At 63.2% G+C, this 43632-nt stretch carries 40 protein-coding genes and 2 tRNA genes; 19 read left to right on the plus strand and 23 right to left on the minus strand.

The window, feature by feature from the left end:
- Positions 1-416: 416 nt before the first annotated feature.
- Positions 417-1628: an NADP-dependent isocitrate dehydrogenase gene (locus C1D09_RS11510; RefSeq protein WP_143974376.1), complete on the plus strand. Its 1212-nt coding sequence runs from the start codon at positions 417-419 to the stop codon at positions 1626-1628.
- Between the two features lie 79 nt (positions 1629-1707).
- Entirely contained in the window at positions 1708-2334 is a 627-nt protein-coding gene (locus tag C1D09_RS11515) for a glutathione S-transferase family protein (protein ID WP_143974377.1), read from the plus strand.
- Positions 2335-2443: 109 nt separating this feature from the next.
- On the opposite strand, the gene C1D09_RS11520 is transcribed toward C1D09_RS11515, so the two are convergent.
- The 4 genes from C1D09_RS11520 to recA form a co-directional block, all read right to left on the minus strand.
- The gene (locus tag C1D09_RS11520; protein ID WP_143974378.1) at positions 2444-2923 is read right to left on the minus strand and encodes a DUF2269 family protein; all 480 of its coding nucleotides are present in this window, start codon (positions 2921-2923) and stop codon (positions 2444-2446) included.
- Complete coding sequence (locus C1D09_RS11525; protein WP_143974379.1) at positions 2920-4215, minus strand: SDR family oxidoreductase; 1296 nt, start codon at positions 4213-4215, stop codon at positions 2920-2922. Before C1D09_RS11525 ends, C1D09_RS11520 begins: the two co-directional genes overlap by 4 nt.
- Before the next feature lie 10 nt (positions 4216-4225).
- Complete coding sequence (alaS, locus tag C1D09_RS11530) at positions 4226-6892, minus strand: alanine--tRNA ligase (RefSeq protein ID WP_143974380.1); 2667 nt, start codon at positions 6890-6892, stop codon at positions 4226-4228.
- A gap of 259 nt (positions 6893-7151) precedes the next feature.
- Entirely contained in the window at positions 7152-8249 is a 1098-nt protein-coding gene (gene recA, locus C1D09_RS11535) for a recombinase RecA (protein ID WP_010909075.1), read from the minus strand.
- A 279-nt stretch (positions 8250-8528) separates the two neighbouring features.
- On the opposite strand from recA, the gene C1D09_RS11540 reads away from it, so the two are divergent.
- On the plus strand, positions 8529-9473 hold the full coding sequence (locus tag C1D09_RS11540; protein WP_143974381.1) for a carbohydrate kinase family protein: 945 nt from the start codon (positions 8529-8531) through the stop codon (positions 9471-9473).
- Positions 9474-9546: 73 nt separating this feature from the next.
- A complete protein-coding gene (locus tag C1D09_RS11545) occupies positions 9547-10464 on the plus strand; it encodes a pseudouridine-5'-phosphate glycosidase (RefSeq protein WP_143974382.1) in 918 nt (305 codons plus the stop codon).
- A gap of 1 nt (position 10465) precedes the next feature.
- Here the strand turns inward: C1D09_RS11545 and C1D09_RS11550 are convergent, their stop codons facing one another.
- Positions 10466-10789: a TfoX/Sxy family protein gene (locus tag C1D09_RS11550; protein ID WP_143974383.1), complete on the minus strand. Its 324-nt coding sequence runs from the start codon at positions 10787-10789 to the stop codon at positions 10466-10468.
- 90 nt (positions 10790-10879) lie between these two features.
- Between C1D09_RS11550 and C1D09_RS11555 the strand changes: the two genes are divergently transcribed.
- On the plus strand, positions 10880-11377 hold the full coding sequence (locus C1D09_RS11555) for a GFA family protein (RefSeq protein WP_143974384.1): 498 nt from the start codon (positions 10880-10882) through the stop codon (positions 11375-11377).
- An 89-nt stretch (positions 11378-11466) separates the two neighbouring features.
- On the opposite strand, the gene sufA is transcribed toward C1D09_RS11555, so the two are convergent.
- The 7 genes from sufA to C1D09_RS11590 form a co-directional block, all read right to left on the minus strand.
- Entirely contained in the window at positions 11467-11847 is a 381-nt protein-coding gene (gene sufA, locus C1D09_RS11560) for a Fe-S cluster assembly scaffold SufA (protein ID WP_143974385.1), read from the minus strand.
- 102 nt (positions 11848-11949) lie between these two features.
- On the minus strand, positions 11950-12342 hold the full coding sequence (locus C1D09_RS11565; RefSeq protein ID WP_143974387.1) for an SUF system Fe-S cluster assembly protein: 393 nt from the start codon (positions 12340-12342) through the stop codon (positions 11950-11952).
- A gap of 21 nt (positions 12343-12363) precedes the next feature.
- Positions 12364-13608: a cysteine desulfurase gene (locus C1D09_RS11570; RefSeq protein WP_143974429.1), complete on the minus strand. Its 1245-nt coding sequence runs from the start codon at positions 13606-13608 to the stop codon at positions 12364-12366.
- Between the two features lie 4 nt (positions 13609-13612).
- Positions 13613-14881 (minus strand): Fe-S cluster assembly protein SufD, encoded by a 1269-nt coding sequence (sufD, locus tag C1D09_RS11575; RefSeq protein ID WP_143974388.1) that lies wholly within the window; start codon positions 14879-14881, stop codon positions 13613-13615.
- A gap of 40 nt (positions 14882-14921) precedes the next feature.
- Positions 14922-15677, minus strand: coding sequence for a Fe-S cluster assembly ATPase SufC (gene sufC, locus C1D09_RS11580; RefSeq protein ID WP_143974390.1), 756 nt, complete (start codon positions 15675-15677; stop codon positions 14922-14924).
- Positions 15678-15704: 27 nt separating this feature from the next.
- Positions 15705-17222: a Fe-S cluster assembly protein SufB gene (sufB, locus tag C1D09_RS11585; RefSeq protein WP_143974391.1), complete on the minus strand. Its 1518-nt coding sequence runs from the start codon at positions 17220-17222 to the stop codon at positions 15705-15707.
- Positions 17223-17408: 186 nt separating this feature from the next.
- Entirely contained in the window at positions 17409-18572 is a 1164-nt protein-coding gene (locus C1D09_RS11590) for a cysteine desulfurase family protein (protein ID WP_143974431.1), read from the minus strand.
- A gap of 241 nt (positions 18573-18813) precedes the next feature.
- Here C1D09_RS11590 and C1D09_RS11595 point away from each other — a divergent pair, with 241 nt between their 5' ends.
- The gene (locus tag C1D09_RS11595) at positions 18814-19488 is read left to right on the plus strand and encodes an alpha/beta hydrolase (RefSeq protein WP_027046762.1); all 675 of its coding nucleotides are present in this window, start codon (positions 18814-18816) and stop codon (positions 19486-19488) included.
- A 21-nt stretch (positions 19489-19509) separates the two neighbouring features.
- Positions 19510-20160 (plus strand): FMN-binding negative transcriptional regulator, encoded by a 651-nt coding sequence (locus C1D09_RS11600; protein ID WP_143974393.1) that lies wholly within the window; start codon positions 19510-19512, stop codon positions 20158-20160.
- A 12-nt stretch (positions 20161-20172) separates the two neighbouring features.
- Here C1D09_RS11600 and C1D09_RS11605 read toward each other — a convergent pair whose 3' ends face one another.
- The 4 genes from C1D09_RS11605 to C1D09_RS11620 form a co-directional block, all read right to left on the minus strand.
- Complete coding sequence (locus tag C1D09_RS11605; protein ID WP_246135711.1) at positions 20173-20898, minus strand: phosphatase PAP2 family protein; 726 nt, start codon at positions 20896-20898, stop codon at positions 20173-20175.
- A gap of 135 nt (positions 20899-21033) precedes the next feature.
- Complete coding sequence (locus tag C1D09_RS11610) at positions 21034-22683, minus strand: ArnT family glycosyltransferase (protein WP_167514570.1); 1650 nt, start codon at positions 22681-22683, stop codon at positions 21034-21036.
- A gap of 33 nt (positions 22684-22716) precedes the next feature.
- A complete protein-coding gene (locus C1D09_RS11615) occupies positions 22717-23049 on the minus strand; it encodes a lipid-A-disaccharide synthase N-terminal domain-containing protein (protein WP_143974397.1) in 333 nt (110 codons plus the stop codon).
- Complete coding sequence (locus tag C1D09_RS11620) at positions 23042-23776, minus strand: glycosyltransferase family 2 protein (RefSeq protein ID WP_143974399.1); 735 nt, start codon at positions 23774-23776, stop codon at positions 23042-23044. The genes C1D09_RS11615 and C1D09_RS11620 overlap by 8 nt, the downstream gene beginning before the upstream one ends.
- 308 nt (positions 23777-24084) lie before the next feature.
- Between C1D09_RS11620 and tyrS the strand changes: the two genes are divergently transcribed.
- On the plus strand, positions 24085-25338 hold the full coding sequence (gene tyrS, locus C1D09_RS11625) for a tyrosine--tRNA ligase (protein ID WP_143974400.1): 1254 nt from the start codon (positions 24085-24087) through the stop codon (positions 25336-25338).
- A 6-nt stretch (positions 25339-25344) separates the two neighbouring features.
- On the opposite strand, the gene C1D09_RS11630 is transcribed toward tyrS, so the two are convergent.
- Entirely contained in the window at positions 25345-28719 is a 3375-nt protein-coding gene (locus C1D09_RS11630) for a DUF3971 domain-containing protein (RefSeq protein ID WP_143974402.1), read from the minus strand.
- A 95-nt stretch (positions 28720-28814) separates the two neighbouring features.
- Here C1D09_RS11630 and C1D09_RS11635 point away from each other — a divergent pair, with 95 nt between their 5' ends.
- Positions 28815-29282 (plus strand): peroxiredoxin, encoded by a 468-nt coding sequence (locus tag C1D09_RS11635; RefSeq protein ID WP_143974404.1) that lies wholly within the window; start codon positions 28815-28817, stop codon positions 29280-29282.
- Positions 29283-29338: 56 nt separating this feature from the next.
- Here C1D09_RS11635 and C1D09_RS11640 read toward each other — a convergent pair whose 3' ends face one another.
- Both C1D09_RS11640 and C1D09_RS11645 read right to left on the minus strand, forming a co-directional pair.
- Entirely contained in the window at positions 29339-30481 is a 1143-nt protein-coding gene (locus C1D09_RS11640; protein ID WP_143974406.1) for a GNAT family N-acetyltransferase, read from the minus strand.
- On the minus strand, positions 30478-31473 hold the full coding sequence (locus tag C1D09_RS11645) for a sterol desaturase family protein (protein WP_143974408.1): 996 nt from the start codon (positions 31471-31473) through the stop codon (positions 30478-30480). Before C1D09_RS11645 ends, C1D09_RS11640 begins: the two co-directional genes overlap by 4 nt.
- 306 nt (positions 31474-31779) lie before the next feature.
- Between C1D09_RS11645 and C1D09_RS11650 the strand changes: the two genes are divergently transcribed.
- Complete coding sequence (locus tag C1D09_RS11650) at positions 31780-33072, plus strand: M23 family metallopeptidase (protein ID WP_143974410.1); 1293 nt, start codon at positions 31780-31782, stop codon at positions 33070-33072.
- 127 nt (positions 33073-33199) lie between these two features.
- On the plus strand, positions 33200-33955 hold the full coding sequence (locus C1D09_RS11655; RefSeq protein WP_143974412.1) for an ABC transporter permease: 756 nt from the start codon (positions 33200-33202) through the stop codon (positions 33953-33955).
- Between the two features lie 88 nt (positions 33956-34043).
- Here C1D09_RS11655 and C1D09_RS11660 read toward each other — a convergent pair whose 3' ends face one another.
- Positions 34044-35219 carry a M24 family metallopeptidase gene (locus C1D09_RS11660; protein ID WP_143974414.1) on the minus strand — a complete coding sequence of 392 codons (1176 nt, stop codon included), beginning with the start codon at positions 35217-35219 and terminating at the stop codon, positions 34044-34046.
- A gap of 215 nt (positions 35220-35434) precedes the next feature.
- On the opposite strand from C1D09_RS11660, the gene C1D09_RS11665 reads away from it, so the two are divergent.
- The 5 genes from C1D09_RS11665 (at position 35435) to C1D09_RS11685 (ending at position 40338) form a co-directional block, all read left to right on the plus strand.
- Complete coding sequence (locus tag C1D09_RS11665) at positions 35435-36601, plus strand: ROK family transcriptional regulator (RefSeq protein WP_143974416.1); 1167 nt, start codon at positions 35435-35437, stop codon at positions 36599-36601.
- Positions 36598-37362, plus strand: a complete 765-nt coding sequence (locus tag C1D09_RS11670) for an ATP-binding cassette domain-containing protein (protein ID WP_143974419.1) — start codon at positions 36598-36600, stop codon at positions 37360-37362. Before C1D09_RS11665 ends, C1D09_RS11670 begins: the two co-directional genes overlap by 4 nt.
- A 40-nt stretch (positions 37363-37402) precedes the next feature.
- Positions 37403-38443 (plus strand): sugar ABC transporter substrate-binding protein, encoded by a 1041-nt coding sequence (locus tag C1D09_RS11675; protein ID WP_143974420.1) that lies wholly within the window; start codon positions 37403-37405, stop codon positions 38441-38443.
- A 115-nt stretch (positions 38444-38558) separates the two neighbouring features.
- Positions 38559-39554, plus strand: coding sequence for an ABC transporter permease (locus tag C1D09_RS11680; protein WP_143974422.1), 996 nt, complete (start codon positions 38559-38561; stop codon positions 39552-39554).
- 13 nt (positions 39555-39567) lie between these two features.
- Positions 39568-40338 carry an SDR family NAD(P)-dependent oxidoreductase gene (locus tag C1D09_RS11685; RefSeq protein WP_143974424.1) on the plus strand — a complete coding sequence of 257 codons (771 nt, stop codon included), beginning with the start codon at positions 39568-39570 and terminating at the stop codon, positions 40336-40338.
- Between the two features lie 233 nt (positions 40339-40571).
- Here the strand turns inward: C1D09_RS11685 and C1D09_RS11690 are convergent, their stop codons facing one another.
- Entirely contained in the window at positions 40572-41213 is a 642-nt protein-coding gene (locus tag C1D09_RS11690; RefSeq protein ID WP_246135712.1) for an inorganic diphosphatase, read from the minus strand.
- Between C1D09_RS11690 and C1D09_RS11695 the strand changes: the two genes are divergently transcribed.
- Positions 41206-41448 (plus strand): hypothetical protein, encoded by a 243-nt coding sequence (locus tag C1D09_RS11695; protein ID WP_143974426.1) that lies wholly within the window; start codon positions 41206-41208, stop codon positions 41446-41448. The genes C1D09_RS11690 and C1D09_RS11695 overlap by 8 nt on opposite strands.
- 116 nt (positions 41449-41564) lie before the next feature.
- Here the strand turns inward: C1D09_RS11695 and C1D09_RS11700 are convergent.
- Positions 41565-41640, minus strand: a tRNA-Val gene (locus C1D09_RS11700).
- A gap of 217 nt (positions 41641-41857) precedes the next feature.
- Between C1D09_RS11700 and C1D09_RS11705 the strand changes: the two genes are divergently transcribed.
- Positions 41858-41934 (plus strand) — tRNA-Asp (locus C1D09_RS11705).
- 396 nt (positions 41935-42330) lie between these two features.
- Entirely contained in the window at positions 42331-42822 is a 492-nt protein-coding gene (locus tag C1D09_RS11710; RefSeq protein WP_246135713.1) for a hypothetical protein, read from the plus strand.
- A gap of 168 nt (positions 42823-42990) precedes the next feature.
- Here C1D09_RS11710 and C1D09_RS11715 read toward each other — a convergent pair.
- The coding region (locus tag C1D09_RS11715; protein WP_143974427.1) for a ribokinase at positions 42991-43632 on the minus strand (642 nt) is incomplete at its 5' end.

Raw genomic sequence — 43632 nt, forward strand, 5'->3', positions numbered from 1 at the left:
CCGTCCAGTCGTTCAAGACCAACATGATCTCCGGCAACGTGGCCGACGGCACGCCGATCACGGCCTTCCCTGGCCCTGGCGGCACGCCGTTGCAATAAGCGCCCGCCGCCCGGAGGCGGCAGCATGAAACAAAGGCGATGCCGCCTGCCTCACGATTGGCAGTGCGGCATCGACTTTCTGTTGACGATTGCAGGATCGGCTCACCGTTCCACGGAAACGCCGAACCGCTCCGTCCCCTTGTTTCGCGGCAATTTCGAACGAAAACCCGCTTCACACTTTTCCTGGAATTGCGCCGGCAGCAGCCTGCTTCCGCATTGCCCGGTTTGCGCCGTCCGGATCGCTTTGCTATAGGCGAAGTCCCTATCCTGGCGGGGCCGACCCGCCATCCCCCAACTGTTGAACGAGGCATTCTTTCCATGGCGAAGATCAAGGTGGCGAACCCGGTCGTCGAACTCGACGGCGACGAGATGACCCGCATCATCTGGCAGTTCATCAAGGACAAGCTGATCCACCCTTATCTCGACCTCAAGCTCGAATATTACGACCTCGGCATCGAGCACCGCGATGCCACAAACGACCAGGTGACCATCGACTCGGCCAACGCCATCAAGAAATACGGCGTCGGCGTGAAATGCGCGACGATCACCCCCGACGAACAGCGCGTCGAGGAGTTCAAGCTGAAGAAGATGTGGAAATCGCCGAACGGCACGATCCGCAACATCCTCGGCGGCACCATCTTCCGCGAGCCGATCATCATGAAGAACGTGCCGCGCCTGGTGCCGGGCTGGACCAAGCCGATCATCGTCGGCCGCCACGCCTTCGGCGACCAGTACCGCGCCACCGATTTCCGCTTCCCCGGCAAGGGCAAGCTGACGATCAAGTTCGTCGGCGAGGACGGGACGGTGATCGAGCATGACGTGTTCGACGCTCCCGGCGCCGGCGTCGCCATGGCGATGTACAATCTCGATGAGTCGATCCGCGAGTTCGCCCGCGCCTCGCTGAACTACGGCCTGCTGCGCAACTATCCGGTCTATCTGTCGACCAAGAACACCATCCTGAAAGCCTATGACGGCCGCTTCAAGGACATTTTCCAGGAAGTCTACGAGGCTGAATTCGAGGCCGAGTTCAAGTCGAAGAAGTTGTGGTACGAGCACCGCCTGATCGACGACATGGTGGCTTCCAGCCTGAAATGGTCGGGCGGCTATGTCTGGGCCTGCAAGAACTACGACGGCGACGTGCAGTCCGACACGGTGGCGCAAGGCTTTGGCTCGCTCGGCCTGATGACCTCGGTGCTGATGACGCCGGACGGCAAGACCGTGGAAGCCGAAGCGGCGCATGGCACCGTCACCCGCCACTACCGCCAGCACCAGAAGGGCGAGGAAACCTCGACCAATTCGATCGCCTCGATCTTCGCCTGGACCCGTGGCCTCGCCCACCGCGCCAAGCTCGACGACAATGCCGAACTGAAGCGTTTTGCCGAGACGCTGGAAAAGGTCTGCATCCAGACTGTCGAGTCCGGCTTCATGACCAAGGACCTGTCGCTGCTGATCGGTCCCGATCAGCCCTGGCTCTCGACCACCGGCTTCCTCGACAAGATCGACGAGAACTTGCAGAAGGCGATGGCATAAGAGCCCACATTTCCACATGCCGAAGGCTCCGAAAGGAGCCTTCGCTTTTTTTGGGCCGCGAAAGAAAAGGGCTGATACTATGACCAGGCCAGTCCTCCATGGCGCGGACTACAGTGTCTATGTACGCATCGCGCGGATGGCGCTGGAGGAGAAGGGTGTCGACTACGAACTCGTTCCGCTCGATATCTTCGCCGCCGACGGCATCCCGGCCTGGTATCTGAGAAATCACCCGTTCGGCCGCATCCCGGCCTTCGAGCATGACGGTTTCCGCCTCTTCGAGACGAATGCGATCACCCGCTATGTCGACGAGGCTTTCGACGGTCCGGCGCTGCAGCCCGCCGATGCGCGCGGCCGCGCCAGGATGGGCCAGATGACAGGCATGCTCGACGCCTATGGCTACCGCGCCATGGTTTGGGACGTTGCCGTCGAGCGGCTGGAGAAGGCGGAGCCGGACGAGGCGTTGATCGCCGGTGGCCTGAGCCAGGCAGAGACGGTGCTGCGTGTGCTCACCTCGCTCAAGGCTCCGGGACGGTGGCTGCTAGGCGACCAGGTGACGCTGGCCGACCTGCATGCGGCTCCGATCATCGCCTATTTCCTCAAGGTCGCCGAGGGGCAAAAGCTGCTGGCCGAGTTCGCAGACATCCAAGGCTGGTACACGCACATTGCCGCTCGTCCAAGCTTTGCTCGCACCGAGAAAGCCGAATAGCGCATCAATCGGGACGATAGATTTCCGAAAAGCGTCGGCCTGATGCATGGTCAGCGTTGGCCTATCTTCTCCGCATCGGCCTTCGAAACATCCAGGCGGCAGGCGCGCGTTAGAACCTGATTTCTGGCCGGGTCACCATCAGCCAGAGGATCGCAAGCACCGCGCCAAAGGCGGGAAGGCCGCAAGCAAACCAGATGCGAAACAGGCGTTTCTCCTCGGCAGGCAGCGGCGCGCTTTCGATGGCCGCCTGCCGCGCCAGATTGCGGATCCGGACCTGAATCCAGACCACCGGCAGCCAGAACAGGCCAGTCACCACATAGAGCAGCAAGGACAGCACGATCCAGCCTTCGGAGAGGGGCCAGCCCACAGCCTGCGCCAGCAACACACCGGTGACCGGCTGCACGATCACGGCGGTCGCCGTAAAGATGGTATCGGCGATGACGACCGTGGCCGCGACATGGGCGACGAGATCGGCGCGGCCGCTGCGTTGCGCCATCAGCATGAAGAAGGCAATGCCGGCGCCAGTGCCGAACAGAACCGTGGCGCCGATGACATGCGCCCAGCGCAATATGTCAGCCCAGAGGCTCATCGCTCGTCGAGCACCGCGAGCGCCACCAGCACCAGGCAAAGCGCGGGGATCGTCTTGACCAGAGGTCCCAGCGGATCGAGCCATAGACCTGGGACAAGAAGCGTCGCCCCGACCAGATAGGACAGGGTGATGGCGATCATCGCCAGCAGCGCGCGCCGGGCCACGGAGCGGACCACGACAGCCGCGCCAACCAGGATATCCGCCGCGCTTCCGGCCAGAACCGCGATATGAGCGAAGCTCGCCGACACGCCATGGGAAACAAGGATATCCGCCGCCGCGTCTTGCCGCATCAGACCGATGACACCCGAAACAAGCCAGAACAGGGACAGGCAAGCAAAGATGACAGGTTTTGCCAGCCACAGGCGGGCGAACCATCGCTCCTGGGCATTGGCGGGCATGTCGGCCAGCGTTGCTTCCAGCGGCTGAAGCGGACGGTCGGAAACCTGGTTCCAGGCTGTTGCGTCGCCTGTCACGCCCCGCGCCACAGCGGCAAGTGCTGCGCTGCGCAGCGGGGAGCGCCAGCCAACAATGCCAAGCATATCGGCAACTGCGCCCGCAAGCCGGCCGAGCATGGCAGGCATCGGCACCACTCTCGCCGGCGGCAGACCAAGCCACGCACGCAAGGTGGAGAGGACCTCGGCGAGCGGCCGGGCATTGTCCTCGACCAGATCGAGTGCAAGTCGGGACGGCAGCGGCCCGGCGACCGCGCGCGCCACCGCGTCGGCGACGTCGGTGACCGCCACGGTCTGGATCGGCTGGCGCGGCATGACGGCCGGGATAAAACCCGGGAATGCCGCAAGGGCGCGCAGAAGTGCCGTTCCGCCATAGGCGGTCCGCGCGATCACCAAGCCGGGCCGCAGGATGGTCCACTCCAGCGAGGAGCTTGCGACGGCCTTGTCGCCTTGCGCCTTGCTGCTGAAGAAAGGATTTGCCGAAGCGAGATCGGCGCCGATCGCGGAGATCTGCACAAAGCGGCGCACACCGGCCTGTCCGCAGGCCGCGACGAGTGCCGCCACCGAACCCCGGTGAACGGCGTCGAGGCGGTCGCGCGGGCCGTCCTGCAAGGCGCCCGCCGCGTTGACGACCGCGTCCATGCCGGCAACCACCGGCAGCCAGTTTTCAGCTACAAGCAGTTTCGACATGTCCGCCGCGATCCAGCGAACCGTCGGCCGGCGGCGCCCGGCATCGCGAACATCGCGACCGAGGCCGGTCACATGATGACCGTCGCGAAGCAGACGGCCGATGACAGTGTCCCCGATCAACCCATAGCCACCGAGGACGAGAACATTCATGTCATGGCCTTCAGGCGGCTTCGAGCGCCGCCCTCACAGCCGCGATCGCATCATTGGCCTTCGAGGCATCCGGGCCGCCGGCCTGGGCCATGTCGGGCCGCCCGCCACCGCCCTGTCCGCCCAAGGCGGCGGAGGCCACGCGCACAAGGTCGACGGCGCTGAAGCGGCCGACGAGATCGTCGGTGACGGCGACGACGACGCTTGCCTTGTTGTCCTCGCCGGCACCGACGAAGACGACGACGCCGGAGCCGAGCGAGGTCTTGCCGGCATCGGCCAGCGGCTTCAGATCCTTCGGCGAGACGCCGGAGACCGCCTTGCCGAGGAAGCCGACGCCTGCGACCGTCTCGTTCTCCGAGGGCGCACCCGCCGCGGCACCGCCGCCGAGTGCCAGCTTTTTGCGCGCTTCGGTCAGTTCCTTCTCGAGCTTCTTGCGCTCCTCGAGCAAGGTCTCGACGCGCGCCGGCACGTCGGCGGGCGAGATTTTCAGCACGGCCGCCGCCGCCTTCAGACGCCGGTCCTGCTCGTCGAGATATTTTCTGGCCGCTTCGCCGGTAAGCGCCTCGATGCGACGCACGCCGGCGGCGACCGCGCTATCGGAGACCACCCGGACCAGGCCGATATCGCCCGTCGCCCTGACATGGGTGCCGCCGCAGAGTTCGACTGAATAGGGCCGGTTGGCCTTGGCGCCATGCAGCCCGGTGCCCATCGACACGACGCGTACCTCGTCGCCGTATTTCTCGCCGAACAGCGCCATGGCGCCCTCGGCGATGGCGTCGTCGACCGACATCAGGCGCGTGGTCACGGGGCTGTTCTGCACGACGATTTCGTTGGCCATGCGCTCTACCTCTTCGAGCTCCTCGGCCGAGATCGGCTTGTTGTGCGAAATGTCGAAGCGCAGACGCTCGGGCGCGACCAGCGAGCCCTTCTGTGCGACATGGGTGCCCAGCACCTCGCGCAGCGCCTCGTGGATCAGGTGCGTGGCGGAGTGGTTCGCCCGCAGCCTGGTGCGACGTGCGTGATCGACCTTGAGCTCGACGGCAGCGCCGGTCTTGACCGTGCCGCTCGCCACCTTTCCTAGATGAACGAACAGCCCGTCGGCCTTCTTCTGCGTGTCGGAGATCTCGATCGAGAACCCTTCGCCCGAGATGATGCCGGTATCGCCCATCTGGCCACCGGACTCACCGTAGAACGGCGTCTGGTTGACGACCACCGCAACGGCGTCGCCCTTGCTGGCGCTGTCGACGGTCTTGCCGTCCTTGACCAGCGCCTGGATGAGGCCTTCCGCCTGCTCGGTCTCGTAACCGAGGAATTCGGTGGCGCCGGTCTGTTCGCGCACGGAGAACCATACCGTCTCGGTCGCGGCCTCGCCGGAGCCCGCCCAATGCTTGCGGGCCTCGGCCTTCTGCTGCTCCATCGCATTGGTGAAGCCGGCAAGATCGACCGAGATGTCGCGCTGGCGCAGCGCGTCCTGCGTCAGGTCGAGGGGGAAACCGTAGGTGTCGTAAAGCTTGAAGGCCGTCTCGCCATCCAGCATGTCGCCCGCATGCAGCGTTTCCGTCGCCTCGGAGAGCAGGCCGAGGCCGCGCACCAGCGTCTTGCGGAAGCGCGTCTCTTCGAGCTTCAGCGTCTCGGTAATCAGCTGTTCGCCGCGCAGCAGTTCAGGATAGGCCTGGCCCATCTCGCGCACCAGCGCCGGCACCAGCTTCCACATCAGCGGCTCGTTCGCGCCGAGCAGCTGCGCGTGGCGCATGGCGCGGCGCATGATGCGGCGCAGAACATAGCCGCGGCCTTCGTTCGACGGCAAGACACCGTCGGCGACCAGGAAGGAGGACGACCGCAAATGGTCGGCGATGACGCGGTAGGAAGCCACCGTTTCCGCATCGGGCGCACGGCCGAGCGCGGAGGAGGCCGCGTCGATCAGGTGACGGAACAGGTCGGTCTCGAAGACGCTTTCCACCCCTTGCAGGATGGAAGCCATGCGCTCCAGGCCCATGCCGGTGTCGATGGACGGGCGCGGCAGGTCGATGCGCTCCTCCTTCGTCACCTGTTCATACTGCATGAACACCAGGTTCCAGAATTCGAGGAAGCGGTCACCATCCTCTTCGGGGCTGCCGGGAGGGCCACCCCAGATGTGCTCGCCACGATCGATGAAGATCTCCGAGCACGGGCCGCAGGGGCCCGTGTCGCCCATCGCCCAGAAATTATCCGAGGTCGCGATGCGGATGATGCGATCGTCCGAGAAACCGGCGATCTTCTTCCACAAGCCGGCCGCCTCGTCGTCCGTGTGGTAGACGGTGACCAGCAGCTTGTCCTTCTTGAGCCCGAACTCCTTGGTGATCAGGTTCCAGGCTAGCTCGATGGCACGCTCCTTGAAGTAATCGCCGAAGGAGAAATTGCCGAGCATCTCGAAGAAGGTCAGATGGCGCGCGGTGTAGCCGACATTGTCGAGGTCGTTGTGCTTGCCGCCGGCTCGAACGCTCTTCTGGGCAGTGGTGGCGCGCGAATAGGACCGCTTCTCCAGGCCGGTGAAGACGTTCTTGAACTGCACCATGCCGGCATTGGTGAACATCAATGTCGGATCGTTGCGCGGCACGAGCGGGCTCGAGGCCACGACCTCGTGGCCCTCCTTGCGGAAATAGTCGAGAAATGTCGACCGGATCTCGTTCACGCCACTCATGACTGCTGCCTTTTCGCGAAACCCGCCGGCGCGGCCGGCGGAAACTGGTGTCTGCTTTCCAGAAATAGACTTGGCCTTTTAGCGGGCACGCTCCAGCCTGTCCAGAAACACGGAACTGGGCCAATCTCGGGAGTCTATTGGTCCCAAAAACGAAAACCGCCGGCGCGAAGGCCGGCGGTTTTGGACGCGGTACTAAAGAACTCGATTACTTAAGCATCGGATCATAGGTCGACTTTATGGCCGAACTCTGTCCGTTGCCCTACATCGCGCCGGCTTCGTCCTCAAAACCGTCGTCGCCGCCTTCAGAGCCGCCATTTTCGAGGAACTTTTCGGCGATAAGCCCGGCATTCTGCCTGAGCGCCAGTTCGATCTCGCGTGCGGTATCGGGATTGTCGCGCAGGAACAGTTTTGCATTTTCGCGGCCTTGGCCGAGACGTTGCGAATTGTACGAGAACCAGGCGCCGGACTTCTCGACCACGCCGGCCTTGACGCCGAGATCAACCAGCTCGCCGGTCTTGGACACGCCCTCGCCATACATGATGTCGAACTCGACCACCTTGAAGGGCGGCGCCAGCTTGTTCTTGACCACCTTGACGCGGGTCTGGTTGCCGACGACCTCGTCGCGATCCTTGACCGAGCCGATGCGGCGGATGTCGAGGCGCACCGACGCATAGAATTTCAGCGCGTTGCCGCCGGTCGTGGTCTCGGGCGAACCGAACATGACGCCGATCTTCATGCGGATCTGGTTGATGAAGATGACCATGGTGTTGGAGCGCGAGATCGAGGCGGTCAGCTTGCGCAGCGCCTGGCTCATCAGGCGGGCCTGCAGGCCGGGCAGCGAATCGCCCATCTCGCCCTCGATTTCGGCGCGCGGCGTCAGTGCCGCGACCGAATCGACCACCAGCACGTCGATGGCGCCGGAACGCACCAGCGTGTCGCAGATTTCCAGCGCCTGCTCGCCGGTGTCGGGCTGCGAGATCAGCAGGTTCTCAAGATCGACGCCGAGCTTGCGGGCATAGACCGGGTCGAGCGCGTGTTCGGCGTCGACGAAGGCGCAGATGCCGCCCTTCTTCTGGGCTTCGGCCACCGTGTGCAGAGCCAGCGTCGTCTTGCCCGAGCTTTCCGGCCCGTAGATCTCGATGATGCGGCCGCGCGGCAGGCCACCGACGCCGAGCGCGATGTCGAGACCGAGCGATCCGGTCGGCACCGTTTCAATCTCGACGACCTGCTCGTTCGCGCCGAGCCGCATGATCGAGCCCTTGCCGAAAGCCCGCTCGATTTGCGACAGCGCCGCATCCAGAGCCTTTGATTTGTCCACTGCCTTATCCTCTACAAGCCGCAAAGAATTCTGAGCCATGATACATCACCCCTTGGTCGTCAATGAAGGCCGGACAATCCGTAATCCCTGCCATTTTGTACCTTTTTTGTTCTCGTTTGGCAAGAGGGATCAAATGTCTGAAAAACAAGTCATATCCGGATTTGTTCTTTTTTCGTACCAAGAGATCGAACAGGAATGCACCCGCATTGGGCCAGACTGCCCGATTGCACCGATCCGCCGAATCGCCATCTTGCTGGCGAAGTCCATCGCGCAGTCTAGCGCTTGTGCAGTTGCAATAACAAAGGGCATATCGCCGGCATGGTGAAATCCATAGAGATACTGGCCGTGGGCGGCGCCCATATCGACCGGCGCGGCCAGGTGTCAGGCACGTATGTGCCGGCCGCGTCCAATCCCGGCACGATGCGCGAGGACGTCGGCGGCGGCGTGTTCAACGCGCTGCGCAGCACGGTGCGGCGCGGCGTGTCGGGCTCGCTGATATCGATGCGAGGCGGCGATGCCGGGGCGGACGCCATTTCGCGAGCTATCGCCGAGGCAGGCATCGCCGACCTGTCGGCGGTCTTCCTCGATCGCGCGACGCCGAGCTACACCGCGCTGATCGATCGCGAGGGCGAGCTGATCGTCGGCTTCGCCGACATGGCGCTCTATGACCTGGCGTTCCCCAAGCAGATGAGGCGCTCCAAGGTCCGCGAGGCGATCGTTGCCGCCGATGCCATCCTGTGCGACGCAAATCTGCCGTCGGCGGCACTGGAGCGGCTGGTTTCGCTCGCCGCGGGCAAGCCGGTGTATGCCATTGCCATTTCGCCGGCCAAGGTGGTCCGGCTTGTACCGGTGCTCGGCGCGCTGGCGCTGGTCTTCATGAACCGGCGCGAGGCCATCGCGCTGGCCGGCGTCAACGCGAGCGCCGACGAACGGGATGTCGTCGACGGTTTGCGATGCAGCGGCCTTGCCAGCGGCGTCGTGACTGCGGGCAGCGCGCCGGTGCTGGGTTTCGACGAAACAGGCGCTTTTTCGATCCAGCCGCCGGCGCCGAGAAAAGTCGCTGACGTCACGGGCGCCGGCGACGCGCTGGCGGGTACGACGGTGGCAGCCCTGCTGCGCGGCCTGCCCCTGCGCCAGGCCTTGCGCGAAGGCGTCGCGGCGGCGACGCTGGCCATCGAAAGCCCAAACGCCATCCCTGATTTCACCGCGGCGAGCTTCGCGGAAGCTCTGGCTCTTGTGCCGGACGCGCAGGAAGTGGCATGAGACCGGCAAATTCATAGTATCGCTGGTGTCGCCGGGTGTCCCCTTGCGCTTCACCCGCGAGTTGGAGATCGAGATGAGACCCGAGACCGCCCGCCCCTTCATCGACATCCACGCACCAGTGGCGCAAGCCCTGGCCGCCGGGCGCCCGGTTGTGGCACTGGAAAGCACCATCATCACCCATGGCATGCCCTACCCCGACAATGGCGCCATGGCGGCCAATGTCGAGAAGATCATCAGCGACGGCGGCGCCGTACCGGCGACGATCGCCGTGGTTGGCGGCCGCATCAAGATCGGCCTGTCCGACGGCGAGCGCGAATCGCTGGCGATGACCGGGGACGCCATGAAGCTGTCGCGCGCCGACCTCGGCTTCGCCGTCGCGCAAGAACGCACCGGCGGCACCACCGTCGCCGCCACCATGATCGCGGCTGAAATGGTCGGCATAAAAGTGTTTGCCACCGGCGGCATTGGCGGCGTGCACAAGGGCGCGGAGAAGAGCTTTGACATCTCCGCCGATCTCGACGAATTGGCACGGACGCCGGTGATCGTCGTCTCGGCCGGCGCCAAGGCGATCCTCGATATCGAAAAGACGCTGGAAGTGCTGGAGACGCGCGGCGTGCCTGTTGTCGGCCATGGCTGCGAGACGATGCCCGCCTTCTGGTCGCGGCAGTCGCCGTTCCGCGCCCCGCTGACCTTGCACGGACCGGACGAGATCGCGCATTTCTACCGGACCAGGGTTGCGCTGGGGCTCGGCGGCGGCGTGCTGGTCGCCAATCCGGTGCCGGAAAACCAGGAAATCCCGGCTGAAGAGATGGCGGGCTACATCGAAGCCGCGCAAAAGGCGGCCGAGGCGCTCAACGTGACCGGCAAGGCGGTGACGCCGTTCCTGTTGGGGAAGATCCTGGAGCTGACCGGCGGCCGCAGCCTCAAGACCAACATTGCGCTGGTCGAAAACAATGCGCGGCTGGCGGCCCAGATCGCGAAGGCGCTGTAGTTCACTTCCCAGCCCTTCGCCCCGCCTCATAGGCGCGGCGTGCCCACACCGTCATTTCGTCGGGATCGTCAAAAGCGCTGTCGGGAATGCTCCAATAAGGCATCGCCACCAGCTTGCCGTGCCGCTTGCCGGTGTAGGTCCATTGCTTGCAGCCCACGGCTTCGAAATCGGGCGCGCTTTGCTCGTCGGCCTTGAGCAGCAATTCGCCGTGCAGCACGATGGCGACGATGACGCCATCGAAATAGATGCCCTTGCCGCCGAACAGTCGGCGGATGCTGACCGGGCCTAGCCCTGAGAACAGTTCGGCGATGCGTTCATTGTCCATGCCGCGATCATGTCACCTGCATTTGACATTGTCATCGCGCAACCCAAATCATGCCGACATGTCGAGGACATTTGCGTCGGAGTTTTTGTCATGCCGCTTCTGCTCAAGGGGTCCTGCCGCTGCAACGCGGTCCGTTTCGAGGTGGAAAGCCACACGCCGGTGCCGTTCATGCTGTGCTACTGCTCGATCTGCCGCAAGCAGCAGGGCGGCGGTGGTTTCGCCATAAATCTCGGCGCCGACTACGAAACGCTGAACATCAGAGGCAGGAGAAACCTTGGCGTCTACCGGGCCGAGATCGAGGATGACGAGCATCCCCATTGCGAGGTCTCGACCGGCGAACGCAATTTCTGCCGCAAATGCGGGTCGGCGCTCTGGCTTTACGACCCGACCTGGCCGGAGCTGGTGCATCCCTTCGCCTCGGCGATCGACAGCGACCTGCCGAAGCCGCCGGAGAAGGTGCATCTGATGCTGAAGTACAAGGCGAACTGGGTCGAGCCCGATATCGGCAAGGGCGACAAGACGTTCGACATCTACCCCGAGGAATCGATCGCCGACTGGCACAAGCGGACGGGCATGTGGGTTGAGTGACAGGGGCGGCGCTAGCTTCTCAGAACTTGGCGCTGCCCCTCATCCGGCCCTTCGGGCCACCTTCTCCCCGTAAACGGGGCGAAGGAAGATCAGGCAGAGGCACGTGCTTCCGCCAGCGCCTTCAAGTCGGCCGGCTTCAGTTCGACGGATTCGCCGCAGCCGCAGGCAGAGCTCTGGTTCGGGTTGTGGAAGGTGAAGCCGGTGCGCAGCGTCGTCTGCTCGAAATCCATCTCGGTGCCGAACAGGAAAAGGGCAGCCTCCGGCGCGACATAGACATGGGCGCCGTCGCGTTCGATGTGGTCGTCCTTGATGTTGGGCTCGGTCACCAGATCGACCGTGTATTCCATGCCGGCGCAGCCGCCCTTCTTGATGCCGAGGCGGATGCCGTGCGCATTTTCGCGGGTGGCAACGATCTCGCGCACGCGGTCCGCGGCCTTTTCGGTCATCGTGATGACGGCGAAGCGTCCCATTGTCTTTCCTTCTCCATTCCGTGCAGGTTCAAGGCCTGCCGAATGATTCCTCACCTAAAATGGTGAAGTTTTACCCCTGGCGCAAGTGTACCAGGCTCGACGCTAGTACCAGCCAACCGCCACCTGCGCCTCTTCCGACATGCGGTCGGGCGACCAGGGCGGGTCGAAGGTCATGTTGACCTCCACGCCAGATACGCCTTCGACGGCGCCGACGGCGTTTTCGACCCAGCCCGGCATTTCGCCGGCGACCGGGCAACCCGGTGCGGTCAGCGTCATGTCGATCTTGACCGAGCGGTCGTCCTCGATGTCGATCTTGTAGACGAGGCCGAGCTCGTAGATGTCGGCCGGAATTTCCGGGTCGTAGACCGTCTTCAGCGCCGAAACGATGTCGTCGGTCAGCCGCGCCAGCTCGTCGGGGGGAATCGCCGAGGCCGACACCACGCTGTTGACGGCGGGTTCCGGAGTGGTCTCTGCAGCGATGCTCGCATCATCCATGGTCGTCACCCAAAAAAATCGTCACCCGAAGAATTTGCGCGCTTTTTCAAGCGCCTCGGCCAAGGCATCGACTTCGGCCCTGGTATTATACATGCCGAACGATGCCCTGCATGTGGAGGTTACGCCAAAGCGTTTCAACAGCGGCTGGGCGCAATGGGTGCCGGCGCGGACGGCAACACCTTGCCTATCAATGACCATCGACACGTCATGGGCATGGATACCTTGCAATTCGAACGAGATGATGGCGCCCTTGCCGGGCGCGTCACCGAAGATGCGCAGCGAATTGATGGCGCGCAGCCGCTCGTGCGCATAAGTCTTGAGGTCTTCCTCGTGCGCGGCGATGCGTTCGCGGCCAACTTTTTCCATGTAGTCCAGCGCAGCGCCCAGCCCGATCGCCTGGACGATCGGCGGCGTGCCGGCCTCGAAGCGATGCGGCGGCTCGTTGTAGGTGACGATGTCTTCCGTCACTTCCTCGATCATCTCGCCGCCGCCCATGAACGGCCGCATGCCCTGGAGAATGTCCTTCTTGCCGTAGAGCACGCCGATGCCCGAAGGACCGTAGACCTTGTGACCGGTGAAGACGAAGAAGTCGCAGTCGAGGTCCTGCACATCAATCGGCATATGCACCGCGCTCTGGCTGCCGTCGACGAGGACCGGAATGCCGCGCGCATGCGCGATGCGCACGATCTCCTTGATCGGCGTCACCGTGCCCAGCGCATTCGACATCTGCGTGATGGCGACCAGTTTGGTGCGGTCGCTCAGCCGCTTCTCGAACTCCTCGACGTGGAACACGCCGAGATCGTCGACCGGCACCCAGACCAGTTTGGCGCCCTGCCGCTCGCGGATGAAATGCCAGGGAACGATGTTGGAGTGGTGCTCCATGATCGACAGCACGATCTCGTCGCCCTCGCCGATATTGGGCATGCCATAGCCATAGGCGACGGTGTTGATCGCCGAGGTGGTGTTCGAGGTGAAGACGATGTTGTCGGTGCTTGGCGCGTTCAGAAACCTCTGCACTGACTTTCGCGCGTTCTCGTAGGCGTCGGTCGCCGCATTGGACAGGAAATGCAGGCCGCGATGGACGTTGGCGTATTCCTGGGAATAGGCGTGCTGAATCGTATCCAGCACCACCTGAGGCTTCTGCGCCGAAGCGCCATTGTCGAGATAGACCAGCTTCTTGCCGTAGACTTCACGCGACAGGATCGGGAAATCGCGGCGGATCGCCTCGACGTCGTAGAAATCTCCGATCTTGCCTGGAGCGTTCATCATCTCACCCGTGCGTCGCAAACCATTCGTCGAGTCTGGCTTCCAGCGCCTCGACGATCGTCTCGTCGTCCAGTTCCTCGATCACCTCGGCGACGAAGGCCTTGACCAGCAGGCCACGGGCATTCTTCTCGTCGACACCGCGCGCCATTAGGTAGAACAGATGGTCGTGGTCGATCTCGGTTACCGTCGCGCCATGGCCGCAGACGACGTCGTCGGCAAAGATTTCGAGCTCCGGCTTGGTCGAGAACTCGCCATCATCCGACAACAGCAGCGTGTTGCAGGCCATCTTGGCGTTGGTCTTCTGCGCATATTGGTGGACGTTGATGCGGCCCTGGAAGACGCCGCGCGCCTTGCCCGTCACCACGTTGCGGATGATCTCCGTAGACGTCGTGTGCGGGACGGCGTGGTCGAGCACCATGGTCACGTCGCTATGGGTATCGCCGGCCAGAAGGTTGATGCCGCGCAGTTTGAAATCGGCGCCTTCGCCCGTCGTCTTGACCATGACTTCCTGGCGCACAAGCTTGCCGCCGGCATTCATGACGAACAGCGTCAGTTTCGCGTTCTTGCCGATATGGGCCTTGAACTGCGCCAGATGCGTCGCCGTGTCAGGCTGCTCCTGAACGATCAGCCAAGTCACCTCGGCGCCTTCGCCGAGCACGAGCTGGCTGACCGAACTGACCAGTGCGGCGCCATCGCCCGCCTGACGCTCGACGATGACCGCTTTGGCGCCGGCGCCGACGCGGACCGGCAGACGCACATGGGTCTGGCCGCCGGCCTGCAAATTCTGCAGCTCGATCGGCTTTTCCAGCTCTGTGCCGTCGGCGATGTCGATGAAGTAACCGTCGGCGACGAAAGCCGTGTTCAGTGCACCGATCGCATCATCGCTGCCATAGGGGTCGAGCCCGGGCGCGATGGTGCCGTCGATCAGCTTTTCCGACAGGCGCTGGACGGCAACGCCCTCGATGCCAGGCACTTTCGCATCGGACTTGCCGTTGAGCACCGGCAGAACGGTGGAGCCCTCGACGATCGGCGCGATGGTCTTGGCCATGGCGGCTGGGTCGAAGTCCGGCACCACGTTCAACAGCCGGCGGAGATCCGTGTAGTGCCAGGATTCGACGCGCCGCGTCGGCAGGCCGTGCTTGATCGCCTCGATCGCGTCGTCGCGCTTCAGCATCACCGCACCGTCACCCGGCAGCAACGACAGCCGGTCGCCGAACGCGTCGATCAACGCCGTCTCGGCCGGTGTCCGCTGCGGTTGTGTGTGCATATTCATCAGCTTCGCCCCGTCTTTTGGTACAAAATGACTTGGCATCTCACGCGGCTTCGCCGATCACGCCGGCATAACCATTGGCCTCGAGGTCGAGCGCCAGCGACTTGTCGCCGGATTTGATGACCTGGCCCCTGTAGAGCACGTGCACGCTATCGGGCACGATGTGCTCGAGCAGCCGCTGGTAGTGGGTGATGACCAGGAACGCCCGGTCCGGCGCGCGCAGCGCGTTGACGCCGTCGGAAACGATCTTCAGCGCATCGATGTCGAGGCCGGAATCGGTCTCGTCGAGCACGCACAGCTTTGGCTCGAGCAGCTTCATCTGCAGGATCTCGGCGCGCTTCTTCTCGCCGCCGGAGAAGCCGACATTGAGCGGCCGCTTCAGCATCGCCATGTCCATGCTGAGCGAGGCAGCGGCTTCCTTCACCCGCTTCAAAAATTCCGGGATCTTCAGCGGCTCCTGTCCACGCGCCTTGCGCTGCTCGTTCATGGCCACTTTCAGGAATTCCATGGTCGCCACGCCCGGTATCTCCATCGGATACTGGAAGGCCAAGAAGATGCCCGAGGTGGCGCGTTCGGCCGGATCCATTTCGAGGATCGACTGGCCGTTGTAGAGGATGTCGCCCTCGGTCACTTCATAATCCTCGCGGCCGGCGAGGATATAGGACAGCGTCGACTTGCCCGAGCCGTTCGGCCCCATGATCGCGGCGACCTCGCCGGCTTTCACCGTCAGGTTCAGGCCGCGGATGATTTCGGTGCCGTCATCGACGATGCGGGCGTGCAGGTTTCTGATTTCAAGCATTCTTTTGTTTCCTGAATATCTGTCCGGTCAGCCGACCGAGCCCTCAAGCGAGATACCGATCAGCTTCTGCGCCTCGACGGCAAACTCCATCGGCAGCTGCTGGATGACATCCTTGACGAAGCCGTTGACGATCAGCGCGATCGCTTCCTCCTCGGGGATGCCGCGCTGCATGACGTAGAACTTCTGGTCCTCGGAAATCTTGGACGTCGTCGCTTCGTGCTCGAACTGCGCCGTCGAGTTCTTGGCTTCCATGTAGGGCACGGTGTGCGCGCCGCACTGGTCGCCGATCAGCAGACTGTCGCAGTTGGTGAAGTTGCGGGCGTTGGTCGCCTTGCGGTGCGCCGAGACCTGGCCGCGATAGGTGTTCTGCGAGAAGCCGGCGGCGATGCCCTTGGAGATGATGCGGCTCGACGTGTTCTTGCCGAGGTGGATCATCTTGGTGCCGCTGTCGACCTGCTGGTAGCCGTTCGACACGGCGATCGAATAGAACTCGCCGGAAGAGTCGTCGCCGCGCAGGATGCAGCTCGGGTACTTCCAGGTGATCGCCGAACCGGTCTCGACCTGCGTCCACGAAATCTTCGAGCGGTGGCCACGGCAGTCGCCGCGCTTGGTGACGAAATTGTAGATGCCGCCCTTGCCTTCGGCGTCCCCGGGGTACCAGTTCTGCACCGTCGAGTATTTGATCTCGGCGTCGTCGAGCGCCACGAGTTCGACGACCGCGGCGTGCAGCTGATTCTCGTCGCGCTGCGGCGCGGTGCAGCCTTCGAGGTAGGAGACGTAAGCCCCCTCCTCGGCGATGATCAGCGTGCGCTCGAACTGGCCGGTGTTCTTCTCGTTCATGCGAAAATAGGTCGACAGCTCCATCGGGCAGCGCACGCCCTTGGGCACGAACACGAAGGAGCCGTCGGTGAAGACAGCCGAATTCAACGTGGCGTAGAAATTGTCCGAGGTCGGCACGACCGAGCCGAGATATTTCTGCACCAGTTCGGGATGCTCGCGGATCGCTTCCGAGATCGAACAGAAGATGACCCCCGCCTGCGCCAACTCCTTCTTGAAGGTGGTGACGACTGACACGGAATCGAACACCGCATCGACAGCGACGCGGCCGGATTTGTAGACGTTGTCGCTGGGCTCCTCGAGATCGGAGGCATCGGTCTTCTGTACGCCGGCCAGGATCTCCTGCTCCTTGAGCGGAATGCCGAGCTTCTCGTAGACTTTCAGGATTTCAGGATCGACGTCGCTGAGCGAAGTGGGACCGGGCGTGCTCTTGGGCGCCGCGTAGTAATAGATGTCCTGGAAATCGATCTTCGGGTAATTGACGCGCGCCCAGGTCGGCTCTTCCAGCGTCAGCCAGCGCCGATAGGCTTCCAGACGCCATTCCAGCATCCAGGACGGTTCGTCCTTCTTGGCCGAAATGAAACGGATGATGTCTTCGCTTAGGCCCTTGGGAGCCTTGTCGACAGCGATTTCAGTCTGGAATCCGTATTTGTATTGGTCGACGTCGATCTTTCGGACCCGATCGATCGTGTCCTGCACAGCAGGCATATGCGTTCTCCATCCACGCCGGGGTCAAGGCCCGACAGTTTTCAAACTATGTCACCGCACCGGCGCCCTGGAGGCGCCGGAAGTGGCGTAAGTTCCATATAGTGCGTTTCGACCGGAAATTCACCCGGCCACTTGCAAACGCACGGCTCTACCAGGCTGCGAAGCCTGAATTCCATTTCGCCGCGATCAGGCGGCCTGTTCCCTGCCCGCCCGGCGCTGGGCAATTCCCGCCAGCGCGGTACGGAACAATTCAATGTCCTCGGCACCCGTCGCAGCACCGATCGACACGCGCAAGGCGCCAAGACTGTCGCCATAACCCATGGCCTTCAGCACGTGGCTCGGCCCGACCTTGCCCGACGAACAGGCGGAGCCGGCCGACAGCGCCACACCGGCGAGATCAAAGGCGATCTGCGCGGTTTCGGCCTTGATGCCCGCAATAGCGAAGAATGTCGTGTTGGCAAGCCTTGGCGCGTCGGTTCCAAAGATTTCCGCGTCCGGCACCAGCAATTTCACGATGGCTTCGATCTTGTCGCGGTGCTGGCGCACCGCAGCGATCGCCGGCAGTCCGGCCAGCGCTTCACGCGCGGCGGCACCAAACCCGGCGATCGCGGCGAGATTTTCCGTGCCGCCGCGATGGCCCTTTTCCTGGCCGCCGCCATTGATCAGGGGCTTCGGCATCATCAGATCGGCGGCGGCGACGAGGGCGCCGACACCCTTGGGACCGCCGATCTTGTGCGAAGACAGAATCAAATAATCCGCGTAACCCGCTGACATGTCGATGGAAACGCGGCCCGCGGCCTGAACGGCATCGACGACAAGAATGCCGCCAGCGGCCCTGACGATTTCGGCGATCCGATCGATCGGCTGGATCACGCCGGTCTCGTTGTTGGCGGCGTGGATCGCGACCAGCGGCAGGCCCTCGGCCTTGTCATGGCCTGCAAGTGCCGCGGCCAAGACGGCAAGGTCGGCAATGCCGTTGGCATCGACGCCGATGCGCGTCATCTGCGTCGCCGGGAAGCGTCCGCCATTCAACAGGCAGGGATGATCGGCCTCGCAGACGTAGAGCTGGCTCATGCGTACGCTGCCGCGCCCCATCCGCCAATCGGGGGTCAGCAGCGTCGAGGCGGCTTCGGTCGCGCCGGAGGTGAACACGACATGTTCGGGCCCGGCATTTACCAGAGCAGCGACCTCGCGCCTTGCCGTCTCGATCAGGCGCCGCGCTACGCGGCCTTCGGCATGGACCGATGACGGGTTGGCCGCCACGTCAAGCGCCGCGACCATAGCCTCGCGTGCCGCTGCAAGCAGCGGCGCACTGGCATTATAGTCGAGATAGGCGCGTTTTGCGGCCATTTTCGTCCAGTTGATCCTGTCAGAAGCCATTCGGTCGTCGTATGGCGTTATTTCCTTGAAATTCCAAGGCGAGCCGTCCTATTTACGCGGCTTGCGGCGCGGGTGGCCGGGGCTCGACATCTGGCCACTCAGTTTTGAATAGTTCTAAACTAGCTTCTAAGAAGACGCTCGCCCTGCGTCAAGGCCAGAGGAAGGTTCGTTCCGGGCGCCGCGCATTCGTATTACCCAAGTGGAGTATTTCATGCCTGAGGTCATTTTCACCGGTCCGGCCGGCCGCCTGGAGGGACGCTACCAGCCCTCCAAGGAAAAGAGCGCGCCGATCGCCATCGTCTTGCATCCGCATCCGCAGTTCGGCGGCACGATGAACAACAAGATCGTCTACGACCTCTTCTATATGTTCCAGAAGCGCGATTTCACCACGCTGCGTTTCAATTTCCGCGGCATCGGCCGCAGCCAGGGCGAATTCGACCACGGCACCGGCGAGTTGTCGGACGCAGCCGCCGCACTCGATTGGGTCCAGTCGCTGCACCCGGATTCCAAGAGCTGCTGGGTCGCCGGCTATTCTTTCGGCTCGTGGATCGGCATGCAGCTTTTGATGCGCCGGCCGGAGATCGAGGGCTTCATCTCGATCGCGCCCCAGCCCAACACCTATGACTTCTCGTTCCTGGCGCCCTGCCCGTCATCGGGCCTGATCATCCATGGCGATGCCGACAAGGTGGCGCCGCCGAAGGATGTGCAAGGCCTGGTCGACAAGTTGCACACGCAGAAGGGCATCACCATCACGCAGAAGACCCTGCCCGGCGCCAACCATTTCTTCGCCAACCACGCCGATCTTTTGATCGAGGAGTGCGCTGACTATCTCGATCGCCGGCTGGCGGGCGAATTGTCCGATCCGCGGCCCAAGCGGCTGAGATAACCAGGAAGGGCGCCAGCGCCGATGTACGAGCCTCCCCATTTCCAGGAAACGCGGCCCGACGTGCTGCATGGACTGATCAGGGAGCATCCGCTCGGCATGCTGATCTCGAACGGGCCCGACGGCCCGGTCGCCAACGCCATTCCCTTCCTGCTCGACGCCGCGGCGGCGCCGAACGGCAGACTGCGGGCTCACCTGGCCAAGGCCAACCCGCACTGGCGCCTCATCGCCGACAATCCGGCGTCGCCCGTGCTGATCGTCTTCCAGGGCGCCGACGCCTATGTGACGCCCTCCTGGTACGAGACCAAGCGCGAGACCGGCAAGGTGGTGCCAACCTGGAATTATGCCATCGTGCAGGTGCGCGGCACCGCAAAGGTGATCGACGACCAGGAGTGGCTGGCACGGCAGATTGGCGATCTGACCGCTTCCCAGGAAGGTCGCCGTGAGGCGCCCTGGGCAGTGACCGATGCGCCGCCGCCCTTCATCCAGTCGCAGATCAAGGGCATCATCGGGCTGGAGATCGAGATCAGCGAGATCCACGGCAAGTGGAAGGTCAGCCAGAACCGCCCCGTCGCCGATCGTGCCGGCGTGGCGCGGGGACTGGAAAGCGAGGTCGCCAACGCGTCCGACATGGCTCGCCTGGTAAAGTCCTACGGCGGCCTGGACAGCAATTAATCCGGCTTCGACCTATCTTTCAGGAGCAATCAGCCGGAACGATGCCTTGCGGACCGGCAACCCTGACGGCATCGGACGGAAGATGAAGCCGAGCCGGGCAAAGACCAGGCCGCAAGCCAGCGCGAAGGCGCAGCCAAGCCCGAAGCCGGCCACCGTATCGCTCGGATAGTGGGCGCCGACGAAAACCCTGGTCGAGGCGAGACAGGCGGTGATCACCAGGGCGATGTACCAACGCCGCGGAAACAAAAGCAGGAGCACGCCGAACACCCCCCCCATCGTCGTGGCATGGCCGGATGGAAAACCAGCGAAGCGCGCGTCAAAGGCGAAGGGGTGCAGGGCAAGAACACCAAAATCCTGGAAGTAGAGCGGGCGGGCCCGGCCGATCGCATATTTCAGGACGTTGACCAGCAGGCCCGACAGGCCGACGGCGCTCAGCACCAGAAAAGCCAGGCAAGTCCAGTTGTAGACGAGCATCAGCGACCGCCGTGAAAGGCTGCGCCAATCGGTCAGATTGGCCGCGACGAGCAGAAGCGCCGACGGGAGCAGGTACCAGCCACCGAGAGCGAACTGGGTCAGGAATTCAGCCAGCCCGGCTCCCGACCATTGGCCGTGGACCATCCCAGCCGGTGTATCGAGGCGAACAAAGGCCGCCGCCGTCAGCAACACCCAAACGACGAGCCAGACCGGCCATGCGATGTTGGGGTAGCGCGCGGGACGAGCGGCAAAGCGCCTTCTCACGATCTGCGTGGTGTCGCGAAAATTGCTCAGGGATCGGCGCCCTACCCCAAGGAGCCGACCGGAAACTGTAGGGCGCGATTTTACGAGCATTGGGAATTCGACCCCATTGTTGTGGTCATGGGCATCGACGAGCCGTCATGGGACCACACGATAGAGACCGAGCGACAATTTGTCTCCCGACGAATAGTTGAAGCCATCGATCTCCGCGACCCGTTTCGCCGATTTGCCTTGCACCGACAGCATGCCATTCAGTTTCTGCTCGTCCTCGATCGGCGCCAGCCCCAGCGCGCAGGCAGGATCGGCAAGCAGATGCTGTGCGACGCCGCCGACATCGGTCAGCACCGTCTTGGTGCCGACCAGGAACACCAGGCTCGGCTCCTGATACCGCGCCGAGGCCAGCACAGTCGTGTCGCAAGGCTTGTTGGCGAGTACCGCCTGCTTGATCGCCGGGCTCAGCCAGATCGGCTTCAGCGATGGGGCGATGACGCCGAACATCAAGGCATAGGTGATGCCGGCGCAGGCGGCGGTGGCTCCGATGCGAGGCAGCGGCACCTGCAACTGCCGCGAAAAACCGAAATAGCCCGTGCCCAATGCGGCGGCCGCGGCCGGTATGCTCCACCAGGAGAAGCTGTGGGTGAGATAGATCGGCGCTCCGATGCAGACCGCCGCAAGGCCGAGGCTGACCACGACGAGGCCAAAGGCGGTGGACCACCACAGCCATTGCTGCCAGCGCTTGAGCGGTGCATTGGCGTCCTCGGGCGGCAATGTCAGCAGCCAGCCGATCAGCAGCGCCACGGCGGGATATACCGGCAGCACATAATGCGGCAGCTTGGTCGGGATCAGTTCGAACACCAGCCAGAACGGAATGTACCAGGCGAGGCAGAAGCGCACCCTGACATCGTCGCGCAGACGGTTGATAGCCTGGAGGCCAGCGCCGACCGCGATCAGCCCGAACGGCCACATGAACAGCGAATAGGTCAGCATGTAGAAACCGGGCGGCAAGCCATGCGATTCCTCGCCCGACGCGACCTTGCCGAGCATGTCCTTGCCGACAGCCTGCTGCAGGAAAGCGCCGTGGCTTTTCCAGGTGATCGCTGCAAGCCAGGGCAGCGCGATCACCACGACCAGCAACAGGCCGCGTCCGACCCTGAGCTTCGACAGCCAGCGCCCGTCACGCTCGAAGGCGAACAGCACCGCGATGGTCAGCGCCGACAGCAGCGGCGCAATCGGGCCCTTGATGAGGATCGCCGCGCCTTGCGCGATCCAGAAGATCCACCAGAGATGGCCGGCGACCGGTTCGTTGCGGCGCGATGCGAGATAGATCTGCGCCAACGCGCCTTGCGCCGCCACGCAGCAGGCCAGCAGCATAGCATCGGTCTTGGCGTCGCGGCCCTCGAAGGCCGTGGCGAAGATCGCGGCCATCACCAGGCCGGCGGCGATACCGGCATTGGCGCCGAAAAGATTGGTCCCCGTCCAGGCGATCGCCAGCACGGCGATGGCAATGCCCAGTGCCGAGATCGTGCGATAGACCCAGATCGGCGCCTCGGCGCCTTTGCCGCTCAGCGTCACCGCCGCCGATTGCAGCCAGTAGATGCCGATAGGCTTCTGGTAGCGCGAGGCCTCCTGGAAGCGGATATCGACATAGTCGCCGCTCTCGGCCATCTGCTTGGTCGCCTGGACGAAGCGCGACTCGTCACGGTCGATCGGCGGCAGTGATGCCAGCCCCGAAAGCGTCATCACCATGCTGAACAGGAAGAGAAAAATGTAGTTCCTGTTCAACGCCATGCATCAGCCTCTCTAACCATTTTTGCGAAGCGCTCAATCGACCTTGGTCATCGCGGCCTTGCGCTCATTGGCGATCAGCCAGAGATTTCTGATGTAGATGAACATGCCCATGGCCTGGCCGGCGATGAACACCGGATCCTGGCGCTGGATGGCATAGATCAGAAGCAGGCCGCCGCCGAACAGGGAGAAGAACCAGAAGGCCACCGGCACGACGCTGCGCTTGGCCTTTTCCGAGGCGAGCCACTGCACGACGAAGCGCATGGTGAAGAAGAACTGCGCAACGAAGCCGAGCAGGATCCACGCATCGAATTGCTTGATGAAAACCTGGTGAAGCCAGGTCCCCAGTTCCTGAAGCACGTTAAGCACGCTTGATTTCCTCTACTTTTGGCATTCTGCGTCGCCGGCGGCGCAGCCACCAGACACCGCCGAGATCGAGCGCGCCCTGCAGGCCGCGGTCGAAAATGCCGTAATTCGACTTGCCGTAACGGCGCGAGCGGTCGACGACATCGCAATGCACGACGCGATAGCCTTCCTGGATGACCAGGGCCGGGACGAAGCGATGCGTGCCGTCGAAGAAGGGCAGTTTGCGCAGGATATCGGTATGGACAGCCTTCAGGCCGCAGCCGGTATCACGCGTCTCGTCGTGCAGTATGGCGTTTCTCAGCCAGTTGGCGAAACGCGACGCCAGTTGCTTGACCTTGCTGTCGCGGCGCTTGAGGCGCTGCCCCTGCGCAGCGCCGAAATCAGGACCGGCCTGCCGCAAGGCGTCGACCAGCACCGGAATGTATTGCGGATCGTTCTGGCCGTCGCCGTCGATCGTGGCGACGATGCCGCCGCGCGCCGCCCAGGCGCCCGAGCGCACCGAAAGGCTCTGGCCGGCGGATTTCTGGTGCCGCAATTCCCGCACCGGAAAAGAGCGAAGCGCGGACTGTTCGGCAAGCACGGCAGCAGTCTCGTCGGTCGAGCCGTCATTGACGATAATCAGTTCGAAGTCGCGCCCGGCCATCGCCGCCTCGATCTCGTCGATCAAGAGCGGCAGGTTTGCCGCCTCGTTCCTGCAAGGAATGACGATGGATATCAATGCGTCCGGCATGTCGCGTCGGGGCTCTGTCGTCGAATGTGGCATTGATGGGTGCCGTGCGGTGCCGCTCGAGGTCGTGGGCTGCAAGAACCTTTGGCGCGGCGCCTCATTACGCCAGCCGAAACGATGAAGCAAGCATTCGTGCCGTAAGGCGCGATGCACCGTTTCAACAACCGGTGATCGTCAGGAACTTATGATCCCTGGCGCAGAGGCAATCCGGCGCAAGACCGGATTCCACTTTTGCTGATCGCGCTTGGATGCTAAACGCGCCCGTTCACATATGCCCCGCCGGACGGGCGGACGCTTTCGGGAAAGAAAACATGCCTGCCTTCAAATCCGATTTCCTGCGCACGATGAGCGAGCGCGGCTTCATACACCAGATTTCGGACGAGACCGGCCTCGACGAGCTTTTCGCCAAGGAAACGGTCACCGCCTATGTGGGCTATGACGCCACCGCCACCAGCCTGCATATCGGCAATCTGATCTCGGCGACCATGCTTTACTGGCTGCAGGAAACCGGACATCGGCCGATCGCCCTGATGGGCGGCGGCACGTCGATGATCGGCGACCCGTCCTTCCGCGACGACCAGCGCAGCCTTTTGACGCCCGAGGCGATCGCCACCAACATTGAAGGCATCAAGCGCATCTTCGGCCGCATCCTGCGCTTCGGCGACGGCCCCAACGACGCCATCATGGTCAACAATGCCGACTGGCTGATGAAGCTCAACTATGTCGAGTTCCTGCGCGACGTCGGCCGGCATTTCTCCGTCAACCGCATGCTGACCTTCGACAGCGTCAAGCTCAGGCTCGACCGCGAGCAATCGCTGTCGTTCCTGGAATTCAACTACATGATCCTGCAGGGCTATGATTTCGTCGAGCTCGCCCGGCGCCAGAACTGCCGCCTGCAGATGGGCGGATCGGACCAGTGGGGCAACATCATCAATGGCGTCGATCTCGGCCATCGCATGGGCACCCCGCAGCTTTACGCCCTGACCACGCCGCTGCTGACGACATCGTCGGGCGCCAAGATGGGCAAGTCGGCGAAGGGTGCCGTATGGCTCAACGGCGACCTCTTCTCGCCCTATGATTTCTGGCAGTACTGGCGCAACACCGAGGACGCCGATGTCGAGCGCTTCCTGAAGATATTCACCCGCCTGCCTCTCGACGAAATCGCGCGCCTGGCCGCCCTCGGCGGCTCCGAGATCAACGAGGCCAAGAAGATTCTGGCTACGGAGACGACAGCGATCGTCCACGGCCGCGAGGCGGCAGACCAGGCCGAGGAGACCGCCCGCAAGACCTTCGAGGAGGGCGCGCTCGCCGAGACATTGCCGACCGTCGAGGCCGACAAGGCAGCACTCGAAGCCGGCGTCGGCATCCTGTCGCTGCTGGTCGCTGCCGGGCTGGCATCGTCCAATGGCGAGGCGCGGCGCCACATACAGGGCGGCGCGGTTCGCATCAACGACCAAGCGGTCAATGACGACCGCCGCATGGTCACTCTTCAGGATCTGAGTCCGGAAAACGTCGTAAAGCTTTCATTGGGCAAGAAAAAACACGTTCTGGTGCGACCGGGCTGAGGTCGTTCATCGATATTCGAAGATCGACCTGAAGATGCCCGGCGCGATCACCGACAGCGGGTTGACGTCGAGCACGGGCTTGTTGGCATTGCCCCTGAGCCGATAGGTGACGCCGATCAGGCCGCGATCGCGACCATTGCCCAGCAGCGCGCCGACGATGGGCAATTCGCCGAAGATGCGGTTGAGGCCATAGACCGGCATGAAGGTACCGGTCATGTCCATATTGTTGTTCTGGTCGTAGAGGATGCCCTGGAACGTCGTGCCGATGCGCGGACCGCGCAGCACGCCATTGGCCAACTTCAGATAGCCGTTGCCTTTCTCGATCTCGGCATAACCTCGTTCGAACTTGACCCGCGATGTGTCGAGACTGCCCTTGACGGCCTGGTTGAGGCTGCGGTTGTCGCCGGCCGGCGTGGTCGAGACGATGGAGGCGAGCTTCGGTTCGTTGACGATGAAGAAGTTGCTGGTATCGACCTTGCCCTTCATAGGCCCGTCGCCGGCCCCCGTCAGCGCCAGCATGATCGAGCCGCCCTCCATGTGCTCGTAGACGTTCAGGAACCTCAGTATCGCGCCGGCGTCCGCTGACTTCACGTTGAGCGAGCGCCGGCCGTCCCCGGTTGTGTTGCTGATGGTGATGGCCGCGCCCGAACTCGCCGTGGCGCTGACCTTCAGCCCGTTCACCCTTGAGCCGGCCGCACTGTAGTCGAGCTTCAAATTGGACAGTTGCTCGTCATGGAAGCCGATGAGCTGCTCGACGTCGGCGCTGACGGAAATGTTGTCTGTTCCGGTCGTCTTGGTCGCGGTGTCCACATCGGACGTGAACTGCTTGATGAGCGAACGGGCGTCGAGCGCGTTGCCGTTTATGTCGACGACGTAGCCCTTGCCCGAACGCTTCACCGAAATCGCGACATCGTCACCCCGGTTCAACGTGACCTTGCCGAACTTGGCAGACGACAGGGCGCCGTTGACCAGCACGATGCTACCGTCGATGGAGAATGTTTTGCCGTCGAGGTTGAAATCGGACAGTGTCGTGGTGTCGCCGGCCTTGGTCATGACGAAGGTGACGTTGGCGGGAACCCCTGCCCCCTTGCTCCAGCCGGCCCAGGGAATGTCCAGCCTTGCATTGGTCAGGTCGGCCGAGACGTTCTGGTTGCCGCCGCCGCTCTTGTCGATCGCGACCTTCACCGTTCCGCCAAGCATCGGCGTCAGGCCTGGCATGGCCGCCGCGCGGACCTTGTCGTCGAGCACCAGGGCCACCTTGCGACTGCGCGCCGGCCCATTGTCCGCCAACGGCTCGATAAGGTTGAGTTCGGCCGGAATGCCGTTGAGCGATGCCTTGGCGGAGATCACCGCCTTTTCGGCGTCGACGGTTATCGAGCCGTCGGCATCCGTCACGGCCTGTCCCTCGAACGGCTTGGCCAGCGACAGGCCGGTGTAGTCGAGCGACACCAGCCAGTCGAGCTTCGACGTATCGACGCCGGACTGCAGTGGAATATCCGCCCGGACATGGCCGGTGACGCTGCCGGACAAATCCTCCGGCAGGAAGCCGACATGGCGCATGGCGTTGATCGGCTCGTAGGAGGCGAGTTCGGCGACAGCCGGCGCCTCGCCCTCCACATCGATGTCGAGTGCGCCGATCACCGGCGGGCGGTTCGCCGCCTTGACCGCCAGCGTACCGTTGCTGGCCGCCACGGTGCGGCCGCTGGGCATGAAGACGGTGCCCGAGGAGAGCGAAATATCGACGTCATTGCCGTGGAAGGCGACGACGCCGACCGCGTCGCGTATCGGCGGAATGCGGCCGGCCGTGTCAAAACGCGAGCCTTCGATCTGAAAGCGGCCGAACACCTCGTCGGCCGAAAGCGGCACGCCATTGCCGAGGCGACCCGGCACGACCTGGAACTGGAGATTGGCATCGACGACGCGGCCGCCAAACAGATTGTCCAGCACCCACAGCCGAGCGTTGCCGGCAGAGAACCAGGGCCACAGCTGCTTGACGTGCGAGACCGGCATGTCGTGAACGTTAAGCGCCAGATTGATACCGGGGGCCCTGCCGTCAACGAACGCCACGGCCGCGGTGCCGAGTACCTCGCCGGCAGCGGCGGACCGAACCGCGATCTGCTCGGCCACCAATTTATGGCTCCTGGTCTGATAGACGCCGGCGATGCGGGCGAGGAAAGTCAGCGCGGGCTCGGGCGATTCCGATGGCGCCAGGGTCGAACCGTCGCTGGTCAGGTCATAGCGGTAGGAGGGTTCCTCGCCCGCCGCCCCTGTCGCCGGCTTTGGCCCTATCGAGCCGCCAAAATTGAAAGAGGACCGGCCGGTCTTCAGCAGCAGCCTGTCGACCTGGATCTTGTTGCTGCCGTGGACAAGCGTCGCATCGACATCGACATCGGCCGGCAGCAAGCCGCGCGTGCCAAGATCGAGCACGGACCCGCTGGACGACACGGAGGCCGTCAGCCGTGATTCAATGGTGCCGGATCCTTCCGCTCCGGTCAGTTTCAACGCGATCGCGCCCAGCTTGCCCGCGCTGGTGTCGTCGGCGGATGACAGATCGACGCTCGCGGTCAGCGCCGTCACGCGATGCGCTGCCACATCCCGCGTGGCGGAGGCGGCAACCGTGACCTTCCTGCCGTCGACATCCGCCTCTGAGGAAAACTCCACAGCGCCCGGCCCCGATTGTACGACCGTGGCGTCGGCGATCTTGACCAGCTTGATCGCCTCCGCGTCGGGCAGCACGAATTCGACATTGCTGACATCGATCCGGCGCAGCGAATCCTCCCGCACGGCGTCGAGCGCCCGATGGATGTTGCCGAACAGCGCATCCGACAGCCTTTCCGGATCGACGAGGCCGTCCTCATTGCGCAATTGAGCTGTCCAGTCGCCGCCGGACGGCATCGCCGCTACAACGATGTGAGCATCCGATATCCTGGCGCTGGTGAGCCGCACCTCTCCCCAAAGAAGCGGGATGAGGCGCATGCCGAAGCGGACGCGGCCGGCATCCGCCATCGGTTTGCCGTCAGATGTCTTAAGGCTGACGTCGCTGACCTGAAGCGCCACGAAGCTCGAACCGTCGAGCGTGATGCGCGCAGGCCCGACCGCCACATCAACATCGACACCGGCGAGTTTCTCGATGGCGGTCTCCGCTTCCGCCCGAAGCCGCTCGGAGCCGACCCCGGATGCCCCGACCAGATAGACAACGACAGCGGCCAGGAACAAGAACGCGACCATGCCGGCGAACACACGCGACAGGACGCGGAAGCCGCGGCCGATCGACGCCTGACCGAGTGGTGGAACGCGGCATGCGGACGGCAAGGTCCCCAGGTCGGTGATCTCGTCACGCCTGAACCGGATCTTCTCGTGCTGCGGTTGCTCCTGATCCACGCAATCTTCCGTTGTACAAATTCGCTCGTGGACGAATCCCCGGTCGACACTATATCGGTGTGGCGTCGCGCGTAACCTCAAACAAGGGCATCGATATGGCTGACCTCGACGTGGGCGATCTTGCGCCGCAATTCGATCTGCCCCGGGATGGCGGCGGCTCGCTCAGCCTGGCCGCATCGGCCGGCAAACCCGTGGTGCTCTACTTCTATCCACAGGACGACACGACAAGCTGTACCCAGGAAGCGATCAGCTTTTCGCAGCTGAAACCGGAATTCGAGAAGGCAGGCGCTGTCGTGATCGGTCTGTCACCCGACAACGTCAAGAAGCACGACAAGTTCAAATCGAAATACAACCTCACCGTAGACCTCGCCGCGGACGAGGAGCGCAAGGTGATCGAGGCCTACCATCTGTGGGTCGAGAAATCGATGTATGGCCGCAAATATATGGGCGTCGAGCGCGCGACGTTCCTGATCGGCCGTGACGGGCGTATCGCCAGGATCTGGCGCAAGGTCCGGGTCAAGAACCATGCCGAGGAAGTGCTGGAGGCCGTTCGCGCGCTTTGAGCGTCAAAGGCGATGAAAGCAATCGACAGTCCCGCTCGTTCCGAAAGGAGCCGTCCTTACTCGTCTGACGTTTCCGCCTTCGGCTGCCGTTGTACCCTCCAGGATTTCGAAACCTGGTTCACGCGATCGGCCAGCGCGGCGAGATGACCGCGCAAGCCACGCGCGCCAATCATCGACGACAGCTTGACTGATTGCGTGGCGAAGCGCCGCTTGAAATCCTCGCCGCCGCAGAGAAAATCGACGGTGGTGAGCCTGCGGTCGAGCGACCACTGGATATAGTCTATCATCAGCACCATGCCCGGCGAGGCGCGCTCATATTCGGGATCATAGGTGGTGACGAAAGCCATCATAGTGCCGTGCTGCTCGAAATTGATCGAGACGGCGACGATCGTGTTGTCGAGTTCCAGTACGAAGATGCGCAACAGGCCGAGTTCGGCCAGCACCGAAACAAGCGCGGCAAGAACGGGCGAGCCCTCGTCGAACAGGTTGGAAGCGCGGCCATGTCGCGCGAGCCAGAGGCGCTTCAGCACCGCGACGCGCGCGAGCACCGGCTCGCGCGGGTCGTCCGCACCCAGCAGGCGGAAACGCAGTGCACCGTTTTCTTCCATGAACTTGCGGCCACGACGATAGTTCTGCCGCGCTTTCTTGGACAGCGCCTCGAACCATTCCGCCCCACTTTGCCAGGGACCAACGACACGGTAGCTGATCTCACTGCGCTGGTTGGGCCGAAGCGCCTTGCCCTGGTGCGAGGCCGGATCCAGCAAGGCCCGGATACCGGCATCCGGCAGCAGGCGATTGAGATAGACGAGGTCGAAGCCGCCGTGATCGAAAACATGCTGCCAGAGGCGGGGGATCACCCCCGGATCGCCGTCGGGCGCGACCAGGGCGTCGCCATAGTCGCTGTGATCCTTCGCCGCCCATTCGAGCATGCGGATGCCGGAGCGCCTGAACGTAGCGAGCGCGATCACGCCGTCGAGCCGATCGCCGTTCCAGGCAAGCCCGATCCTGAGCGTGCGCCGCTCCTGGTGCGGGGTGGTGCGCCACCAGGCCGCGATCCAGTCCGGGTGCTGGAAGACCAGCCCGCCGGCTCGCTGCCAGAGCGCGGTCCAGGCCGGTGCGATCTCGGCCAGGCGCGCGGCCGATGTCACGACCTCGAAGGTGCGTGTCCGCGGGATCGCCAGCACAAAGGGGGCGTTCACGGCCGTGTCCCTTCCGATGATCGCGAGGTCCGTGGCTTTGCAGGCCGGAGGCGCTTGGCAATATGCCCCCACATCCGCGTCAGTGGCATCACATAAAGGCCGGCGAGGGACTGGTAGTCGCGCACATTGCGGTCGACCAGTCCGAACTTGAAGTCCTCGTCCGGCCTCGGCACACACAATGTTCCGAAGAGCCGATCCCAGAACGAGAAGAGCAGCCCGAAATTCTTGTCGTAGTGGCGCGGATCGGTGCTGTGATGCAGTTGGTGCCAATGAGGGCACAGGATCACATTGTTGAGCGGGCCGAACGAAATCTTGAAATGCGTATGCCTGACGAAATCCATCATCAGAATGTTGCGCATGACATAGACGTTGACGCCAAAGACCGTCAGTTCGACAAGGTTCAGTGAAATCAGCGACCAGATGCCGAAACAGATGCCGACGATGAGGCCATCCCAGGCGCGATTCATCAGCTCGTCGAGCGGGTGGACCCGGTCCTTGGTGATCCCGACCATCACCTCGGCCGAGTGATGCACCTTGTGCAGTTCCCAAAGCACCGGATAGCGGTGCTGGGCGACGTGATAGAGATAATAGGAAATATCGTAGGCAAGCAGCATGGTGATGGTGAAGATCAGCACCGTCGCCGGTCCGGCCGGCCCCTTCACCAGAGGCGGCTGGAACTGGAAGAGTGTCGAGAACAGCCAATTGGTTGCGTACCCCACCGCCGAGACGAAGACTATTCCGGCAGGCAGCATCAGGAAGGGCATCAGGGCCTTCTTCGTCACCCAGAACAGCAGGTCGGCTTTCGCCGAGGGATGGGTGATGACCTCATGCGGGACAACGAACTCGAAGAATTCCTTCCAGCTCTTGTCCTCGACCGTGCGCCAATAGGCGACCAGCGCGCTGACAAAAGCAGTCGACAGCAAAAGCCCGGTCGCCAGCAAACTGGTGCCCGAGATCTTGTCGAGGACCTTGCCAACCAGATCGCCCAGCATTCCTGCCGCCCTAGTGAATCCCAAACCCCGGTATTGCTTCTATTCGAAAACCGTCAACTAAAAGCAATCGAAGACAGTTAAGGAAACGTAGACCTTGATCGCGACCGACAGGCCGCTCGGCTGGACACAGATTGCGCTCGTCGCCAATGATTTCATGGCATTACGGACGCTTGCTTAGCTGCTTTCATGCAATCCTTTGCCCGCGCCGCGTGCATTCGGCGCCGACCGGTCGGCCCGGCAAGCCTTTGTTAACCCTAATAATGTGTAATCAAGCTGTCGTGGTGTCGTAAACGAAAGCTTGGTCCCGTGAACGCAACCGGTCAGTCCGCAGTCTTCGGCAGGCGCAAGGAACCCCACACGGTCATCATTGCCCGCGGCAACGAGATCAGGCATTTCACGATCCGGCCCTGGCTCGCGGCATTCATCGGCTCCGCATTCGCCGCCATCGCCATCGGCTACCTCCTCGCCACCTCCTATCTGGTGCTGCGCGACGACCTGATCGGCGCCACCACCGCGCGCCAGGCGCGTATGCAGCAAGCCTATGAAGACCGCATCTCGGCGCTTCGCGCCCAGGTCGACCGCATCACCAGCCGCCAGTTGCTCGACCAGCAATTGATGGAAAACAAGGTCAGCGAACTGATCGAACGCCAGACACAGCTCAGCCAGCGCCACGGCCGTCTCGGACCATTGCTCGAGCGCGCCGAGAACGAGGTGGGAGCGGCACCCACCGAGGATCCGGCCGCCGCCGCCAAGCCGGACAAGCACGCCGAAGTGACTGGCAACATCAGCCAGCCCGCGCAGAATTATGCGGTCGCAAGCCTGGGTGCTGCCGATACCAGGCCGTTCTCCCTGTGGTCGACCCGCACGGATCCGGTGCCCAGCGATACAGCCGCCGATCGTGCCGACAAGCTGTTCGTCTCGATCAACCAGTCGCTGAAATCCATCGAAAACGAACAACTCACCCGTGTCAGCACGCTTGCGGACAATGCCTACAAGAGCGCCGATGCCATCCAGCAGGCGCTGCAGGCGGCCGGACTGCCGGTCGACAGCGATTTCGGCAAGAACGAAAGCGATGTCGGCGGTCCGCTGATCCCACTCGACAGTTCGATGATCTTCGACAGCAAGGTCAAGGAGCTGGACGAAGCACTGGACACGCTTGACCAATTGAAGAAGGAAGCGCGCCAGCTGCCGCTTGCCAACCCCGCCCCCGGCCACTCCGTCACCAGCCCGTACGGCGTGCGGACCGATCCCATCCTCGGCACGGCAGCACTCCATTCAGGCATGGATTTCAGGGCGCCGATCGGCATGGCCGCCAAGGTCACGGCGCCCGGCATCGTCACCAAGGCCGGCTGGAACGGCGGCTACGGCCGCATGGTGGAGGTCGACCACGGCAATGGCTTTGCGACCCGCTACGGGCATCTCAGCGAAATCGACGTGACCGTGGGCGAGAAGCTGGACGCCGGCGCCATCATCGGCAAGACCGGCAGCAGCGGCCGTTCGACGGGGCCGCATCTTCACTATGAAGTGCGCCACAATGGCGAAGCGATCGATCCCTTGCGCTTCCTCGCCGTCGGCAAGAAGGTGGCCCAGTACCTCTGAGGCGCGCCGGTCCTGACTTGATTGGCACATCATACCTCCCGAATAGATCTCCCGCCTTGATTTCGAGGTGGTGATCGCCATCCGTGCGGCCTTTCGGCCGCCTGCGGACCGCGCTGGAGCAGGCATCATGAGGCCGGCGCCACTCTCGCCGCAATTGTCCGTCGCCCTGCCCGTTCTTGGTGCTGCGTCGCTGCTGCTCGCCTGGCAGTATCTGCTGCCGCTTCTCGGCGTGCCGGCCTATATCGTGCCGACCCCTACAGCCATATCCGGCGTCTTCCAGAGAAATTTCGCGCTGCTGATGGATAATCTGAAGCCAACGCTTATCGAGGCGCTGTCCGGCTCCGTCATCGGCAATCTGGCCGCCGTGCTGCTGGCGGTGCTGTTCGTGCACAACCGCATCCTGCAGGCAACCTATTTTCCGATCGTGCTGTTCTTCAACACCATTCCGATCCTGGCCTTGTCGCCGATCATCATCCTGATCTTCGGGCTCGGCATGACGCCGAAGATCGTCATCGCGGCCGTGATCTGCTTCTTCCCGACGCTGGTGAACATGATCCGTGGCCTGGATTCGGCCAGCGACAATGAGCACGAGCTGTTTCGGGTGCGGTCGGCGACACGTTCCGAGATTTTCTGGAGCCTGCGGCTGCCGCGCGCACTGCCGATGCTGTTCTCCTCGCTCCGCATCGCTTCGGCGACGGCAGTGATCGGCGCCATCGTCGGCGAATGGATCGGCTCGGACAAGGGCCTCGGCGCCCTGATCATCCAGGCGAGCTTCAATTACCAGTCGGACCGCCTCTACGCGGCGATCGTGCTGTCGTCTTGCCTGTCGATCCTGCTGTTCTGTGCCGTGGTGCTGGTCGAGCGCCGGGTCATCAAATACTGAGCGGGCATCCTACCGGCTCGTGAGGCTTGCACCAGCCGGCTTTGGACCGTTTTGATCGGTCGGTATCGTGTGGCTACACGCCCCTTCACTATTTGACATGGATCTCTCGCGGGAACCTGGTCAAGGTCTCATGGCCGGCTTCGGTCACCAAAATGGTCTCGCTGACCTCGATGCCCCAACCGTCCATCCACATGCCGAGGATGGAGTGGACGACATTGCCGGGTTGAAGCACCGTCTTGTCGCCCGGCCTGAGGCTGATCGTATGTTCGCCCCAATCTGGCGGATAGGCGACGCCGATGGAATAGCCGATGCGCGATTCCTTCTTCAGCCCGTAACGTTGGATGACCTTGCGCCATGCAGCCTCGACCGCCTCGGCAGTCGTTCCCGGCCTCACCGCATCGAGCACCGCGGCCATGCCCTCGATCACCGCCTTTGCCGTGTCCGCGACCTGTGTCGGCGTCTTGCCGAGCTGCATGGTTCTCGCCAGCCCGGCGGCGTAGCGGCGGCAGACACCGGCGAGTTCCAGCGCGATCGTCTCGTTGTCTCCAAACCGCCGGTCGCTCCACATGATGTGCGGGGCTGAAGCGTTCTCGCCCCCGAGGATGGTCGGTGGGAGGGCCGTGATATCGCCGGCGAAGTCCGGGCTGCCGGCGATCTGCGCCGCCTGGATGGAGGCGATGGCGTCGCATTCGCGCACGCCTGGTGCGATCACTTCGAAGGCCCGCGCGACGGCCGCTTCGGCCAGGGTCGACGCCTTGCGCAGATAGGCGATTTCGGGCGCCGATTTGACCGCGCGGATCCAGTTCACCAGCAGATCGGCATCATGCCATTGCGCGTTGGGAAGACCGGCGACCAGCCGGGTGTGCGCTTTCGGCGAGAAATAATAGGCTTCGAGCTCGATGCCGACATGCCTGTTTCCCCACCCCTTGGCGACGATCCAGCGCGCGATCCAGTCCATGGGGTGGCGATCGGTGCGTTGCACGTGATCCTCCGGGAAGCCAACGACATTCTCGGGCTTCATCCAGGCCGTGAGCAGCCCGCCGGCCGCATCCATGGCGCGGCCGATCCAGACCGGCTCGACCTCCTCCAAGGGAACCAGCACCACCTGCGGCGTGTAGAATGACCAGCCATCATAGCCTGTGATGTAGTGCTGGTTGGCAACGTCGTTGACGACAAGGAGTTCGAGACCGCGCTTCGCCATCTCGGCGCGGATCTTGCGAAGCCGCCGTTCGTACTCGTCGCGGGCAAACGGCAATTCGATCATCTTTGCTCCATGCATTTTTCAACGGTTGCGAGCCTCGGCCACCATTGAAGCGGTTTCGCCATAGCGGCAATCGGCCAAGGACCGCACGTGAACAGGTCCTAGACCCGTGCGGCTCGCAGCCTCTATCGGGAAGATGCTGCTCTCGATTTATTTTTGAATTCCATTTGACTGAATAAATCTTTGATGCGAACCTTGCCTCAACCGGAGCGCAAGGCATGGCATTGCGGGGGACCAATCAGGAGTTCGGACGGCCGTACAACCGGCGGATCGTGCTCGAGTCCATCCGCCTGCATGGGCCGATCGCCCGCGGCGAAATCGCCAGCCGCGTCGGGCTGACCGTCCAGACCGTATCGACCATCGTTCGCGAACTGGAAGAACAGGGCTACATCCTCTCCTTGCGCGAGGAGCCCAAGGGGCGTGGCCTGCCGCCGGCGACGCTGCGCATCAATCCCGAGGGCGGCTATGCCGTCGGCATCCATATCACCCCACTCGGTATCGATGCCGCTTTGATCAATCTGAGCGGCGACGTGATCGCGAGCGTTTACCGCGAGGCACCGAACGCGACGCCCGACAATGCCTTCGAGCTGATCGGTGCGATGGTGATTGAATTGACCGGAATGCGGGCCGGCGGACGGCTGCTTGGGGTTGGCCTGGCCCTGCCCGGACCGTTCGGCGTCGAATCCATGAGCTTCGTCGGCCCGACGACCATGACGGGCTGGAAGGATGTGGCGCTGCGCGAGCGGCTGGCGGCCTCGACCGGACTGCCGGCCTTCTTCGAAACAGACATGGTTGCGGCGGCCATGGGCGAGCGGCTCTACGGCCTCGGCGCTCAATTCTCCGACTATTACTATCTCTATTTCGGTGTTGGCCTCGGCGGCGTCATGGTCCATGACGGTTCCGTGCAGCGCGGCGCCTGGGGAAATGCCGGCGAGGTCGGGCACATCCCTGTCGTTCCGGGCGGCGAGGCCTGTCCCTGCGGCAACCGGGGTTGCCTCGAAAGATACCTCTCGCTCGAGGCGCTTCGGCGCTGGAACGGCACAGAAGCGGACTGGGTCGCGGAAGTCGCGCCGATCTTTCACAATGCCGTCGCCGTCATCGAGAACCTGTTCGACCCCGAAACGGTCATCCTCGGCGGGCTGGCGTCCACCGACCTGCTGGAACGGCTGGCCGGTTCGACGGGCGGCCTGCACAACTCCGTCTCGGCCCGCAAGGACCGCATCGCGCCCCGGCTGATGGTCGCACGCGGCGGACAACATTCGGTGCTGCGCGGCGCCGCTGCCCTTGCGGTTTCCGGTGTGCTGTCGCCGCGCTTCGGCCAGATGTTCGCCGCCGAGCGCGAACGCGGCCGCGATCTTCTGACGGCCAAGGAGATTGCGGCATGAGCGAACCGCTGCTGGTGCTCGACAACGTCACCAAGAACTATGGCGCGATCGAAGCGCTGAAGGGGATCAGCTTCTCCATCGGCAAGGGCGAGGTCGTGGCGTTGCTGGGCGACAACGGCGCCGGCAAATCCACGCTGGTCAAGATCATATCAGGCGGACTGGAGCCGACCTCGGGCCGCATGCTCTTCGAAGGCAAGGAGTTTCTCGCGAGGTCGCCGGCCGAGGCCAAGGCGGCGGGTATCGAAACCGTCTACCAGGACCTGTCGCTCTGCACCAATGTCGACGTGGTGGCGAATTTCTTCATGGGCCGCGAAATCACCAGGAAGGTGCTCGGCATTCCCGTGCTCGACGAGCGCGCCATGGAGGCCGTCGTCTCCAAGGCGCTGGCCAGCGCCGGCACCCGCATTCCGTCGCTGCGCACCAAGGTCGAGCATCTCTCGGGCGGCCAGCGGCAAGCCATCGAACTCAACCGTTTTGTCCACTGGGGCGGCAAGCTGGTGCTGCTCGACGAGCCGTTCGCGGCGCTGGGCGTCGAGCAGACGCGGCGCGGTCTCGACATGATCCGCCAAGTGGCGGGCCAGGGCATCGGCGTCGTCATCATCACCCACATCATGCAGCAGGCTTTCCAGGTCGCCGACCGGATCGTGGTGATCCGGCAAGGCGTCGTGGCGGGCGATGTCGCCAGAAACAAAACAAGTCCCGATGCGGTGATCAACATGATCACCGGGGAGACGCCTGCCGGTGCCGGACCGGCAGGCTGAGGGACAAAAGAGGGGTCCGGCTTAACAGGGAGCCAACGACATGAAGCGAATACTTCTTGCTGTCTTCGGCATCCTTGCACTGGCCTTTGCCACGCTCACGCCGGCATTCGCCCAGTCCAAGGGTGTCGTCTACTATCTTGTGCCGACACTGCTCGACGAATTCCAGACCGGCTCGGTGACCGCGCTGGAGCTGTTCCTCAAGCAGGCCGGTTATGAGTTCAAGTCACTGAACGCCGACAACAAGACCGATGCCCAGCAATCGCAGATGAACGACGTCATCGCACTAAAGCCGGCGGCCATTGTCCTCGCGGCTGTCGACTTCAACGCGCTGAAACCGTCCATCGAGGCCGCCCGTGCCGCCGGTATCCCGGTGGTCGAGTTCGACCGCCAGATCACTTCGACACCATCCGACTTCACGTCAGTCGCCGGAACGGTGGAAATCGGCCATGTCGCCGCCGACCAGGCCGAAAAGCTGTTGAAGGCCAAGAACGGCTCGGTGAAGGGCAAGGTGCTGCAGGTGCTCGGCGATCCAGGCGATCCCTACACGCTCGACATCCAGAAAGGCTTCGAAGACAAGATGAAGGCGTTTCCGGACGTCAAGATCATCTCGCTTCCGGCCATGCAGTGGGAAGCCAGCAACGCCGGCACCATCGTCGCCGACCAGATGCTGGCCAATCCCGACATCGACCTGATCTTCAGCCATGCCGCGCACCTCTCGGTGGCCGCCGTCGCCTCGCTCGAGGCCGCCGGCAAGAAGCCGGGCGACGTCATGCTGATGAGCTCGAACGGCGCTCCGGTCGGCCTCGACCTGATCCGCAAGGGCTGGCTCAATGTCGAAGTCGAGCAGCCGCTCTACGCGCAGGCCGCCGCCGTCGCCATGTTCATGGACAAGGTGGTCAAGAAGCAAGAGATCAAGCCCGGTGAATATGACGTGATCGGCCTGAAATCGACCGTGACCAAGGAAGCCTGGGGACCGAACATAAAGATCCCCGGTGCCGCCATCACCAAGGAAAATGTCGACAACCCGGCTTTCTGGGGCAACCAGAAGCCGCCGACGGACGCCATTAAACCCGTCGAGTAGTCCTGTCGTACGGAGCGCTCCGGGCCATCGCGGTCCGGAGCCAATCCTTCGCAAATCGCGCCATTCGGAAGATCGAATTGATTCTTTCGGGCCATGCACAAGTCGGATCAGCCCCATGAACCCCCGCACCCGCCATGCCCTGGAGCTCGTCCTCGACAACCTCGTCTGGTTCATGCTGGTCTTCGTGCTGGTGGTGTTTTCCATCTTCATCCCGAACTATTTCCAGCTCGGAATCTTCGCCAACATCATCGAGGCTTCGAGCGTGCTCGGCGTCATGTCGATCGGCCTGGCACTGGTCATCATCGCCGGCCACATGGATCTGTCGGTCGAATCCGTCGCCGCGCTCAGCGCCATGGCGGTCGGCATCCTGTTCTGCTCATCCGGAATCGGGCTTGGCGTCCAACTGCATCCGGAATGGCTGATGGTTCCGGTGTCGCTGCTGCTGGCGCTGGCCGTGGGGTGCCTGATCGGAGCCTTCAACGGGTTCTTGGTCGTCAAGGTGAAGATGAGCGCCTTCATCATCACGCTGGCCTCCTACATCTGGGTGCGCGGCTTGGTGCTGGTGATTTCGGGCGGCCGCTCGGCGCAGGATCTTGCACCGGCGATCCGCTGGTTCGGCATCCAGCGGCTGATCGGCCTGCCGCTCACTGCCTGGATCGCCATCGCCTGTTTCGTCGTCTTCTCGCTGATCATGGCCAAGACGCCGTTTGGCAGGCACCTGGTGATGATCGGCGGCAACGAGACGGCGACCTTCCGGGCCGGCATCCGGGTGAACCGCAACCTTATCATCGCCTTCGTGCTTGCCGGCGCCATTGCCGGCCTTGCCGGCTGGCTGCTGGCCATCCGCACCTCCGGCGCCACCGCAAATCTCGGCGTCGGCCTTCTGTTCAACGCCTTTGCCGCGGTCGTCATCGGCGGCGTCAGCCTGAAGGGCGGTGTCGGCACCCTGCCCGGCGTCTACGCCGGCGTGCTTCTCCTCTCGGCCATCAACACGGCGATCAATCTGATGGGGCTGCCGGCCAATTTCACCCAGGTCATCCACGGACTGCTGGTGCTGGCGGCGGTGCTCCTCGACGCATTCAAGCAAACCATTCGCCAGAGACTGGCATGACAGGACCGCTCGCATGACCGAACGACTGAAAGACAAGGTGGCGCTGATCGTCGGCGGGGCGCGCGGCATCGGCAAGGGCATCGCACTGCGCTTTGCCGAAGAAGGCGCAAGGTTGGTGCTGGCCGACAGCGAGGCGGAGGCCGGGCAAGCGACCGCCGATGAACTCGGTGTCCCCTTCATCGGCACCGACATTTCGCAAATGGCCGACGCCGAGGCCGCGGTGACATTGGCGCTGACCCATCACGGCCGGCTCGACATCATCGTACAAAATGCCGGCGTCTATCCCTGGCAATTGATCGAGAACACCAGCACCGACGACTGGGATCGCGTGATGGCCGTCAATCTGCGCGGCACCTTCAATGCCACCCGCGCAGCCCTGGTGCCGATGAAGGCGCAGCGCTCCGGACGCATGCTCTACACCTCCTCCATCACCGGGCCGCATGTCACTAGTCCCGGCCACGGCCATTATTCGGCGACAAAGGCAGGCATCAACGGCTTCATCCGGGCAGCGGCGCTGGAGTTCTCCGGCTACGGCATCACCGTCAACGGTGTCGAACCCGGCAACATCCTGACCGAAGCCATCCAGCAGCATCGCGGCGCCGCCTATATCAAGAACATGGAGGATTCCATCCCGCTCGGCCGGCTCGGCAGCCCGCGCGACGTCGCCAATGCCTTCCTGTTCCTCGCCTCCGACGACGCCAGCTACATCACCGGAACGACCATCGTCGTCGATGGCGGGCAATTGCTGCCCGAGGGCAAGGATTTCCGCATGGCGCCGCCCTGAGGGCTCAGGTCTTGCGGACGACGACGCGGGAGAGATCAGCTCGGAAGAAGCGTCAGGACGCCCGCACCTTGTGACCTACAACCCCTCACCTATGAAAAACCCGCCACGGGAGCGACCCGCGGCGGGCTTTTTGGAGTGGCTACATCCCGGGGGGAATCGACCGCTGCTGGTTGCATTGTGCACCGCGTGACCATCTCAGCCTATGGTGTGATCGCGGAAGGCAGGGCCAGCCATCACCTGTTGTTGCGCCGAAAAGCCCTCGCACCCTTGCCGAGCGACCTGGCAGCCTTCTCGGCGTCCTGCCAGCCTTTCAGCTTGATCGTCTTGCCCGTGCCAAGCACAGAGGACAAAAAGAACTGCTCGATCTCCTGGCGCAAATCCTGCGGCAAATGGTCGGCAGCCACGGGCTTGTCCGGCGCATCCTCCTTGCGCGGGCAGAAAATATAACGATCGTTGCGGATGACCGCCCCATGAGGGTCTTTCTGCTTCACCCGCAATGCACCGAGCAGATCGCATTTGATGACCACGCCGGGCGCCGTGGCGGCCTGGTGGATCACCATCCCGTCGAGCGGATCGCCATCCTCCCCGACGGTCGAAGGGACGAACCCCCAATCGTATGGGTATGTGTTGCCGACCGGCAGCGGTCTTGAATATTGAAAGACGCCCGTCTTGGGGTCGTAGGCAAGCTTGGCGGCTGCGCCGCGCGGCGTTTCGACGACCACGCGAAAAAGGTTCCGCGACTTCGTAGGGAGTTTCAGAAAGTTTGTCATGGCTCGTGCATCCAGTGCCCAGATCGCAGTAGCACGCGCGAACAGGCAAAAGGTTCCCGCGTGGTCAACCGATGAACGGAACCTGGAGCCGATACGAATGTTCAACATTGGCGTGGAAAGGGAGAGTGTGATGGCTAAGGTTTCGCCGCATCCCCTGAAGGGGACCGGCTATGTGATCTCGACGATCAGCGTGATTTTGCTGGCGGTGGTCAGCTGGAAAAGTGCCTCGCAAGACCCGGTGCTTGCGGCATGCCTGTTGGGCGGCGCCGCGACATCGATTGCGGGCATGTGCTGCCGCTGGGCATCCTATGCTATCGAAAAGCGGCAGAACAAAATGTAGCGCGCCGGCCTTGTCCAGTCGATGTGGCGCAGCCTTGCCCCTGATTGCGCGCCGCGCAAACAAGGGAATGTCCTGTCTCCGGACGGGCCAAATCGCATTTTCAAGACAACGTGGAATGGTGGGCGATGACGGGCTCGAACCGCCGACATCTTCGGTGTAAACGAAGCGCTCTACCAACTGAGCTAATCGCCCGCTCCGGCGCGGACCTTTAAGCGGTCGGGACCGGCTTCGCAAGGCCAAATGAACAGCTGGCGCCCTGTCCGCGGGCCCGATTTGCGAACAAAACGCCGGCTGTCAAAAAACCTTCTCCAGTTTGTTGTTATGATGGTTTGGTGCGCTTGACACCCGATGGCGAACCCCTTATCCAGCGCCCCAACGACGAACACGGCTGACACGTGCTCGTCAATGCGCGGGTGTAGCTCAGTTGGTTAGAGTGCCGGCCTGTCACGCCGGAGGTCGCGGGTTCGAGCCCCGTCACTCGCGCCATTTCCCTCAAGGATCGCGATCCTTGGCACAGGGAAATGCCGACATGAATTGTCAGAATCCACTTTCAGAAATGAAGTGCCAGGACGGGCCTTTGTACCCTGTCGCCGTCGATGATCGTTCGTCGCCGCCGTGCGAATCGTTCGCGGCAGACTGTTTCGCAGCCGGCCTTAAAATTCAGACACGCCCGCGCGGCGATCTGGCAAACGCAACGCCAGTCCAATAGGCTGAAAAGCAGCTCCTGGAACGAGTCGGGCTCGAGCGGCGTTTGACGTTGCGAATCCCACTTGCGGATTTGCCCACAAAGCGCTGGATTCATTTCGCAGGTAGCGGAGTTGCATTAGTAGGCTGCCTGAACGGCATGGAGGACTTATCGTGTCAATCGCACCAAAAATTCCTATGCGCACACTATTCACGCTCATGTACCTTGGCGGCGCGACGACGGTCGCCACCGCGCTTTTCCCGGAGACCGCGTCGGCCGACCGGTTGCAGCAATGCGCGCGCGAGGGCGGAATCTGCCGTCTGCCATATCCCGCCGAAGTGGTCTACGGCGCCCGGGGCCGCACGACCTCGCGCTATTTCGAGCGAGACGCGGTGCCGTGTTCAAATCGCGTTTTTGGCGACCCGGCGCCGGGCATCCCAAAGTCGTGTTTCATCGTGATGCGCGGCCGGGACCAGTCGAATGACAATTACGACGAACCCCGTCGCGAGAGATGGGCAGTCTGTGCCGATGAAGGCGATTACTGCGATTTCTATGGCCGCAAGGTGGTCAGGTACGGGGCACGCGGCCAATTCACGCAGGACGTGTTCCGCAACGGCGTCCAATGCGACAATGATACGTTCGGCGATCCCGCTCCCGGTCGTGAAAAGCGCTGCTACGTCAGGCAATAGCTGATCGGGCTATCGCTGGATGGACATCCAGGGCAGTTTGTCGTTTCACGGACGCGGCGAACTGCCCTCGCTCTTTGTTTGCCGCAATTCCCAGGGGAAAGCGCTACGCACTTTTCATAGGGTTACCCTGGGATTGGAACAGCCTATGGTGCGGCTGGCCGGCGTGCCTCACCCCTTCGCCAGGAGTGCCTCGACCTCTTGCAGCGTCGGCATCGACGGGGCGGTGCCGGGTCGCGTCACCGAGATGCCGGCGACGGCGCAGGCGAAGCGCACCGCCTGCAGCGGCTCCACGCCTCGCGACAGCGCCGCGGCGAAGCCGCCGTTGAAGGCATCGCCAGCGCCGGTGGTTTCGACCACCGGCCCGGCGCTGATGGCGGGGACATGCTCGGAGCGTTCCTTCGAGTGCAGCAGCGCGCCCTTGTCGCCCAGCGTGACGATGACGGTGCCGACCCCCTTTTCGAGCAGCTTGCCGGCGGCGGCCCGCGCCTCATCGACTGAAGTGACCTTCAGTCCGGTCAATTCCTCCGTCTCGGTCTCGTTCGGCGTGAGATAGTCGCAGAGCGCGTAGATTCGGTCGGGAAGCTTTGCCGCGGGAGCAGGGTTCAGGATGGTCGTCACCCCTGCCTCGCGCGCGATCTCCAGCGCCCGCATCGCCGCATCGATCGGCTGTTCGAGCTGGGTTACGAAGACGCCGGCACCACGAATCAACGCGGCATTGGCCTCAATATCGGCCGGCGAGATCAACATGGCCGCACCCGGGCTGACGATGATGGCGTTGTTGCCACTTCCCTCCTCGACGAAGATGTAGGC

The organism is Mesorhizobium intechi, assembly GCF_002879535.1.
GTDB lineage: Bacteria > Pseudomonadota > Alphaproteobacteria > Rhizobiales > Rhizobiaceae > Mesorhizobium > Mesorhizobium intechi.

Bases quoted from the DNA above. Each gene is read 5' to 3' on its own strand.
- C1D09_RS11510 (WP_143974376.1), top strand. From the start codon at position 417: ATGGCGAAGATCAAGGTGGCGAACCCGGTCGTCGAACTCGACGGCGAC.
- C1D09_RS11515 (WP_143974377.1), top strand. From the start codon at position 1,708: ATGACCAGGCCAGTCCTCCATGGCGCGGACTACAGTGTCTATGTACGC.
- C1D09_RS11520 (WP_143974378.1), bottom strand. From the start codon at position 2,923: ATGAGCCTCTGGGCTGACATATTGCGCTGGGCGCATGTCATCGGCGCC.
- C1D09_RS11525 (WP_143974379.1), bottom strand. From the start codon at position 4,215: ATGAATGTTCTCGTCCTCGGTGGCTATGGGTTGATCGGGGACACTGTC.
- alaS (WP_143974380.1), bottom strand. From the start codon at position 6,892: ATGAGTGGCGTGAACGAGATCCGGTCGACATTTCTCGACTATTTCCGC.
- recA (WP_010909075.1), bottom strand. From the start codon at position 8,249: ATGGCTCAGAATTCTTTGCGGCTTGTAGAGGATAAGGCAGTGGACAAA.
- C1D09_RS11540 (WP_143974381.1), top strand. From the start codon at position 8,529: ATGGTGAAATCCATAGAGATACTGGCCGTGGGCGGCGCCCATATCGAC.
- C1D09_RS11545 (WP_143974382.1), top strand. From the start codon at position 9,547: ATGAGACCCGAGACCGCCCGCCCCTTCATCGACATCCACGCACCAGTG.
- C1D09_RS11550 (WP_143974383.1), bottom strand. From the start codon at position 10,789: ATGGACAATGAACGCATCGCCGAACTGTTCTCAGGGCTAGGCCCGGTC.
- C1D09_RS11555 (WP_143974384.1), top strand. From the start codon at position 10,880: ATGCCGCTTCTGCTCAAGGGGTCCTGCCGCTGCAACGCGGTCCGTTTC.
- sufA (WP_143974385.1), bottom strand. From the start codon at position 11,847: ATGGGACGCTTCGCCGTCATCACGATGACCGAAAAGGCCGCGGACCGC.
- C1D09_RS11565 (WP_143974387.1), bottom strand. From the start codon at position 12,342: ATGGATGATGCGAGCATCGCTGCAGAGACCACTCCGGAACCCGCCGTC.
- C1D09_RS11570 (WP_143974429.1), bottom strand. From the start codon at position 13,608: ATGAACGCTCCAGGCAAGATCGGAGATTTCTACGACGTCGAGGCGATC.
- sufD (WP_143974388.1), bottom strand. From the start codon at position 14,881: ATGAATATGCACACACAACCGCAGCGGACACCGGCCGAGACGGCGTTG.
- sufC (WP_143974390.1), bottom strand. From the start codon at position 15,677: ATGCTTGAAATCAGAAACCTGCACGCCCGCATCGTCGATGACGGCACC.
- sufB (WP_143974391.1), bottom strand. From the start codon at position 17,222: ATGCCTGCTGTGCAGGACACGATCGATCGGGTCCGAAAGATCGACGTC.
- C1D09_RS11590 (WP_143974431.1), bottom strand. From the start codon at position 18,572: ATGGCCGCAAAACGCGCCTATCTCGACTATAATGCCAGTGCGCCGCTG.
- C1D09_RS11595 (WP_027046762.1), top strand. From the start codon at position 18,814: ATGCCTGAGGTCATTTTCACCGGTCCGGCCGGCCGCCTGGAGGGACGC.
- C1D09_RS11600 (WP_143974393.1), top strand. From the start codon at position 19,510: ATGTACGAGCCTCCCCATTTCCAGGAAACGCGGCCCGACGTGCTGCAT.
- C1D09_RS11610 (WP_167514570.1), bottom strand. From the start codon at position 22,683: ATGGCGTTGAACAGGAACTACATTTTTCTCTTCCTGTTCAGCATGGTG.
- C1D09_RS11620 (WP_143974399.1), bottom strand. From the start codon at position 23,776: ATGCCGGACGCATTGATATCCATCGTCATTCCTTGCAGGAACGAGGCG.
- tyrS (WP_143974400.1), top strand. From the start codon at position 24,085: ATGCCTGCCTTCAAATCCGATTTCCTGCGCACGATGAGCGAGCGCGGC.
- C1D09_RS11635 (WP_143974404.1), top strand. From the start codon at position 28,815: ATGGCTGACCTCGACGTGGGCGATCTTGCGCCGCAATTCGATCTGCCC.
- C1D09_RS11645 (WP_143974408.1), bottom strand. From the start codon at position 31,473: ATGCTGGGCGATCTGGTTGGCAAGGTCCTCGACAAGATCTCGGGCACC.
- C1D09_RS11655 (WP_143974412.1), top strand. From the start codon at position 33,200: ATGAGGCCGGCGCCACTCTCGCCGCAATTGTCCGTCGCCCTGCCCGTT.
- C1D09_RS11660 (WP_143974414.1), bottom strand. From the start codon at position 35,219: ATGATCGAATTGCCGTTTGCCCGCGACGAGTACGAACGGCGGCTTCGC.
- C1D09_RS11665 (WP_143974416.1), top strand. From the start codon at position 35,435: ATGGCATTGCGGGGGACCAATCAGGAGTTCGGACGGCCGTACAACCGG.
- C1D09_RS11670 (WP_143974419.1), top strand. From the start codon at position 36,598: ATGAGCGAACCGCTGCTGGTGCTCGACAACGTCACCAAGAACTATGGC.
- C1D09_RS11675 (WP_143974420.1), top strand. From the start codon at position 37,403: ATGAAGCGAATACTTCTTGCTGTCTTCGGCATCCTTGCACTGGCCTTT.
- C1D09_RS11680 (WP_143974422.1), top strand. From the start codon at position 38,559: ATGAACCCCCGCACCCGCCATGCCCTGGAGCTCGTCCTCGACAACCTC.
- C1D09_RS11685 (WP_143974424.1), top strand. From the start codon at position 39,568: ATGACCGAACGACTGAAAGACAAGGTGGCGCTGATCGTCGGCGGGGCG.
- C1D09_RS11695 (WP_143974426.1), top strand. From the start codon at position 41,206: ATGTTCAACATTGGCGTGGAAAGGGAGAGTGTGATGGCTAAGGTTTCG.
- C1D09_RS11710 (WP_246135713.1), top strand. From the start codon at position 42,331: ATGCGCACACTATTCACGCTCATGTACCTTGGCGGCGCGACGACGGTC.